The sequence below is a fragment of the Paenibacillus xanthanilyticus genome (genome assembly GCF_042682185.1).
Classification (GTDB): Bacteria; Bacillota; Bacilli; order Paenibacillales; family Paenibacillaceae; genus Paenibacillus_Z; species Paenibacillus_Z xanthanilyticus.
In genome coordinates, this window is the sequence record NZ_JBHUHA010000001.1 from 1,147,961 (window position 1) to 1,205,631 (window position 57,671).

36 protein-coding genes (2 of these 36 running past the window's edge) are annotated in these 57,671 nt (G+C 59.7%); 12 read left to right on the top strand and 24 right to left on the bottom strand.

From position 1 onward, the window contains the following. Together ACFSKT_RS04820 and ACFSKT_RS04825 are read right to left on the bottom strand one after the other, a co-directional pair. On the bottom strand, positions 1 to 557 hold the 5' portion of the coding sequence (locus ACFSKT_RS04820) for a radical SAM/SPASM domain-containing protein (RefSeq protein WP_377718922.1). 319 nt of this gene lie to the left of the window's left edge; the window shows 557 of its 876 coding nt (coding positions 1-557); the start codon lies at positions 555 to 557; its stop codon lies beyond the left edge, outside the window. Positions 558 to 634: 77 nt separating this feature from the next. Further along, positions 635 to 1,219, bottom strand: coding sequence for a helix-turn-helix domain-containing protein (locus tag ACFSKT_RS04825; RefSeq protein ID WP_377718923.1), 585 nt, complete (start codon positions 1,217 to 1,219; stop codon positions 635 to 637). A gap of 203 nt (positions 1,220 to 1,422) precedes the next feature. Here ACFSKT_RS04825 and ACFSKT_RS04830 point away from each other — a divergent pair, with 203 nt between their 5' ends. Continuing rightward, positions 1,423 to 2,853 carry a hypothetical protein gene (locus tag ACFSKT_RS04830; RefSeq protein WP_377718924.1) on the top strand — a complete coding sequence of 477 codons (1,431 nt, stop codon included), beginning with the start codon at positions 1,423 to 1,425 and terminating at the stop codon, positions 2,851 to 2,853. Positions 2,854 to 2,895: 42 nt separating this feature from the next. Here the strand turns inward: ACFSKT_RS04830 and ACFSKT_RS04835 are convergent, their stop codons facing one another. Beyond that, positions 2,896 to 3,537, bottom strand: coding sequence for a histidine phosphatase family protein (locus ACFSKT_RS04835; RefSeq protein ID WP_377718925.1), 642 nt, complete (start codon positions 3,535 to 3,537; stop codon positions 2,896 to 2,898). Positions 3,538 to 3,539: 2 nt separating this feature from the next. Then, positions 3,540 to 3,917, bottom strand: coding sequence for a hypothetical protein (locus ACFSKT_RS04840; protein WP_377718926.1), 378 nt, complete (start codon positions 3,915 to 3,917; stop codon positions 3,540 to 3,542). A 341-nt stretch (positions 3,918 to 4,258) separates the two neighbouring features. Here ACFSKT_RS04840 and ACFSKT_RS04845 point away from each other — a divergent pair, with 341 nt between their 5' ends. Continuing rightward, positions 4,259 to 4,447, top strand: a complete 189-nt coding sequence (locus ACFSKT_RS04845) for a hypothetical protein (RefSeq protein WP_377718927.1) — start codon at positions 4,259 to 4,261, stop codon at positions 4,445 to 4,447. 141 nt (positions 4,448 to 4,588) lie between these two features. On the opposite strand, the gene ACFSKT_RS04850 is transcribed toward ACFSKT_RS04845, so the two are convergent. The 7 genes from ACFSKT_RS04850 to ACFSKT_RS04880 all read right to left on the bottom strand — a co-directional run bounded on the left by ACFSKT_RS04850 (position 4,589) and on the right by ACFSKT_RS04880 (position 15,726). Next, positions 4,589 to 6,271, bottom strand: a complete 1,683-nt coding sequence (locus ACFSKT_RS04850) for an ABC transporter substrate-binding protein (RefSeq protein WP_377718928.1) — start codon at positions 6,269 to 6,271, stop codon at positions 4,589 to 4,591. A gap of 54 nt (positions 6,272 to 6,325) precedes the next feature. Next, on the bottom strand, positions 6,326 to 7,198 hold the full coding sequence (opp4C, locus tag ACFSKT_RS04855; protein ID WP_377719014.1) for an oligopeptide ABC transporter permease: 873 nt from the start codon (positions 7,196 to 7,198) through the stop codon (positions 6,326 to 6,328). Positions 7,199 to 7,290: 92 nt separating this feature from the next. Then, entirely contained in the window at positions 7,291 to 8,241 is a 951-nt protein-coding gene (locus ACFSKT_RS04860) for an ABC transporter permease (RefSeq protein ID WP_377718929.1), read from the bottom strand. Then, positions 8,207 to 9,247, bottom strand: coding sequence for an ABC transporter ATP-binding protein (locus tag ACFSKT_RS04865; protein ID WP_377718930.1), 1,041 nt, complete (start codon positions 9,245 to 9,247; stop codon positions 8,207 to 8,209). Before ACFSKT_RS04865 ends, ACFSKT_RS04860 begins: the two co-directional genes overlap by 35 nt. Positions 9,248 to 9,279: 32 nt before the next feature. Further along, entirely contained in the window at positions 9,280 to 10,260 is a 981-nt protein-coding gene (locus ACFSKT_RS04870; RefSeq protein WP_377718931.1) for an ABC transporter ATP-binding protein, read from the bottom strand. A gap of 320 nt (positions 10,261 to 10,580) precedes the next feature. Further along, on the bottom strand, positions 10,581 to 12,683 hold the full coding sequence (locus ACFSKT_RS04875; RefSeq protein WP_377718932.1) for a right-handed parallel beta-helix repeat-containing protein: 2,103 nt from the start codon (positions 12,681 to 12,683) through the stop codon (positions 10,581 to 10,583). Positions 12,684 to 12,825: 142 nt separating this feature from the next. Beyond that, a complete protein-coding gene (locus ACFSKT_RS04880; protein ID WP_377718933.1) occupies positions 12,826 to 15,726 on the bottom strand; it encodes a fibronectin type III domain-containing protein in 2,901 nt (966 codons plus the stop codon). Positions 15,727 to 16,115: 389 nt separating this feature from the next. On the opposite strand from ACFSKT_RS04880, the gene ACFSKT_RS04885 reads away from it, so the two are divergent. The 3 genes from ACFSKT_RS04885 to ACFSKT_RS04895 all read left to right on the top strand — a co-directional run bounded on the left by ACFSKT_RS04885 (position 16,116) and on the right by ACFSKT_RS04895 (position 19,675). Continuing rightward, entirely contained in the window at positions 16,116 to 17,048 is a 933-nt protein-coding gene (locus ACFSKT_RS04885; protein ID WP_377718934.1) for an ABC transporter permease subunit, read from the top strand. A gap of 24 nt (positions 17,049 to 17,072) precedes the next feature. After that, positions 17,073 to 17,963: a carbohydrate ABC transporter permease gene (locus tag ACFSKT_RS04890; protein ID WP_377718935.1), complete on the top strand. Its 891-nt coding sequence runs from the start codon at positions 17,073 to 17,075 to the stop codon at positions 17,961 to 17,963. A 104-nt stretch (positions 17,964 to 18,067) separates the two neighbouring features. Next, entirely contained in the window at positions 18,068 to 19,675 is a 1,608-nt protein-coding gene (locus ACFSKT_RS04895; RefSeq protein ID WP_377718936.1) for an ABC transporter substrate-binding protein, read from the top strand. A 384-nt stretch (positions 19,676 to 20,059) separates the two neighbouring features. On the opposite strand, the gene ACFSKT_RS04900 is transcribed toward ACFSKT_RS04895, so the two are convergent. The 11 genes from ACFSKT_RS04900 to ACFSKT_RS04950 form a co-directional block, all read right to left on the bottom strand. Beyond that, positions 20,060 to 22,438 carry a helix-turn-helix domain-containing protein gene (locus tag ACFSKT_RS04900; protein WP_377718937.1) on the bottom strand — a complete coding sequence of 793 codons (2,379 nt, stop codon included), beginning with the start codon at positions 22,436 to 22,438 and terminating at the stop codon, positions 20,060 to 20,062. Between the two features lie 837 nt (positions 22,439 to 23,275). Further along, entirely contained in the window at positions 23,276 to 25,633 is a 2,358-nt protein-coding gene (locus ACFSKT_RS04905; RefSeq protein WP_377718938.1) for a hypothetical protein, read from the bottom strand. A gap of 153 nt (positions 25,634 to 25,786) precedes the next feature. After that, positions 25,787 to 27,634, bottom strand: coding sequence for an RICIN domain-containing protein (locus ACFSKT_RS04910; protein ID WP_377718939.1), 1,848 nt, complete (start codon positions 27,632 to 27,634; stop codon positions 25,787 to 25,789). 283 nt (positions 27,635 to 27,917) lie between these two features. Further along, complete coding sequence (locus ACFSKT_RS04915; RefSeq protein ID WP_377718940.1) at positions 27,918 to 29,546, bottom strand: DUF3502 domain-containing protein; 1,629 nt, start codon at positions 29,544 to 29,546, stop codon at positions 27,918 to 27,920. Between the two features lie 68 nt (positions 29,547 to 29,614). Then, entirely contained in the window at positions 29,615 to 30,526 is a 912-nt protein-coding gene (locus ACFSKT_RS04920) for a carbohydrate ABC transporter permease (protein ID WP_377718941.1), read from the bottom strand. Between the two features lie 12 nt (positions 30,527 to 30,538). Further along, the gene (locus tag ACFSKT_RS04925; protein WP_377719015.1) at positions 30,539 to 31,408 is read right to left on the bottom strand and encodes an ABC transporter permease; all 870 of its coding nucleotides are present in this window, start codon (positions 31,406 to 31,408) and stop codon (positions 30,539 to 30,541) included. Positions 31,409 to 31,549: 141 nt separating this feature from the next. After that, the gene (locus ACFSKT_RS04930) at positions 31,550 to 34,363 is read right to left on the bottom strand and encodes a beta-galactosidase (RefSeq protein ID WP_377718942.1); all 2,814 of its coding nucleotides are present in this window, start codon (positions 34,361 to 34,363) and stop codon (positions 31,550 to 31,552) included. 295 nt (positions 34,364 to 34,658) lie between these two features. Then, a complete protein-coding gene (locus tag ACFSKT_RS04935; RefSeq protein WP_377718943.1) occupies positions 34,659 to 36,635 on the bottom strand; it encodes an RICIN domain-containing protein in 1,977 nt (658 codons plus the stop codon). Continuing rightward, positions 36,607 to 38,451 (bottom strand): cache domain-containing sensor histidine kinase, encoded by a 1,845-nt coding sequence (locus ACFSKT_RS04940; protein WP_377718944.1) that lies wholly within the window; start codon positions 38,449 to 38,451, stop codon positions 36,607 to 36,609. The genes ACFSKT_RS04935 and ACFSKT_RS04940 overlap by 29 nt, the downstream gene beginning before the upstream one ends. Further along, positions 38,448 to 39,788 carry an ABC transporter substrate-binding protein gene (locus ACFSKT_RS04945; protein WP_377718945.1) on the bottom strand — a complete coding sequence of 447 codons (1,341 nt, stop codon included), beginning with the start codon at positions 39,786 to 39,788 and terminating at the stop codon, positions 38,448 to 38,450. Before ACFSKT_RS04945 ends, ACFSKT_RS04940 begins: the two co-directional genes overlap by 4 nt. Positions 39,789 to 40,413: 625 nt before the next feature. Further along, complete coding sequence (locus tag ACFSKT_RS04950) at positions 40,414 to 43,146, bottom strand: alpha-L-rhamnosidase (protein ID WP_377718946.1); 2,733 nt, start codon at positions 43,144 to 43,146, stop codon at positions 40,414 to 40,416. 175 nt (positions 43,147 to 43,321) lie between these two features. On the opposite strand from ACFSKT_RS04950, the gene ACFSKT_RS04955 reads away from it, so the two are divergent. Continuing rightward, a complete protein-coding gene (locus ACFSKT_RS04955; protein ID WP_377718947.1) occupies positions 43,322 to 44,206 on the top strand; it encodes an AraC family transcriptional regulator in 885 nt (294 codons plus the stop codon). Positions 44,207 to 44,268: 62 nt separating this feature from the next. On the opposite strand, the gene ACFSKT_RS04960 is transcribed toward ACFSKT_RS04955, so the two are convergent. Beyond that, a complete protein-coding gene (locus ACFSKT_RS04960) occupies positions 44,269 to 46,809 on the bottom strand; it encodes an EAL domain-containing protein (protein ID WP_377718948.1) in 2,541 nt (846 codons plus the stop codon). A 250-nt stretch (positions 46,810 to 47,059) separates the two neighbouring features. Here ACFSKT_RS04960 and ACFSKT_RS04965 point away from each other — a divergent pair, with 250 nt between their 5' ends. Then, positions 47,060 to 47,590 carry a hypothetical protein gene (locus ACFSKT_RS04965; protein WP_377718949.1) on the top strand — a complete coding sequence of 177 codons (531 nt, stop codon included), beginning with the start codon at positions 47,060 to 47,062 and terminating at the stop codon, positions 47,588 to 47,590. Positions 47,591 to 47,707: 117 nt separating this feature from the next. Here the strand turns inward: ACFSKT_RS04965 and ACFSKT_RS04970 are convergent, their stop codons facing one another. Continuing rightward, complete coding sequence (locus tag ACFSKT_RS04970) at positions 47,708 to 48,550, bottom strand: RMD1 family protein (protein WP_377718950.1); 843 nt, start codon at positions 48,548 to 48,550, stop codon at positions 47,708 to 47,710. Between the two features lie 169 nt (positions 48,551 to 48,719). Here ACFSKT_RS04970 and ACFSKT_RS04975 point away from each other — a divergent pair, with 169 nt between their 5' ends. The 5 genes from ACFSKT_RS04975 to ACFSKT_RS04995 form a co-directional block, all read left to right on the top strand. Beyond that, positions 48,720 to 49,127 carry a DUF6385 domain-containing protein gene (locus ACFSKT_RS04975; RefSeq protein WP_377718951.1) on the top strand — a complete coding sequence of 136 codons (408 nt, stop codon included), beginning with the start codon at positions 48,720 to 48,722 and terminating at the stop codon, positions 49,125 to 49,127. A 244-nt stretch (positions 49,128 to 49,371) separates the two neighbouring features. Continuing rightward, on the top strand, positions 49,372 to 49,899 hold the full coding sequence (locus ACFSKT_RS04980) for a hypothetical protein (protein WP_377718952.1): 528 nt from the start codon (positions 49,372 to 49,374) through the stop codon (positions 49,897 to 49,899). A gap of 29 nt (positions 49,900 to 49,928) precedes the next feature. Then, positions 49,929 to 50,180, top strand: a complete 252-nt coding sequence (locus tag ACFSKT_RS04985) for a hypothetical protein (protein ID WP_377718953.1) — start codon at positions 49,929 to 49,931, stop codon at positions 50,178 to 50,180. A gap of 154 nt (positions 50,181 to 50,334) precedes the next feature. Further along, on the top strand, positions 50,335 to 57,066 hold the full coding sequence (locus ACFSKT_RS04990; protein ID WP_377718954.1) for a DUF6385 domain-containing protein: 6,732 nt from the start codon (positions 50,335 to 50,337) through the stop codon (positions 57,064 to 57,066). Positions 57,067 to 57,125: 59 nt separating this feature from the next. Then, positions 57,126 to 57,671, top strand: the beginning of a protein-coding gene (locus ACFSKT_RS04995) for a glycosyltransferase (protein ID WP_377718955.1). It continues 1,482 nt past the right edge of the window; 546 of the gene's 2,028 nt are visible here — the first part of the coding sequence; it begins with the start codon at positions 57,126 to 57,128; its stop codon lies off the right edge, out of view.

Consider the following 57,671-nt stretch of genomic DNA (forward strand, 5'->3'; position numbering starts at 1 on the left):
CTGCCCGGCACGACCTTCTCTTCGATGCGGTAATCGAGCCCGAATTCCTGCTCCAGAATCGCCAGCGTCTGGCGATTGCGCTGACGCTGCGCGTTCGTGATGTTGTCCTCGGTCAGGTTCCACAGCCGGAACGAGAAAATGATCCGATTCGCCTCTTCCTCGCGCACGAAGGCGAGAATGTCCCGCAAATACCCTTCGCGGTCCGTCGATCCGAGATGCCCGTCGAAGCTGTGCAGCGAGAAGTTCATCTGACGCAGCGCCGGCTTGCCGAGCAGCTTGTGCCGGTTCTTCGCGATCAAGGTGCCGTTCGTCGTAATATTGACCTTGATGCCTTTCTCGTGCGCGATATCGAGCAGCAGGTCGATCTTCGGATGGAGCAGCGGCTCGCCTTTGACATGCAAATAAACGTAACTGGCGAACGGCTTGATCTCATCCAGACGCTTGGCGAACTCCTCCGGCTTGATGAAGTTCTTGGCGCGTTCCGTCGGGGGACAGAAGGTGCAGGCGAGATTGCAGACACTCGTGATTTCTATATATACTTTCTTGAACGCTTTCAACGATAAGGGCCCCATTCCGGTAGTCTATGATGATCGATTTCATTAAATCTACCTTCTATAGTACCATAGCCGGACCGTCAGATGGAATGAATCCGATCCGTCTCGTAGACCAGGATCATTTCGTCCGTCAGCCGTTCATACACTTCCACCCAGTCTCGCTCGACCAGTATGTCCCGCAGCTCCTCGTCGCCGATCTTCCCGCGCCTGCGCAGCGCCGCCAGCTGTCTTAAGCTTTCGAGCGTCGGCTCTGCCTCATCCGCCGCTGCCGCTCCTTCCGTATCTCGCGTACCCTGGCCGGCGATTTCCGCTGCGCTTGCCTTCGACCGGCCAACGTCCTTCGACGCGCGAGCCGCGTCGAATTGGCGGGATAACACAAGCAGCAGCTCGTCCAGCGCTTCTTCGTACGATTTGCGTTCGGCGAATCCCGCTTTCCGCTGCATCCCCCATACCTGGCGCGCCACATCGAGAATCGTCTTCTCCGCTTCCGTCAGCTTCTCGCCTACCCAATATTGCAGCTCCGAGGCGGGAATTTCCCAGCTTCCCCGCTTGCCTCGCCGGTTCCCCCGCAGTTTGCCGACTGCGAGCCACCGATAGACCGTGCCCACATCCTGCTTCAGGATCAAGGCGGCTTCCTCCACCGTGAATACATACTCATCGAACATGCGGTTCCTCTCCTCTACGAATCATAATTAGAAGTTATGGTAGTAGAGTTTATGAGGAGAAGACGAGATCCATGATACTCGCTCTTCTATAGCCTTTCTGTCCGCGCGAAATATTCGTTGGTTGATGCCCTCGCCGCCGTGGTATAGACATGGTGAACCGGCTGTATCGGGAGCAATGGTAGGTAAGGGAAGGAGAAGCGCCTATGGTTATTGAAGACCGGCCGCTCGAGCGGGCTGTGCTGCAATTTATTTTCCCGTTCGCCTACAAGCGCGGCAGCGACGAACGGCTGATCCCAGAACTGCTCGCGGATCGGTTCGTGCCGTTCCGGCTGGACGATCTATCGCAGGAGCAGGCTTTCTATGGTCCGCGTTACGGGGTGTTCCACCAGGCGCTGGAACGCTATTTCATGCCGTACACGTGCTGCATTCTATTTCCGCGCAGCGCTTCGGACAAGAACGGCTTCCGCCGGTTTGCCAAGACGATCGGCAAAGCCTGTACGCTGCAGACGGAACGGGGCGATATGCCGTTTCGGCTTCATGCCGCGGAGGTCATCGTCTGCCCGTTCGACCTGGGCTTCATCACGCTTCGAATCGAGCTGGAGCAACCCGACCTCACCTATGGCGAGGCGCTGGAGTTCGCCGATCGTTTCCGCGTGCTGCAGGACGTCTCGGCCAAGGACAAACGGACCAGCGTCCTCGGCTCCCGCGGCGAGTTCACACAGACGGAGGATTTTATCTTCCGCGAAATCGTCCGCTCGCTGCTCCCCCATCTGGATAACGAGGTAACCGAGGGCGCTTATTTCGAAACGCTGCCGTTCTTCATTGACGAGCGGATGTACGTCCAATCGTTAATGCAATTCAAAGAAGAAGCCGCGATCTCCGATACCGACCTCTTCCGCGCGCTTCATCTGGATGGGCTCGACGAGGCAGGCGAGCCGTATGCGAGCGCGGGCAATGCCGAATATATGGCCGACTACGTGAACGAGCGGCGTTATGACCGCTGGGCGCCCCGCACGCGCTACGCGATGAACGAGAATGCCTTCGCCTGCTTGACGCTGGAAAGGGAAGCGCGATTCGACCGGCTGGCATCCCAGCTCTTCGGTGAGCATTATTATGGCGTGATGATGAGCCTATTCCACAAAATCGCGCTCCTGAAGCTGGCCAATCAGTATTCGCATCTGAACGTCGAACGCGACCATCGGGCCGTGCAGCGGCTCATCCGTCAAATCAATGCGTTCTCCGCCAAATATTACTTCAGCGAGCTGGCCGCCAGCGTCCAAGGCAACGAGATGTTCCTGCAGCTGCGCCAAATATTCGGCAGCCACGCCCTATTCGAGGACGTGAAGGAAACGCTGGCCGATCTGTTCCGCTATCAGGAGGACTACCAATCGAAAGGCCAGAACAATCTGCTGCTCATTCTGACGCTGTACACGGTCGTCGGCGGCATCTACGGCATGAATCAGGTCATCGAAGACTTGAAAGGCGACATCGACTGGTCCAAACTGGCCGCTTACTCGGTATTCGAGTACATTGCGCTCTTCATCACGCTGACCGGGCTGATCGTCGGTATTGTCTTGGCCGTCATTGTGGCAATCAGATGGGTGAGCGAGCGCAGAGCGCTGCGGGACGAGTAGCTTCTCTGCGGGTCGGATCCTACCACAGGCCTGACCGGAACGTTAACTCGCTTCGCCCGACTCCTCCCGGAAGTGGCTCGTGTCCCCGTGCATAATAATGCGCGGAATATCTTGGTCGATCTCGATTTTGCTCAGGCAAGTCGGGTGAATATACGGCGGCCCCCAGATCGCGTTCATCTCGCGCTGCTCGAAATACGCCATGAGCACCTTCACGACGACCGTATGCGTGACGATCAGGATGGATTGGCCGGCATGCATCGGCAGCAGCTCGTTCAGCTTGGCCATCGCCCGGTCCGCCACCGCACGGAACGTCTCGCTCCCTTCTACTTGGAAGGCGTCCGGTTCTTCCCAGAAACGCTGAAACTGCAGCGGATTCCGGCACTTGGCTTCCTCCAGCTCCAGCCCTTCCCATACGCCCAAATACATTTCCTTGAACTCGTCGCAAGGTTGAATGCGAACATCCCTCCCGCTCCCTTGCGCGATAAGCGAGGCCGTCGTCATCGTGCGCGCGCTCGAGCTGGCATAGACAGCGTCGATGACAGTTCCGCTCAGCGATTCCCCTAACCATAATGCCTGATTGCGGCCAAGCGGCATCAGCGCCGAATCCAAATGGCCTTGAAACCGCTTCGTCACGTTCCATTCCGTCTCGCCGTGGCGCACCAAATAGACAGTGGTCTTCTCCATATTTAACTTCCTCCTTTGGCTTCCGATGAATGATTCGCGCCCGCTTCCGTCCGGCTCAACCGTTCGAATAATGCACGGCCTAGTTCCGGATAAGCGGACAAATGGCAGTACGATTGCGGCGGCGAGAATCGGTACGCGGCGCGCAGGCGTTCCAGCGGCATCGGTTCGATCTCGCGAATCGTCCGCAGCGGCAGCGCATAACCTTGCTCAAGTCCGGCAAAATAGGACATAATCCCCTCGATTGTGCCAGCGCCTTCCTGTTCAGCCAACCGGCCCAGCCGCTTGGGCGCGTCCACGATCGGCGAGCCAAATTCGGCATACGCGCGGATCGCTTTGACCGGCGAGCTCACGTAAATGAACGCATGAACCGGAGCGCTCATGAATTTACGTCGAAATTCGTGTTTCTTGATGCCGGCAATCATCAGGCCGTACGGCGATGGCTGCAGGCTGAGAATAATGGTGCATATGGCGGTCGAATCGCCGAATGTGTTCGTTTGCAGCGTGAAGTTCCTCCTTTCGTACGCGTGTAGTCGAAGTGGCGCGAAGCGTTCTGCCTGTCCACGGAGGCCGAGATGCCCTCATTTTAACGAACGGTAAACTTTCCATCAATAGGAAATGTGATTTTTATCACGCCTACCCACCCAAAAGTAAGCGCGTTCCGAATAATGTAAGTAATAATCGGCCACTCGCACGCACAACACGACAAAGGAGCGCAATCGCAATGACCATCAAAGATCTCCGGAAGAAAAAGGGAACCGTACATTACCTCGGATTCGACGAAATGAAAAAAATGTGGGTCTACGCCTTACAAGATATGTTCGACCGAAAACGGACCTTTGGCGTCATCGCCGGACAGATGAACGTAATCGAGCTGCTGAGCCTGAAGGGCTTGAATTTGTGCAAACACTGAGAATACATCCGCATCATATAGAGACTAAGGCTGCTGCCGTCGAGGAGCAGCCTCTTTGACATTTTGCCAATACCTAGGAACGGCGAAAAAGCCGCCGGTCGCAAGGACCAGCCGCCTCCTCTTCTTTCGCAAACTTGACGATTACTGCGCCAAATCCCACTCGTTGACCCGATTGAACATACCCAAGTTGAGCGGTTTGCCGACGAGCACGTTCTTGGCCACCGCCTGCAGCCGTTTCTCCGAGTAGACGCTGATCGTCGGCAGCTCGTCGTGCAGAATCTGCTGCAACTCATCGTAGATCACGTGCCGCTTGGCCGAATCCGGCTCGGTCGCGCCTTGACGGATCAGCTCGTCGACCCGCGGGTTGCTGTACAGGATAAAATTGTTGCCGTTGCCGCTCTCGAACAGCGAGAAGTAGTTGCTCGGCTCGATGTAGTAATCGCGGTTGAAAATCGTCAGCTCATATTGCTGGTTGTCCACCTTGTCGATCAAGGTGCCGAAATCGTACTTCTGCACGTCGATCTTGAACCCGACGTCCGTCAGGTTCTGCACGAGAATATCGGCCGCCTGTTCGCGCACCTTGTTGCCGACCGGGATGAGGAACCGCAGCGGCTTCTTCGCGTCCCAGCCGGATTCCGCCAGCAGCGCCTTCGCTTTGTCCGGGTCGTAGGTATACGGCGTCAGCTTGTCGTTATAGTACGGATTGTCGCTCGGCACGCTGCCGTCGATGACCTCCGCCTGACCTTTGAGCAATTGCTCGACGATCAACTGCCGGTTGAGCGCGTAGGCGATCGCTTGCCGGACCTTCACGTTCGGCAGCGCCTTCGTGTTGAAGAAAATTTCCGCCGGCTCCGACGGACCGCTGGAATCGACGTTCACGTTGTCCAGCGCCTTCACCTTCTCGTATTCGGTGATCGGAATGAGACCGACCGGCAAGGAGTTCAGTTGAATATCCCCCGTCTGCAGCTGGGCGACGAGGTTGGTGGCCGGCAGCACCTTGACGAAGATTTTGTCCAGCTTCGCCACCGGACGGTAATAGTTGTCGTTGCGCGCGACCTCCGTATACTGATCCTTGCGGAAATCGGCGAATTTGAACGGCCCGATCGTCACCTCCGGCTTCTGGAAATACGGATGGGTGTTCAATTGATCGACCGGCACGTCCTTCAGCACATGCGCGGGCAGGAAGTACACTTTCGTCGCGAACGTCTCCTTGAAGATATTCGGGTCGATCGGCGTCTTCGTCTTGATCTCGAACGTATGGTCATCGACGATTTTCAGTCCGGCGAGCTCGGTCTGGCCTTCCGGCAGCTTCCCGGCATCGTCCGTGCCTTCGACGAAGTTCAAGCGGAACGAGCTCTCGACCTTCGGGTGCAGCGCGGTCAGCAGCGTATACTTGACGTCCGCGGTCGTGAACGGCTGGCCGTCGTTCCACTTCGCGCCCGCGTTCAGCTTCACGACGTATGTCTGATTGTCCGCCGTCTCGACGGAATCGGCGAGCTTGGGCAGAAATTCGAACGACGTATTGATATCGAGCAGCGCGTCGTTGAGCAGTGCCTGGACGGTCTTGGAGGCGGAGTCGCCTTGGTCGTTGATTTGGTTCAGCGTAATCGGCGAATTGACGATGCCGATCGTGACGACCTTCTCCTTGACATCAGGCGGCGCGGCGGCTTCTTCCGTCGCGGATTCGGCGGCGGTCTCTTGCGCGGCGGCCTCGACTTCCCCGGCGCCGTTCGAATGACCGCCGTTATTGCCATTCGAGCTGCAAGCGGCGAGCAGCAAGCAAATGAGAAGCATAGCAGGCAGGTAGCGAATCGATCGTTTCAAACTGGATTTCCCCCTTTATCGTGCAAAATGGTCGATGCGCGAGAATCGCGCAAGTTAAGCCTTCGGATCAAGCGCGTCGCGAAGCCCGTCGCCGACGAAATTGATCGCCAGGACGGTGACGAGCAGCATCGATCCGGCCGGAATCCACAGCCACGGCTGCTCCGTCAGCACCGTGAGCGACTGCGCCTCGGACAGCATATTGCCCCAGCTGGCGGTCGGCGGCTGGACGCCCATGCCGAGGAAGCTAAGCCCGGCCTCGCTCAGAATCGCGCTGGCGATGCCGAATGTCGCGTTGACGATGATCGGACCGGCCGTATTCGGCAGCACATGCCGGAACAGAAGACGCGGCGTGCTGTAACCGAGCGCCCGCCCGGCCGTCACGAAATCCTGCGCCTTCAGCGACAGCACGTTGCCGCGGACGAGCAGCGCGACCGAGGGCCATGAGAACAAGGCGATCACCGCGACGATCGTCGGCAGACTCGCGCCGACGGCGCTGACGATGACGAGGATCACCATCATGAACGGGAATGCCAAGAACATGTCGGTCAGGCGCATGATCGCCGCGTCGATCCAGCCGCCGAAGTAAGCGGAGATCAGGCCGACAAGCGTGCCAAAGGCGACGTAGATCGCCACGGTCGCGAAGCCGACAATTAGCGATACGCGGGCGGCGATGATCAGTCGGCTAAGCACGTCGCGCCCGACCTGATCCGTCCCGAGCCAATGCGCGGCGGAAGGCGGCGCGGAGAATTGCGCGGTCACTGCATACGGCGAATGCGGCATCAGCCAAGGCGCGAGGATGGCGGCAGCCGCGAGCAAGAGCGTTGCAAGCAGCCCCAATACGGCGAGCTTATGCCTGGCGAACCTGCGGGCCGCTTGACGCAAGCCATTCTCCGGCGCAGTCTCCAGGTGTTGTCGCGAATCCGCCATGGGCAGCACGGCGGCGTCTAATCGCAGTTCGGAATGGCTCATGCGAGATGTCCCTCCCTTATAGGGCGTGTTCCGAAAGTAACCAGCCTCTGTTACCTATATTTGATTCGCGGATCGGCGAGCGCATATAGCACATCGACGATCAGATTCGTCGTCAGCACGACGACCGCCGCCACGAGATTAAGCGCCATCAGCGTCGGATAATCCCGCGACAGGATGGACTGCATCGTCAACTGCCCGATGCCCGGCCATTGAAAAATTTGTTCGATAATGATGCTCCCGCCGAGCAGTGCCGGAATCTCCATCCCGAACACCGCGATGATCGGCAGCAGCGCGTTGCGCAGCGCATGCTTGTGGGTCACCGCGAATTCGCGCACGCCCTTCGCCCGGGCGGTCCGCAAATAATCCTGCTTGAGCACGTCGAGCATGCTCGCCCTCACGTAGCGAATCTTCTTGCCGATAATGACAATGGCCAGCACGCTTACGGGCAGAATCAGGTGGAGCAAGGTATCCAACACGCCTCCGTCCCCGTTAAGCGTCTGCATGCCGCCGGTCGGCAGCAGCCGAAGCTTCAGCGCGAACAAATAAAGCAGGCCGAGCGCAAGAAAGAAGGACGGCAGCGATGTCCCCACGAAGGAGAGCCCGGTCAGCATGTAATCCCACTTAGTGTTATGCCGGACGGCGCTGAAGATCCCGATCGGCAGCGCGACGAGCAGGCCGGCGATCAACGCGGAGAACGCCAGCAGCAGCGTCGGCCCGATCCGCTCCTGGATGAGGCCGGCGACCGGCGCGTAGGAGCTGAACGAATAGCCCAGCTCGCCCTGCAGCAGCTGGAGGAGCCACTGCCCATATTGGACGATGAACGGACTGTTCAGACCGAGCATCTCCTTCTTCGCCTCGATCAGCTCGGGCGGCGTATTCGGGTTAATGAACATCTCCACCGGGTTGCCCGGCGCCAGCTTGATGATGACGAAATTAATGACGGTAATGCCGAGCAGCACCGGGATGCTAATGAGCAGCCGTCTCACGACGAACGAGAGCATGCGTCTCCTCCTCTCCCGCGCCGCCAAGCGGATAATGGCAGGCGACCGCATGCGCGCCGCCGGTTAGCGCAGGCGCCTCCGCCGCGCAGCGCGGAAGCGCGAACGGGCAGCGCGTATGGAACCGGCAGCCGGGCGGCGGGTTCGAGGCGCTCGGCACGTCACCCTCCGGCACGAGAATTACCCGGCCGCGCAGTCTCGGGTCCGCCACCGGATTCGCGTTCAGCAGCATGCGCGTATACGGGTGCTTGGGCGAAGCGAACAGCGTACGCTTATCCGCGATCTCCACGATCTTCCCCAAATACATGACCGCCACCCGCGTGCTGATATAATGCACGGCCCCCAAGCCGTGCGCGATGAACAAGTAGGTGAGATTCAGCTCCCGCTGCAGGTCCTGCAGCAGATGAAGGATTTGTGCTTGAACCGAGACGTCGAGCGCCGATACCGGCTCGTCGCACACGATCAGCTTCGGCTTGACCGCGAGCGCGCGCGCGATCCCGATGCGCTGGCGCTGGCCGCCGGAGAATTGGTGCGGATAACGACCGGCGCTCGCGCGCGGCAGGCCGACCAGCTCCAGCAGACGCTGAGCTTGAAGGAGCGCTTCACCCTTGCCGGCGAGCCGGTGGGCGAGCAGCGGTTCGGCCAGCAGCTCGCCCACCGTCATGCGCGGATTCAGTGAAGCATACGGGTCTTGAAAGATCATCTGGAACTTCGTGCGATACGGGCGCAGCCGGCGCTCCTGCAGTGCCGTCACCTCGTCGCCTTCGAAGTAAATTCGGCCCGCGTGCGGCTCTTCGAACCGCAGGAGCGTCCGGCCGAGCGTCGACTTCCCGCAGCCGGATTCCCCGACGAGTCCGAGCGTCTCCCCGGGGTATACCTCGAGCGTAACGCCGTCGACCGCCCGGATGAAGCCTGCGGTCCGATTCCAGACGCCTCGGCGTATCGGGTAATAGGCGCTTAGATTGTCCGCCCGCAATAGCGGCGTAGCCTCGCGGCCGCGCTCCGTCATGTCGTTCCTCCCCTCCGATCTATGCATGTGGGTCATGACGCCGGACTTTGACCGGCCAGCCAGCATCGGACGAGGTGGCCGGATGCGGAAGGCGCGAGCGCCGGCATCTCGCTGCGGCAGCGGTCGGACGCCGACGGGCACCTTGGATGAAAGCGGCAGCCTTGCGGCAGCCGCCCGATATCCGGCACGCTGCCCGGTATCGCTTCGAGGCGATAGTCCAAGTCGGCCGAGATCACGGGCACCGCCTTCATCAAGCCTCTGGTGTACGGATGAAGCGGACGATCGAACAACGTGAACACGTCGGTCTCCTCCACGATCTGTCCGGCGTACATGACGAGCACGCGGTCCGCCATCTCCGCGACGACGCCCAGATCGTGCGTGATCAGCAGGATGGCCGTATCGTGGTCCGTTCGCAGCCGTTTCAACAGCGTTAGGATTTGCGCCTGCACCGTCACGTCGAGCGCGGTCGTCGGCTCGTCGGCGATCAGCAGCTTCGGCTTGCCCGCGATGGCCATTGCGATGACGACTCGCTGCCGCATGCCGCCCGACAGCGAGTGCGGATATTGCTTCAGCACCTGCTCCGCCCGCGCAATCCCTGCCTCGCGCAGCAGCTCCGCCGCATAGGCGTCCGCCGCCTTCCCCCGCAATCCGGCGTGCAGGCGGATCGCTTCGCGCAGTTGGTCCCCGATCGTAAGCACCGGATTCAGGGCTGTCATCGGCTCTTGGAATATCATCGCGGCCTCCTTGCCGCGCATCTTGCGCAGCTCCGCCTCCGACTTCTCCGTCAGCGGCTCCCCCGCCAACCGGATCCGGCCCGGCCCAATCTCCCCGCCCTTCCCCAGCAGGTTCAAGATGGCGAGCGAGGCAACGCTCTTCCCGCTCCCCGACTCGCCGACGATGCAGACGGTCTCGCCCGGCCGCACCGCGATGCTGATATCGTCAACCGGTCTGACGTCCCCTCTGTCGGTGCGGAACGTTACCGTCAACCTTGCGATTTCGAGCACGTGCTTCATGTACGCCTCCGATTCGGATCGGCTATCTGGTTCGCCGTAAATTCCTATTTACTCCATCCGAATGGTCGTCTTTTGGTTACAGCCAATCTACCATTATTGGGAAATAACCGTCAATTGCTTCCACCATAGATCATTTGAATGACTGAATTAACGATTTCAATCGGAAGGCATGACGAATTCCCGCTTTCCTGCGAAAGCGGGTGTCTCGAATCGGGTATGCGTGTTTCGCGAGGTCCCAGAGCGCTAAAAGCCAAATGCAGCGCGTACGATTCGCATCGAAGGGAACGGCACATCGAAGGGTTCCGCAATCGCGAAGCTCTTCAGTCGCGCGGGCCAAAGCTCGCCAAATCGATGTCCCTCCAGCCCAGCCGGTAAGCCGGCGAATCCGGCAGCAGCCGATAATCGCCCGCCGCCCAGTCCGCGAAGCGCGGATCGCCGTTGATCGTCGCGGCATCGTACGCGCCGCCTTGCAGCGAGCGCCACGTCTCCCACGCGTATTCCCAGCCCCAGGCCGGATTGTCGCCGAGCGGCTCGGCGGGCAGCTTGCCGGTCACGCGGCTGGGCTCGCCTCCGCGCCAATATAGATTTCGGTCGCAGAGGCGAAAGCGCTCCGGACTCCAATTCACGCAGCAGTAGAGATGACCGGAGTTCGCGACGATGTTGCCCTCGATCGCAAGCGCCCGGTTGGCTTCACCGGCCATCTCCTGCGAACCGATCGCGCAGACCGCGTCCGGATTGTCGACGATCAGATTGTTGGCGATCCGATTGCCGATGCCCTTGGCGAAGATCGTCATCCACAGCTTGCCGTCGCCGGTGCTGTACAGATGGTCGAGCAGATTGCCCGTTACTTCGACGTCGTCCGAAGCGTCGTCGAGATAGATGCCGAAGCCGAACGAGAAATGGATGCCGCTGTGATGAAGCCGATTGCCGCTTATCCGGTTGCCCCGCCCGATACCCCACGATTCGATCATGCCCCCGTCCTGGCTGTCGGTCATCACCTCCGAGATGTCGTTGCCGTAGATCACGTTGTCACGGGTGAATAAGAACTCCCAGTGATTCTCCCACGTCACGTCCGCGTCCCACAGCCGATTCGGCATGACGCCATAACGGAGTCCTTTGAGCGAAATGCCGTAGCGGGGCATTCCCACGATCTGGTTATGAGCGATCTCGTTATCGCCGCTTTGATAGAGGACGATGCCGCTGCCATGGCCGATCAGTTCGCCTCCGTAACGAATCCGGTTATCCGCAATGACATGCCCCCGGTTGCGATGCGCGAGCTCGGCCGTCGCGATATCCCCCTCGCCCGGCGCATAGCCGCAGGCGTAGATGCCGGAATGACCGAATCGCTCCACCTCGTTGCCCACGATCGCGAACCGCTCCGCACAGCGGTCGAGAAAGATGCCGCACGTGCCCGACTGGCTGATCGCGCATCTCTCAATGCGGACATTCGAGGCAAACCGCGCATAGATGACGCCGCTGCGGTTCGCTTCCGGTTCGCAATTGTCCATCCCCGGTTCGGATCGCATCATGATGTGATCGGCGTGGGCATCGGTACCCATCAGGCGAAGCCCCTGAAAGGTTAGCCCGGACGCCTTACGGTCCTCGCTCTCCCCCGCGATCTCGATCAACCGCATCATGGAAGGCGCAATGATCGTCTGCTCCTCCGGGGACTGAACGCCAACAGCCGGAATGTAATATAACCATCCTTCTCGTTCGTCGAGATGAAACTGGCCGGGCTCGCGGAGGAACTCCAACGCGCCCTGCAGGTAATAGCGGGAATGCGCGCCGATTCCCCACGTGCACGGACGCCCGAAGATGATCCGCCGCCGGGCGGCGTCGACCTCCGCGACCGGAATCGTCTCCGTGAACCAGTTCCATTCGCCTTCGCCCGGCCAGACATGGGCTTGCAGCGCGCTCGTATCGGCCGGCATCGGGAAGTCGCCTTCCAGATAGCCGATCCCGTTGCGTTCCTCCCCATCCGGAGAGTTTTCACTCCGCAAATAGCCGGCAGCCGGCCAACGCGCCTTCGCGACCCGCTGGCCATCCGCATACAGCGTCTGGAAGCGCGTCCCCGGCTCCACGCGCGTTCGCCACGCGCTGCCGCGCCAGCGTTCCCATCCGCCGAGTAGTTTGCCGCCCGTCAGCACGGGCGTCTCTCCCTCCGCATTGCGGTAGACGACCGGACAGCGCGTGCCGCCCGCGTCCTCCGATCCGAACCGCAGCGGCTCCGTGAGCGGATAGATGCCGCCGCGCAAATGGACCGCGACCGCATCCGCATCGCCGCCTCGAATCGCTTCCCGGACGGCGGCCTGCGCCCGACGTATCGTGGCGAAAGGCCGCTCCCGGCTTCCTTCGTTCTCGTCGTCGCCTTGTGTCCCGCAGACGAACAGCGATAGCATGGCCTCTCTTCTTGCATCTCCCACTGGTTCGCATTCCCCTTCCGCGAGCGCCGCGCGAAGCGGGGAAGGACATGCCGTCCCTCCCCGATCCCACGGGCCTTGCCCGCCATGTTATGCCTTTTTGCGCTTAGCTGCTTGACCTTCGAACAATCCCATTCGCGGCGAATTATTGAATCGGCGCCAAGTTGGCTCCGCCGATGACCGCGAAGCTGGCGCTGCCCGGCGTTTTCCAAGCGACGGCTGCATGATCGCCGCCGCCTCCTTCCTTATGCAGCACCTCGACGTAATACCGCTGGCCGGCAGTCAGTGTAATAAGGCCGGATTTTTGCGACGCGTATTGATTCCAGTCTTTCTCGTTCGTCCAATCGATCACTTCCGCGATCTTCGATTTGCTTGCCGCATTCTCGTTCGCGCTGAGCCACAGCTCGGCATTGTTGTCGCCTGCGATCGCGAATTGATACGTGCCCGTCACGGTCGGCACGATATATCCGCGGATGCGCGTCCCGTAATTGTCGCCGAAGTTGGACGGCGCTTCGAAGCTCGTCAGCGCGGAAACGCCGCTCGGCGTCGTTCCGACGGGTATGCTCGCCACCGTCGCGCCGGAGATGCTCAGCCAGTATTCGCGCGTGATCGTTCCGGTCGGAGTCGGACCACCGGGCTGGCCGCCGGACGTCGCGTTGGTCGTCACGTTCAGCGCCGCGCTCGCGGCCGAGACGTTGCCCGCCGCGTCCTTCGCTTTGACGGTGAACGCGTAGGACGTGCTTGGACTTAACCCCGTCGCCGTATAGCTCGTCGCCCCGCTTGTCGTACCCGCGAGTGTCGTGCCGCGGTAGATCTCGTAGCCCGTCACGCCGACGTTGTCGGTCGAAGCCGTCCATGTCAGCGCGACGCTCGTATCCGTCTTCGACGGCGACGTCAGCCCGCTCGGCGCGGATGGCGCTTGCGCGTCGCTCCCGCCGCCGCTTGCGCCGCCCATATTTACGTCGCATGTTTTGTAAGCGCCCGGAGCCGGATCGCCGAAAATATTGTTCGCGCACATGACCGAGTTCGTATAGGTGCCGTAGTAAAAGCTGTTATTCGCGCCGTACCGGACTTCTTTCGTGCCGGTGAAGGTACACGGATTGTTCTCGCCCGCGCAGTGAACCCAATTCGCCGACGATACGTTCGTCGTCACGCTCACGGCTCCGCTGGCAGCGGACCGGTTGCCCGACCCGTCCTTCGCTTTGACGGTGAACGTATAGGACGTGCTCGGGCTAAGTCCCGTGACCGTATAGGTCGTGGACCCGGTCGTCGTACCCGCAAGCGTGGCGCCGCGGAAGATCTCATAGCCGGCCACGCCCAGATTGTCGGTCGACGCGGTCCAAGACAGCGTGACGCTCGTATCCGTCTTCGACGGCGCCGTCAAATTGCCCGGCACGGACGGCGGCGTCGTATCCGGCGGTCCGGCGCTAACGACGATCGTCTGCTCCTTGACGCTTGCCCGGCCGCCGTTATCCCATACGCCGAGGATGACTTTGTACGTGCCCGCTTTTTGATACGTGTAGGTCGGGCTCACGTCGGTGACCGGGATGCCTTCGCCCAGATCCCACAGATTCTCCACGATCGTGCCGTTGTCGGTCGAGGTGTTCGTGAAGGTGACCGGCTGGCCGAGCTGAACGGTCAGCGGCGCGGAGAAATTCGCGACCGGCTTCGGATCGGCGAAGCCTCTGCTCGTCAGCTGCGTATTCGTGCCATTGCCGCTGACCGTATTGCCGCTCCACTCCAGATCGGCGGCCGAGGACGGATATTGATCGATGGACGGTCCGCCGTTGCCCGTGATCGTATTGTTGATGAAGCTGATCCGGTCCGTGCCGGAAGCCGTCGTAATTTCGATCGCTTTGCGGCCGTTGTTCACGATTTCGTTGCTGTCGAAGACGATGTTTCGCGTGTCGCCATGAATGCGGACCGCATTGCCATCGTAACCGGGATAAGCTGCCGACGGATGGCCGATCGGGCCGTTCTTCCACGTGTTCTTATAGAAATATTGATACTGCTCGGTCTGCCCCGTGCCCGCGCCTTGCAGCTGCATGCCCCACATGACGATGTTCTGCACGGTATTGTAGTTCCACAGCTGGTAGCCCGTGCCCGGCGACTGCTGCATGCCGACCTGCTGCCCGCCGTCGACGAGGTTGCCGCTCGTCACGCCGTGATCGACCATGACTTCCAGCCCCATATTGCCGACCGAACCATCCGTCGCTTTCACTAGATTGTTGCGCACGGCGATGTATTTGGAGCGCACCGTGCTGATCCAGTGATCGACGTTGTTGTTCTCGACGAGAGAATAGTCGACGTCCGTGTGCAGCTCGATGCCGAGTCCTTCCATTTTCTTGCCGGTGCCCGTCACCGTATTGCCGCGCACGATCGCCCACGGACTATTATCGTTGATGAAAATGCCGCCGCGTCCCGTGTTATGCACCGTATTGTTCTCGATCAGCGCGTGGCTCGATCCCCAGCCGACCCGGACGCCGCCGCCCCAGTCCGAAGCCACGCCCGTGTTCGTAATGACGTTGCCCGCGATTCGCAGATGGGTAGAGCCGATGCCGTACAGCGCGAACGGGCCGAAGCCGGACGAAGCGGTCAGATCCTTCACGTTCAAGTCGAGCATCCGGTTGCCGGTTCCGCCTTCGGACTTGACCGCCGACTGGGCGATCGTGCTGCTGTTGCCGTCGAGCGTCATGTTCGATACTTCCGCGTCGTTCACGTTATAGAGGGAGAACATCGTGTTATCCCCGGTCGAGGTGAACTTGATGATCGTCGTGGCGCGGTTCTCGCCGGTAATCTTGACGCCCGACTTGCCGCTCACGCTGCCGGACAAATAATAGGTGCCTGCGGGAATCAGCACCGTATCGCCGGCCGATGCGGCGTTCACCGCGCTCTGGATGGCGGCTTTGTCGTCCGCGGTATCGCCTCCGTTCGCACCGTAAGCGGTTACATTTAATGTTGCGGCAAAAGCGGGCGCCGCCGGAACGACGGGCAGCAGCAGCGTGAGCGCGCTAATCGCGGCCAGCATCTTTTTCCTCGCCGGCATCCTTAAGAAACTCTTCATCATCTTCCATCCCTTCACTTGTCGAATTGGGTTGCTCTCGCGTTGGCGCGATTGCCGGATGGGTACATCCGCTTTCGCGGTATGCGGCATTCGTCATGATGCAAAGCATGGCTCGCTCCCGTGTGTGCAAGCCGCGGCTTCTCACCTCCCTTTGCCCCTCATCATGGCACGAATGCCACGATCCCGGCTACTGCCGCAATTGCGATTCCTTCCGCCGGACACTGTGATTAATGCGTTTTCCCGGCCGAATAGCGATTCGCAAAATTCATAATCCGCCGCGACAGCTTTTCGCGAATTGCGCCGTAGTGTTCCCTCGGCCGGCATGGCATGATGAGCCTGTGAGAACTAGGGTAAAGGTGGAGGAGATGGACATGGGCAAGATCGGGTTATGGTTTCGAAAGGAGTGGACGCATCTTCGCAAGAACCGCGAGCTGCTGCTGCTGGCCGCGCCGGGCGTGCTGTTCAAATTCGTGATCGCGTACATTCCGATGGTCGGACTTATGCTGGCCTTCAAGTTCTACCGGTACGACGAGGGCATCTTCGGCAGCCGCTGGGTCGGCTTCGACAACTTTGAATTTCTGTTCAAATCGCAGGACGCGCTGCGGGTCATCCGCAATACGCTCGCCTACAACTTCGTCTACATCGTGCTCGGGACGGTGACGGCGCTCGTGTTCGCCCTCCTGCTGAACGAGCTGACCGGACGGATGATCAAGCTGTACCAAACGACGATGTTCCTCCCGTTCTTCATTTCGTTCGTGCTCGTCGGCTACATCGGCAACGCGTTCCTCGACCACGAGAACGGGTTCGCCAACAATCTGCTGACGACACTCGGCTTCGAGCCGCGCAACTGGTATTTCGAGACCGGCCCGTGGCTGTTCATACTGCCGCTCGTCTCGATCTGGAAAGGCGTCGGCTTCTCGACGCTCGTCTACTACGCGGGCATCACCGGCATTAGCAGCGACTATTATGAGGCCGCCCGCCTGGACGGCGCTACGCGGATCCAGATGATGCTGCGCATCACGCTTCCGCTCTTGAAGCCGCTTATCATCATCTTGTTCATTCTCGGACTCGGCAACATTTTCCGCGGCGACTTCGGCCTTCATTATTTCGTGCCGAACAACGTCGGGATGAACTACGCGACGACCGACGTCATCGACACGTACATTTTCCGCGCGCTGACCAAGCTGGCCGATATCAATTCCGCCGCGGCCGTCGGATTTCTGCAATCGGTCGTCGGGCTGGTTACCGTGCTCGGCGCCAACTATCTCGTTCGTCGGATTGATAAGGATAGCGCGTTATTCTAATTTTTCCTTAGGAGGAACCTGCTCATGACACACGCCCCCTCCGGACGGCTGGGCAACTGGATCATCAACGGCTTCTTCGCCGTCGTCTGCCTGCTGATCGCGCTGCCGTTCGCGCTCGTCGTCATCATCTCCGTCACGTCGGAGAACAGCCTGATCGAGCATGGCTATCAATTTCTCCCCTCCCAGCTCAGCTTGGAGGCGTACCAGATCGTGCTCAGCAAGCCGCAGAGTCTGCTGCAGGGCTATGGCGTCACGATCGCCGTCACCGTGATCGGCACCGTCTTCTCGCTGCTCTTGACCGCCATGACCGCCTACCCGATCTCGCGCAGCGATTTCCGGTACAACCGGCCGATCACGTTCTATATTTTCTTCACGATTCTGTTCTCCGGCGGCATGGTTCCGTTCTATATTCTGATGACGCAATACCTGCATTTGAAGAATACGCTCGCCGCGCTCATCCTTCCTTCGATGCTCAGTCCGTTTAATGTGATGATCATGAAGGGGTTTCTGGACAAAATCTCGAAAGAGATAATCGAGTCGGCAAAGGTGGACGGTTCCAGCGAGCTGCGCATCTTCATCCGGATCATCCTTCCGCTCTCGACGCCCGCGCTGGCCACGCTCGGCCTGTTCATTTCGTTCGGCTATTGGAACGAGTGGTTCAACGCGCTGCTCTTCATCGACAACGACAAGTATATCCCGCTTCAGCTGCTGCTCGTGCGCACGCTCGCGCAGATCGAGTTTCTCGCCAACTCGCCGATGGCCGAAGCGGCCGATCGCCTGCAGTACGCGAATTTCCCTTCCCTGTCGGTCCGGATGGCGATGGCCATTCTCGCCGGCGGTCCGATGCTCGTCATCTTCCCGTTCTTCCAGAAATATTTCGTGAAAGGCCTGACGGTCGGCTCGTTGAAAGGCTAACGAGCGCGAGGCCCGAGGCAGGACGCGACTGGAAAGGGGGCGAGGCTTGGCAAGCAGCAAGGAAATGCCACGGATAACGAATACAATAAATGGAGGGTTCATCGATGCGCAGAACGAGAACAAAAGGAATGCTGCGAGGAATCATCATCCTGACGATGTTAGCGCTGCTGGCGGCCTGTTCGAATAATGCGGGCGGCGGAAATAACGGCGGCAATAATGGCGGGGCTGACGGCGGAAATAATGGCGGGAGCAAAGCGGCCAATACCGCCAATGCAGGCAAAAACGGCCAGAACGGCGAAGAGAAAGCGGACGCCGGCGCCGCGGACCAGCTCAAGGAAGCGAAGCTCACCTTCTATTACCCGAGCAACCCGGCCGGCAGCGACCAGCAGCTCGTCCAGGACGAGATCAACGCGTATCTCAAAGAGAAAATCAACGCGACCGTGGAGTTGAAACCGCTCTCATTCGACGAGTACGATACAAAGCTGAACGCGATGATGGCCGCCGGCGAGTCGTTCGATCTGGCTTGGTCGTCGCGCTACTGGCTGCTCCCGTACCAATCCAACGTCGACAAAGGCGCCTTCCTCGAGCTGACCGACGAGATGATCGCCAAATACGCGCCGGAAGCCCGCGCCAACATTCCCGATAAATTCTGGCCGGACATGAAAGCCGTCGACGGCAAGGTGTACGCCTTCCCGATCTATCAGGTGGCCGCCAAGACGAAGAGCCTCGTCATCCAGAAGCGCTTCATCGACAAATATAATCTGGACGTCTCGACGATCAAAACGTATAAGGACATCGAACCGTTCCTCAAGACGCTGAAGGAAAACGAGAAAGGCATCGTGCCGTTCGGCATGGCCCAGAATTCATGGGGCATCTACGTGGACCGCGACATTGTCGGCGGCGACGGACTCGCCGTCTCCTACGCCAAGAGCGACCCGACGTTCGCCGCCATTACGGAGCTTGCGCAGCTCGATCGCCGGAAAGAATACTACGCGACGATGCGCAGCTGGTTCAAGGCCGGTTACATCAACGGCGATGCGCCGATTCTGAAGAACATCAACGACTTGAAGGCGAAAGGCACCGTCGCCGTCGGCATTGAATTCACGTCGAAGCCGGGCGGCGAGGTGGACGAAATGAACGTGAACGGCGGCCATGAAGTCGTCTACGTGCCGATTTCGGACAGCTATTTCACCGGCATCTCCGGCGCGATGCACGTCATCAGCAAGACGAGCCAGAATCCCGAGCGGACGCTCATGTTCATCAACCTGCTGAACACGGACAAATACTTGTACAATCTGATCTGCAACGGCATCGAAGGCAAGCATTATACGAAGAAGGACGACACGTACATCGAACCGATCAAAGATTCGGGTTATGCGCCGAACGTCGACTGGGTATTCGGCAACCAGTTCAACGCGTACCTGAAGCCTGGCCAAACGCCGGACGTCTGGGCGCGCACCGTCGAGCTGAACGATAAAGCGGTCGTCTCGGAATCGTACGGCTTCTCGCTGAACCAGGAATCCATCAAATCCGAGATCGCCAATGTGCAGGCCGCCAAGGAAGAGTTCCAGCTCGCGCTGGAAACAGGCGCCGTCGATCCCGAGAAACAGCTGCCGAAGTTCATCGACAAGCTGAAGGCGTCGGGACAGGAGAAAATCGACGCGGAGGCGGAGAAGCAATGGCAGGCGTTCCTGGCGGCCAAGGGTAAATAAGGCTGACGGTTGCCCGTATGGAACAAGGCTTCGCCATCGCGGCGAAGCCTTGTCTTCGTTCTTCTTCCCCACAACCTCCGCTACCAATGCTGTTAGGTTAAGAAGGGCTGCGCCCCGTTGACCCCACTTTTGTTGCTCCCTCCTCCCACCTCCTCCGCCGAGGAGGCTCCAAAGGGCTTTGCCCTCTGGACTCCCGTCTTCGTGCTGCCACGATGGTTCGCGGTCGGCGGATTGGCTTGTGTTGGGCACGCTTTTGTCCTGACGGACAAAGCTTCAGTGGGTGTTGAAGTTCGTCCTAAGACCTATGCATGTGCGTAAGCCGATCAACTATAGCCACGGCTGGTTCACCAGCCGTTTTTCCTTAACCTGACAGCATTGCCTCCGCTATTCCAGTCGCTTCTTCAGCCGGTATTCCCGCGGCGTCACCCCGTACTTCTTCTTGAACAGCTTGAAGAACGTGCTCTCGTTGAAGTAGCCGACCAGCTCCATGATCTCCTTAATGCTGAAGTTTTTCGTCTCCAAATATTCCTGCGCGTGCCGCAACCGGACCTCGTTCATGAATTCCGCCACCGACATGAATTCGCTCTGCTTGAATTTGGCACCGACGTAAGCCGGCGTCATATGAAGCATCGACGCGATGCCCTGCAGGCTTAGATTCCGATCGCGATAATTCGCCTCGACGATGTCCTTGATCGTATCCATGAGCGCCTTGTTCTTCTCTTCATCCTGGGCGAGCAGCCGGTCGTGCAGCTCCTCGCACGCTGCGGCGAACAGCTCGCGGATCTCGCCGATCGTGTCCTTCTCCAGCACTTCTCTGCTTAGCGAGCTGAAGTCGAGCTGCAGGGAGACGACCCGGTGTTTGTTCATGTCCCGCACCGCCCCCTTCAGCACGTTCGCGACATGGAGCAGCCCGTGCAGAATATGGTCGTAATGGTAGACCGACAACCGCTCCAAGATCAGATCGATCGTCCCGAGCATGCCGTCCAGATCGTTCGAGCGCGCGCTCTCCAGCAATCGGCGCTCCAGTTCGTCCGGGAACGCGTATTCATAACGCTCCATGTTGGGCCGGACTTGCTCTGGCGTGAGAATCGCGCCTTGGCCGAAGATTAGCTTATACATCGAATAATGGATCGCCCGGCTGTAGCCTTCGGCGATCTGGTCATGGCTGCTTAAGACGTCCCCGATCGTCAAGGTTAAGGTCAGCTTATAGTAAGCCGATACGGTCTCCTGGATGCGCCCCAGCCAACCGGCCAGCGCTTCCGTCCCTTCCTCCCGCGCGTGATCGCCGCTCGTCAGCATGACGATATGGTCGCTGCGCATGTCCGCGATCTCGCAGCGGATCGGACTGTGCCCCATGATATCTTCGGCGATATTGCGAATCGCGAAATCATACAGCATGCGTTGGTCGTGGCCGACGGTCCGCTGCAGACGTAAATAACCGTCGATCTTGACGATGACGAGACGATAAGGGCCTCGTTCGTCGACGCTCAGACCATTCTGGCGGATCAGATCGGCGAATTGCCCCGCGGGGAGCGTCCTCGCGCTCGTCAGAATCGTACGCAGATAGTAATTCCTCACGATGCTGCGCTGCTGGTCCTTCTCGCTGGATACGCGGCTGAGCGTCTGCGCCATCTCGCTGTACAGGCTGGCCACATGAGACAATTCGTCCCGGCTGTCCGTGCTCCTGCCCCCCTGCGCGCCGCGCTCCTTGGAACCTCCGCCGATCTCGGCGATCATCCGCTCCACCGGCCCATACAGCCGGTGCGCTACAATGACGGACACGATGACCGCCAATAACAGGAAGATGCCGCCCACCCACGCGCTCGTCTTCCGCATCTCGAGGATGCCGCCGAGCACCTTCTCGTAAGGCTGCACGCTAATAACCGTCCAGGAAGCCCCGCGCAAATATGTCACGAGCACCTCGCCTTCGCCAGCCACTCGGGTCGTCATGGAGCCGAACGGCTTCCGCTCCGGATCGCCGTCGCCGTCAGCCTTGCCTTCGCCGACGCCCAGCACCGCTTGATTAAGCGCTTCGAGGTCCGGCATAAGCCGCTCGCCGACGCTGGATAGAATGACGTCGCCATCGCGGCCGGCGATGAAGACGCCCGAGCTGTCCGGACTCGCGAAGTCGTTGATCGCCCGCAAATTGTCCAGCAGCCATTCCGGCTTGATATTCAGCACGAGCGCGCTCTCGCGCCCGGTATTCGTCGGATAATACGTCTCGTAGATGACGAGCGAGAAGAAGTCCACGCCATGCTCCCTGCCGCTCATGTTCATCGGCAGGAGCTCCATGCGCGGCAGCTTCTCCTTCTGCTTCAAGCGATCGACCAGATTGGCCGCCATCTCTTGATCCGGCTTGGATGAGCTCAGCTCGCCGATCGCATACGTGCGGTCCGCATAGCCGTTGTACACGATAATGGAATGGAGGAACGAAGAGAGGATATAGTTTTTATGCAGATTGTTGACCGACTCGATGACCGTCATCTCGTCCGGCTCCCGCATCGTCATAAGCGCCACGACGCGCTTCTCCGCATATAGATTGACCGCCAGCTTGCCGATATGGTCCGTCATGTAGGCGATGTTGTAATCGATCTGATTCATCACCTTGCGGTTCGCTTCCCGCTGCATGCGCACCGCGCTGCGCTCGGCATTGTACTGCAGCGCGACGGACGTGAGGAACAGACCCGCGACCATCAGCAGCGTGAGAGAGAGCAAAATTCGAAGCAGATATTTACGCGACTTGTAGGCTTGCAGCATCCGCATGGCACGACCCCCGAAATAAAGCGTTTTCATTGTATTCCGTGACCAAAGTATGCCATATTCGCCTCCGGCGCGGCTACTGTATTTTTATCGAAAGACTGTAGGGCGCTGCCCTGTCGTCTGGCAAGAGCTGCGCCCCTTGTCCCGAGTTATGGTGCTCCCTCCCCCTTCCCCCTCCGCCGCAATGCTGTCTGATTAAGAGGGCTACGCCCCGTTGACCCCACTTTTGTTGCTCCCTCCTCCCACCTCCTCCGCCGAGGAGGCTCCAAAGGGCTTCGCCCAAGCGTATGCTTCCGAAGTGCGTTTTCCTTAGAAAACGCTCAGGACTCCCTTTTCGTGCTGGCGAGTTGGATTGCGGTTGGCGGGGCGGTAAGAGGTTGGCACGCTTTTGTCCTCGCGGACAAAGCTTCAGTAGGTGTTGAAGTCCGTCCTAACACTAGAGCCTGTAGACTTTGCCCCTGAGTGGCTTTCCTTAACCTGACAGCATTGCCCTCCGCCGAGGAGGCTCCAAGGGACTTCGCCCAAGCGTATGCTTCCGAAGTGCGTTTTCCTTAGAAAACGCTCAGGACTCCCTTGTCGTGCTGGCGCGCTTGTTCGCGGTCGGCGGGTTGCTTCGAGCTGGCACGCTTTTGTCCTCGCGGACAAAGCTTCAGGGGGTTTTAAGTCCTTCTTTGACATAAGCATGTTGAAGCCTGTTACCCGTTAGCAGCCGGTGGCTTCATCGGACGTTTTCCCTTAACCTGACAGCGTTGCCCTACTCCGGGGGCCGAGCTTCCGAAACAACGAAAGCAAGCGCAGCAGATCGTCTGCCGCGCCGCATGCAGGAATTATTGGGCCTGATCAGCCTTCGTCTGTCTGCACGTCTGCCAGCGGCACTTCTCGAATCTCGCCTGCTCCGAGCGCGATGCGCGCCCAGCCGTCCGGCGCGAGGCGCCCGGACGGCTCGGCCGCCTCGCGCGACGATTCCACGAGCAGCCTGACGACCGCCTGGAACGCAGTCTGATTATGCAGCCGCAGCACCGTCTCCCCTTCGGACGCCGCAAGCTCGCAATGGACGTGATCGGCAGACCAGACGAACCCCGTATCGGGCTGCACGTAGACGCCGGGCACCTCCGCATAGGTAAGCATGAGCGACACTTCGCACCAGCACGAGAGCGGGAGCGCCTCGCCGACGAGCTCCTGTCCCTCCCAGTCGCTCATATTGACCCGCTCGCTCATGTAGCCGGGCGGCATGTCGATGCCGTCCCAGCCGAGCACCGGCCGGTCCGATCGGGACAGATACTGCGTCAGATTGTGCGCGGTCTCCCGCAGCTGCGCCGCATACAGCGTGTTCCCGGTAGCCCGGAACAACCTGAACAGCGCGTCGCCCGACAACGTGCAGATCCCCGGCGCGCTATGCTTGTTCTGCGCGTTCGCGATGACGGAGCCCGCCGTCCGCATGCCAAGCCGTCCGAACGTCGAATCGGGCGGGAATGCGAAGTCGCACGAGACGCACCACGACATCGCCTGAAGCGCGGCTTCCTCCGCGCGAGCCAGCCATAACTTCGCGCCGCTTGTCTCATAGAGCACCATGTATGATTCGAGAAGCGCGAACGCGGATTCGCTGTCGGGACATTGCAGAATCTCGCCCGGCCCGCCCGTCGTCACCCCCCTTGCCGTAAATTGCGCGTAGTAGTATTCTCCCGCCGCTTGCGCCGCCTGCCTATACCGTTCATCTTCCAGCCATTGCGCGGCCAGCGCCAAACCGCCGATCGCCATGGCGCCTCCGGCCGATCCGCCGACCAGCATCTCGCCCGTATCGGCGCGAATCCATTGCCCGAATTGTCCATATCGCTCCCATAGCGCCAAGAAGCCGTCCGCCAACCGCCGGATACCTGCACGCCAGCTGACCGGGACTTGTTGCGGGCCGCCGCGACGCTCGATTATCGCCGCTTGCTTGAGCAGCACATACAACGCATCCGCGCTCTTGCGGACGATATGCCACTGCTCGGGACAATCCCGCGCCGGATCGTCGTTGAATTCGTCTCCGTACCAGCGCCCGTTGTAGAAGACGCCCGGGAAGAAACCGGCATCCGTCTGGCCGCTCAGCATGAAGTCGACCGTCCGCGCCGCGCGCTCGGCGGACAGGTCATCTCCTTCCGCCAGCAGCGCGAGGCTGGACATACCGCCGCCGACCCATCCGATCTGCCAGTCCTGATGCTTCTGGTCGACGGTGCCGACCGCATAGTAGCCGCAAGGCTCTCGCCAGTTCATGGCGTTGTACTTGGATTGCTGAATGTTCCACGCGGCGGAGAACGGCAGACCGGGGACGAGGTTAGGCGGTCCCGTCAGCGACATTCGCGCTGCTGCGAACGCGCGGAACAAGCCGGTTACGCTCTCGCAAGGAAAAGCGAATACGTTCACCCGCATGCGCACGATGCTGCCGTCTATGAAGCTGGCGCCTCGGTCGGGCGATGGTACCTCGGTCGTGCACATCTCGTATTTGCGCATCGGCCTAACCCCCGGCGCGCGGAACTCGACGGCGCACCGCTCGCGGTCGTCCGATTCCTCGATGTGGATCGACGACTCGCCCCATTCGGTCCGCTGATCCGTCAGGACGAGAAAGCCGCGTTGACGAACCGGATCGTGCCAGCATACGGCGGGCGTCGCCGCATCGCCGGACAATAGATGACTCGCCGACGGTCCATCGGACGGGTTCAACCGAGGGATATCGGTGATGAACCCGGGCGTACCCGGCCCGCGCTCCGCGAGGCGCGACCAGCACGGGGCATACGGCAAAGCTTGCGATTCGAACCGGTTGCCGGCATATACCGCTCCCGGCACGAGCACGTAGTTACGGTCCGACCATGCGTCGAACGCGAAACGGACGCCGACGCTCGAAGGGGCCGACGTGCCGTAATGCACCCACTCGAGCGCGAGCGAGACGCCTTCAATCGCATCCGCTTCGCACCCGGCGTTTGGCGCGACACCCTCGCGAGCCACGGCTCCGATGATCGGCGCACGCTTAACGGCGATGGACGTCTCCTTCACCGATGCCTCCCATCTCGTCTGCTCGCCCGCAATGCCGATTTGCATTCGTTCGTTATCTTCGCTCCATTCCTGATTCATCTCGCCGATCGGGCGCGAGCCGTCGAATCGGGTTACCGCGAGCGACATTCGCGCCTGCACGAATTCCAGCAGCTGGCTTAGTTGCGACATCCTTTGCGATCCACTCCTTTCTGCGTAACTGCACGGCTTCATTGAAGCACAAGCCGGAGCTCGCGCCTACTGTTCGATATGCGAATCGCTGTGACGAACGCGAAGAAGCCGCCTATCGGCGCCGCTCGCGGCCAATAGGCGGCCCTTCGGCCGTTAGTTCACCTTCGTCAGCTGCCAGCGCTGATTCGCGCCGCCGTTGTCGGTCCATTGAATGACGTCCGCGCCGTCGGCCGTCGACGCCTGCGAGACGTCGATCGCTTTGCCGCTGGCCCGATTCACGAGCTTATAGCCGCCGCTCACCGAGACGGCCTGCCACTGCTGATTGTTCCCTCCGTTGTCGGTCCACTGGATGACGTCGGCTCCGTCGGCCGAGGACGCGCCGCTCACGTCGAGCAGCTTGCCGCTCTGCCGGTTGACCAGCTTGTAATACCCGCTGCCCGCGCTGACGAATTGCCACTGTTGGCTCGCCGCGCCGCTTGCCGTATTTTGCACGACGTCGGCTCCGTCGTTCGTTGCCCCTCCGACGACATCAAGCGCCTTGCCGCTATTGACGTTCTTCAGCTCGTAATACGCTGTCGTATCGATCGCGCTCGCCGCCGGCTCTACGCCGGTAATGACGAACGAGCTGACTGATTTCGACGGCTGCGTCTGCGTGAAGCTTTTGCCCGATAGTGCCAGTCCCGTCATCGCCGCCGCATTCTCCGTCCCGCTCGTGCGCGTGCCGGACACCGTGCTGGACGTCATGTTGAACGCCGACAGGTCGTAGGTGTAACTATTCGCGCTCGACGAGTCGTTCACCGTCACGATGACGAGCTTCTTGCCGGCGCTGTCGTATGCGGCGATCGAGTCGTTGTTCGAAATATCGATGATCTTGTAGCCCGGACGGATGTACTTGGTCCACTGCGACATGACGTGATATTTCTTCGTTACCGTGTAGACCGACCGGTCGCCGGAGGCGTTGTTCAGATCCGTCTCGATCATGCCCCAGCCGCCCGGCGTCTCGACCGCTTGCCAATACACCCATGCGGTATTCTTCATGTACTTGATGTCCCACTGGATGTTGCGCGCCATCGTGATGCCTGTGCCGTCGCCGTCGCCATGCTCCGAGTTCCAGAGCCGCTTGCCGCCCGCCGCCGTATTCAGCCCGACGCGGTCGCTGCCGCCGTACGTGTGCGTGTTGTATTGCACCAGCTTGGATTTGGTCGTCGCCGAATAGCTGTTGATCGTATTGCGGGCCAGATCGATCGAGGTCTCCTCCGGCGCGCTGACCCGCGTAGATAGTCCCTTCTGCAGGAGCGAGTCGTAGGTATAGCCGATCATCTTCTCCTGATTGGCCGGGTACATCCGGTTGCCCTCCTGGCGATTGCCGAAATACCAATAGTCTGAGCTCGGCTCGTTCGCCGGCGAGAGCGTCCGGAACGTAATGCCCCAGCTGTCGCGAAAATGCTGCGTCACCGTCGTCAAATAGTCGGCGAACTCGTCGTACATGTCGTCCTTCAAATTCTCCGCCGCATCGACGCCGCCCGTCACGCTGCCGCTCTTGGTCATCCACCACGGCGGCGAATTCGCGAATGCTTCGGCGATGAACTCGCTTGCCGGAATTCGCGATTTGGCGGCATTCAGCACCCAGCGCTGATTCGCGTCGCGGGTCCAATCGTACGCCGCGGTCGCGGACGCCTTGAATCCCGGTACTCGGGCGCGGTACTCCATATGATTGGGATAAGCCGGGTTCTCGCCGCCGCCGATATTGTACCGGACGATGTTGAACCCGAGGCCCGTCGTCGGGCTGAACAGACGGTTCGCATAATCGGTTCGCACCGCCTCCGGCGCGCCGCCGATGACGTTCGCCCACCAGGCGAGCGAGGTGCCCCACCCTTCCCACGTTTGATACTGGACGCTTGGATTGACGACGGCCGTAAAAGCCGCCGCGCTGGCGGTCTCGCCGCCTCCGAAGCCGCCAGAACCGAATCCGGCGCTCATGATGAGAGGTATAGCGAGCATGGTGGCAACCACCTTCCTTTCGAATCGCATCCCGATCCGCTCCTTTGCCGTTATTGGCGATAGTGATGAGGATTGCTGTACGTTGGGCAAACCTACGATGGCTAACCTATGTTCGAACCTTTAGGCTTCAAGCCGTACCTGCGTTACATAACAATCCCCCCTTTCGCAAGCGGAATTTCGCGAAAAGAATTTCGCGAATGGGATGCGTATATAGGGAAGACGGGGAATCCGCCTTATGCCGAACTCCCCGTCTCTTTTTCCTGTTCTTCGATCAACCTCCTTACTATTCGCCTAGCTGCGCTTTGTACGCGTCCAGCTGCTTTTGCAGCTCGGCCAGCACTTTATCGTAGCCCGCCGTCTTCAGCTTGGCGCGGAATGCCTCGACCGCTTCGACCGGATCGCCCGCCTTGCCGACCACGATCGCCGGTCCGAGCTCGCCCGTCACCTGCGAGATCGCCGTCAGCTCCGCCTCGACCGGCGTCTTGTCGAAGACGAACTGGCCGAATACGTAAGGCTTCTTGATCTTGTCGTACTCCGCGTAGAGCGTCTCTTCCAGCTGATCGTACGTCGTCTCGCTCGGGATCTCGAACTTGTCGACGCGGCCGCCCCAGAAGTCGGAGTAGAAGCCATCCTTCGTCTCGTCGTAGCCGGCCGGACGCGCCCGCTTGCCGTCCTTGATTTCGTACTGCACGCCTTCCATGCCGTAGTTGAGCAGATGATAGATCTCTTCGTTGTTGCGGATCAGGTCATACGCCATCAAGGCGCGCTCCGGATTTTTGCTGTGGGCGCCGACGGACGTGCCGCCGTGCGTGATCGACAGCTCCATCAGATTCGTGCCGCGCGTGCGGCTGAACGGGAACATTTGGAGCTCGGAGCCTGGCTGCGCTTTGTCCATCTCGACGCGAAGGCCGCCGAACGTCTGCGTATGATGCTGGTCGAGGCCGGAGAGACCCGCCTTGAGCGCGTCGCGGTTGTTGTTCTTGTTGTTGAGCGCGTCCTCGCGCCAGAAGCCCTTGTCGCCCCATTCCTTCATCATCTTCGCGTAATTTACGAACACGTCTTCGAACACCGGTCCCGCCACCGTGAACTTCTCGTCGAACGACTTCGCCGTGAAGATCGGGAGGAAGCCGGTCGAGATCGGCAGCTCCAGCTGATCCGTGTACGAGGTGACGTAACCGCCCCATGTCTGCACGCCCGATGCCGCGTCCCAAGGAATGACGTCCGGCTTGTTGTCCTTCACGTATTGCAAGTATTGACCGATGCCTTCCCAATCCTTGATCGGCTCGGTGATGCCCGCTTCCTTCGCCCAGTCGCCGCGGTAGAAGAAGCCGTGGTTAACCCATTGCGTATAGTCGTTCTCGGGGATGAGCACGATTTTGCCGTTGTACTTGCTTTGCTCCCAATCCTCGGCCGGGATCGACTTGTACGTCTCCGGCGCATAGGTCGGCAGCAGATCGTCCAGGTTCATGAACGCGCCGCGCTGCGCATTGCCCCACGTGTCCAGCCAGTCGGTGCCGATGGTGATCAGGTCGATCGCTTCGCCGGAAGCCAGCGCAAGGTTGTATTTCGTCTGCCAGTCGGCCCATTCGATCCATTTCCACTCCAGCTCGGCGTTGATTTTCTCCTTCATGATGACGTTGACTTTGTCCAGCACCTGCTCGAACTGGCCGTTCTTCGGCTTGTCGCCGAGCACGAGGTAGCTGATTTTGACGAATTTGGACGTGTCGATCGCGCCGTCGCCGGCCTTCTCGCCGCTTGCATTGCCCTTATTGCCGGACTGCACCTCGCCGTTCTTGCCGGCATTCGCGCTGCCGCCGTTGCCTCCATTGCCGTTATTGCCGCTGCACGCCGCCAGCATCGCGACCATGATCGCCAAGAGCGCCAGCAGGACCGGTTTCCTTTTCGTTCTCATCGTCTTACGCCTCCCCTTTGTCGTTTGCATCTATGTGAGGGGCATGGCTGGCATGCCCGGCACATCGGTTACCCTTTTACCGCGCCTACCGTAATGCCTTTGATAAAGTAACGCTGCACGAACGGATAGAATAGGATGACCGGCCCCGTCGCCACGACCGCGGTCGCCATCTTCATCGATTCGAGCGGCACGTCCCTCGGCGTCACGTTCGAGGAAGCGGCCGAGTTGCGGATGAAATCGGCGCTCGTGATGACGTTGTACAAGAAGAGCTGCAGCGGCCGGTATTTCACGTCGGGCGAGAGGAACAGCATCGCGTTGTACCACTCGTTCCAATAGCCGAGCGCGATGAACAGGCCAATTGTCGCCAGCGCCGGCGTCGTCATCGGCAGAATAAGGCGCATGAAGATCGTGAAATCGCCGGCGCCGTCGATTTTGGCCGACTCGGTAATCGCGTGCGGAATCGAGCGGACGAAGCTTTTCATCATGATGATCAAGAATGGGCTGAGCAGCCCCGGCAGCAGCACGGCCAAGTAATTGTCCTTCAGGCTCAAGTATTGCGTGATGAGCAGGTAGAACGGCACCAGCCCGCCGGTGAACAGCGTCGTGAAGTAGATGAAGAAGGAGATGCCGTTGCGGTATTGAAAGTCCGGCCGCTGCAGCGCATACCCCGTCATCGCGACGAGGAACAGCCCAAGCGCCGTGCCGACTACGGTAATGCCGAGCGTCACGAGGTAGGAGCCGATGATGAGATTCGGATTTTCGAAGACGATTTTGTACGAGAGTATACTGAAGTCGCGCGGCCAGAAATTGAAGCCGTATTTCTTGATCGACGCTTCCGCCGTGAACGACGTGCCGAGCACGAGCAGGAACGGCAGCAGGCATGCCAGCGAGAAGGCGCCGATGAATACATAACCGACGATCTTCACGAACGCGCCGCTCAGATCGGTCCGAATGCTGCGAATTTCGTTAGATTCCTCCAAGCAAGCCGCCTCCTAGAAGAGTGAATTGTCGGGCGAGAATTTCTTGACCAGCCAGTTCGCGGTCAGGACGACGACGAAGCCGAATACAGACTGGTACAGGCTCACCGCGCTGCCGATCGAGAAGTTAAAATTCGTCATGAGCGCGCGGAACACGTACGTCTCGATAATGTCCGTCGTCGCGTACAGCGCGGTGTTGTTCGCCCCCACGAGGTTGAAGAACAACCCGAAGTTGCCGCGCAGAATGCCGCCGAGCGAGAACAGCAGCAGGATGATGAACGTCGGCTTCAGCCACGGGAGCACGATGTAGCGGATACGCTGGAACGCGTTGGCGCCATCGATCTCCGCCGCTTCGATAATTTCGTTGTCCAGCCCCATGATGGCGGCGAAGTAGACGATGGAGCCGTAGCCGGTCGACTGCCACAAGTACGTCAGCACGATGATGAACGGCCAGATGCTCCCATTCGAATACGTCTTGACCGGATCGACTCCGAGCGAGGTCAGAATGCTGTTAAGCAGACCGTAGTCGTAGCTGAGTACGTTGTACGCGATCAGGCCGATGAGGACTGCCGAGATGAAATGCGGCAGGAACATGAGCGTCTGCGACACCTTCTTGAACCACTTGAGGCGAAGCTCGTTCAGGAACACCGCCACGACGATCTGCAGCACGTTGCCGAGCAGGATGAACGCCAGGTTATACGCTACGGTGTTGAACGTCAGCCGCCACAGATCACCCGTCATGACAAGGAAACGGAAGTTATCGAAGCCGACGAACGGGCTGTTGAAGATGCCGTCCGTGTAGTTGTACTTGACGAAGGCCAGATAGAGGCCCGGCATCGGCAGGTAGGCGAACACGATGAAGAACAGGATCGCCGGCAGGCACATGATAAGCAGTGTCTTGTTGTTCCGAAACCGCTTCAGTCTGTTCCGGGGCGCGGCTTGAATCGCGGCTCCGTGGGCCGGATTCGCTTGGCTTACTTGCGCCATGGCCATCTCCTCCTTTCGCGCCGCGCTTGGCGCGGCAAATTATAGTGGCGCGAGCCCGAAGCCGCGCAGCTCGGCCGGCTGGCCGCCCTCGACTGCTTCGAGCAGCATGACGATCTCGTTGGCTTCATCTTCGGGCTTGCGGAACCAAGCGCCCGGCACATAGAAGGAATCCGGGCTCCCGCCCGTCATCGTCGGCCTCGCGCCCCCGCCCGGCAGCCACATCCGGGAGAGGAGCCGGCCGTTCCAGAACACCGTCGCCTTAAGGCCATGGCCCTGCACCGTTACGCGCCATCCGGCGCAAGCGTCTTGTCCGGGTCCGGACGGCTCGCCATAGAGCAGCGCCACCTGGCCGGGGGCAAGCATGAGCGGAAGTTGAACCGACTCGGCGGCGTGACGCGCGTTCTGCGCGTAAGCGCGCAGCTCTTCCTCGCCGCAGCCGGCTAGCCGCCAATCGGTCGCTTCATAGCCTTCCAATAGCTGCAAGCGTCCGCCCTTCTGGCCGAGATTGCGCCCCAGCAGCACGGCCAACTCGATAGCCTCGCCCGGCGACGTCAACGCCGTCAGATCGACGAACGGATCAAGCGGCTGCGCCATGCCGGCGGATCGGCCGTTCACGAATACTTCGGCCGTACCCTCCAGTCCGTCGAAGCGGAGCACCCGCGCCGTCGTATCGGCAGATGTGGCTACCGATCGGGCGAACCATTCCCGTCTGAACGGGCGGCCGCTTAGCCATCCGCCGAACGCGACGATCGGCTTGGAGGCCGCCGTCAGGAACGGCACGTCCGGCTGTCTTGCCGAATCGTCCGAATCCGACAGCGCGTAACGCCAATTGGCGGAGAGCTCCCGAATGCGCGTGATGGCCGCCAGACCGCGAATGCCTTTCATTGCGTTCATCCGAAGCCCCGGCAGGCGAGGATCGTCGAAGTTGGTATGTCCCCAGATCTCGGCGCGAACGGTAATCTCCCCTACGGCAGCGGCATCAAGCGGCACGAACGTGCTGGCGCCGCCGGTTACGTACGTGCCGAGATACCTTGCCTCCGTATACAACGACAGCACGTCGCTGCCTTTGTTCAGGAAGAGGCCGAGCTGGGGCTCTGCCTCGGATGCCGTCGGGAGCTGCGCCTGATACCAGCCATACCCCCTGAGAATGCCATGCTTCTCCAGAAAGTCGGCTTGACCGATCGGCGTCGGCAGCTCCCCTGTCAACGGCTGAATGGGGTCGAGTACCGCCAGGCGCCAGTCGGCCGCAATCGGCTGAGCGGGTGTCGCCGCTTCGCCCGTCGCCGGAGGCGCGAATCGAAGGCTCTCGCCGTCCGCCTCCGCGGGTTCCAACCGAAGCGCCTGCTCCCGGTCCATCGTGACAATCTCCAGCGTCTGTCCGCTCGGCCAGACGAATTGACATCGGCCGATTGCTGCCTTGTCGAAGTCCAGCATGCAGACGCCTTCCGCTTGACGCGCCTCCAAACCGGAGACGCCCCGCACTTCCGCTTCGCCGATCTCGAACGTTAACCGCGCCTTGCCCTCTGTATGGAACAGCATCCGGACTGTGCCGGCCGCTTGCCGGACGGCGAACAGCTCCGCCGTCGCGAATGACAGCCTCCCCGGCAGCCCCCAATGAGACAGCGGCACATCGCACGGCAGCGCAGCGCATCGATCCGGGTGCATGAACAGCGTCGCTTCCTCCGAGGATTGGGCATTCGCGGGCGCCAGCGTCAGCGCGGCATCGCCGCTCCCTGTATTCGCGAGGAACAGGAGGCGTCCGCCGCCCTTCAGCCGCAGCGCGAACGGTCCCGCCGCCTCGCCCTGCACCGCGCGGACGGTCACGGCCGAGGAATCGTCTCCCGAAGGAACGGCTTCCGCCAGCGGCGTCCCGTAAGCGGCGATCAGACTTGCGAGCAATCGGCCTTCGAGGGCTTCCGGCCGCTGCGCGCCTTCCGGCGAGATCATGCCGCCGAAGTCATAATCCGACGTCAGGAACGCCAGGGGCTCGCCCCAATTGTTCGTCGCGTTCGTAAAGCCGAAGTTCGTGCCCGACGCCTGCAAATACGGGCCAAGCAGCTTGGCTCCGCAGGCAAGCAGCCGCCGCAGCAGGAAGTGGGAGCGGTTGGTCTCCGTCACCAGCAGCGGAACGCCGCCGGCAGCCAATTCCGATTGGTAGGCCAATACCTTCGCTTCGAATTCGGGATCGCGGTTATGCGGATAGAAATTGCAGGTCGGCACGACGCCCTTCGCATACCCCGAAGCTTCGAACAATCCGCCCTGCCCGGCGCAGGCGAGCAGCGGCGAGCGGATGCCGTGACTTCTGGCTAATTCTCGCAGCGCCGCCATGTAACCCACCGGATCTTCGCAGCCATAGAAGTCGAGCTCGTTGTCCAGCTGGACGGCGATCACGGTTCCGCCTTGGCCAAGCTCGAAGCCGGCCAGCAGCGGCATGATGCGCTCGTACCAACGCGCCGTATGGCGCAGGAATTGCGGGTCGTTGTCTCGCAGCCGTAGATGTTCTTTTGCGAACAGGTACGCCGGCAGACCGCCGCCATCCCATTCCGAGCAAATATACGGTCCCGGGCGGGCGACGACGTACAGACCAACCTCCTTCGCCAGCCGAAGGAACGCCTCGGCGTCCCGCTCCCCGCCGAAGTCCCATTGCCCCTCTGCGTCTTCGTGATAGTTCCATGGGAAGTAGACGTCGATGCAGTTATATCCGCATGCCTTTAGCTGCTCCATACGTTCGTGCCACAGCGCCCTCGGAATCCGGAAATAGAAGAGCGACGCGCAAAGCATGATCTCGCTGCGGCCATGGATTCGAATAGCGTCCGGCTGCAGCTCGAAGGGATTATCGGTGGTAAGACTCATCCACGAATCAGCTCCTCACGTTGTAAGCGATTACAACTCTAATTTTAGACCTTCCGAAGCCACGTCTCATTCGAATAATCTAAGAAATCTGGCAATAAACAACGAAACCGCCTCCCCGCCGCGCATATTGCGCAGAGGAAGGCGGCATCGCCGGCTTGCGAAGTAGAAAAATTCTACGATAAGTATGATAAAACTACGAAACGGCTGGCTTACGACATTGATGGTCAAGGGCTGTCAATGTAAAATACGCCTGGACTGCCATGATTTGTCCCAACTACCGTCCAATTTATGGCGGCTACCGCGCTTTCACGATATCCCACTGCTGATTGGCGCCCATCGTATCCTTCCATTGAATGATCCGCGCATTGGGCGCCTTCTCGCCGCCGTTCACGTCGGCGAGCAGACCGCTGCCGGCGTTGACCAGCTTGTAGTAGCTGCCGGACTTCATGATCCGCCAGCGCTGACTGGCTCGGCCGCTGTCCGCCTCCTGCACGAGACCCGCGCCGCCTTCCGCCGAGCTTCGCTCCACCCCGAGCAGCAGGCCGCTCCGCCGGTTTACAAGCTTGTATGCCTCACCACCCGCCGGGACGAACATCCAGCATTGATTGGCTTCCCCGTGCTGATGCCATTGAATCACTCCCGCCCCTTCCGCCAGCGAATCGCTGTCCACGTCGAGCGCCATGCCGCTGTTGCGGTTGATAAGCATGTAGAGCGATTCCGCTTGGAAGCCGCTAACCGGCTGCGTGCTGCCGCGATAATCCGAGACGGTCATGCCGGCATACTCTTTGAACACTTTGCAGAAATAGGACGTATCCTTGAAGCCTACCTTCGCCGCCGTCTCGTACACCTTCAGCGTCGTCTCCCGCAGCAGCCGCTTCGCCTCCTCCATCCGGCATTGCTGAATAAATTCGGACAGCCGCTGCCCCGTCTGCTGCCGGAACAGAATCGACAAGTAATTCGGGCTGAGATCAAGACGCCGGGACAGATCCGCCACGTTCAATTCCTCGTCCAAGTGCTTCATAATGTAAGCTTTCGCCTGCCGAATCTCGGGCCGTTCGCGCGCACTGCCGGCGCAGACGCGGCGAATCCGCTCCATTACGGTCTGCCTGATCAATTCCAGCGGACTCAACCGGGCCAGCGAATCCGTCACCCAGCCCTGCCAATCATCCATCGTCTCCAGCTCCACGCCTTGATCGGAGGCCGCCGCGACCAGGAGCGCGAACAAGTCGAGCAGCAGCTTGCGAAGTTCGCCCTCCGGCGGCTTGACGACGCGCATATCGCGGAACAACCGCTCCGCGAGCGCCTCGCACGCCTCGACCTCCCCATTCTTAAGCGCCTTCGCAAGCGATGGGAAGCTGCCGGCAAGCACCGTGTCCCGATAAGGCCGGTCGCCCGGAGCCGCATAGATGCGCTTGTCCTCCTCTTCGTCGTATAAGCTGCGGAAGACCGCCGCTTCCGCTTGTTTGTGCAGCGCTTCGATCGCCTTCACGCCGAAGCCGGCGCGGCTGATGCCGATTCGGCAGTTGACGCCGCTCAGCCCAATCGCGCGGCCGATCCCCTCCGCCGCCTCATAGGCGGCCGTCAGCATCCGAGCCTCGCTCTTCTCGGCCTTGAAATCCAAATAGACCGCATAACGTCCCCGGCCGAGCGGAATGACGAGCCAAGACGGATCAAGCGGTCCGAAGTCTGGATCAGCCGCCGGAGCATGCCCCGAGGCCGCTTCCAGCCCGTTCACAACCGCCGACAGCATGACGAAAGCGCTGCGGCGCTGCGGCAGCAAAGCCGCGTCCGCCTGACGCTCCGCCTCTTCGAGCGGCACGGATCGCGTCAGCAGCTGTTGGAGCCATTGCCGTGCCTTCACCGGCTCCGGCTCGCGAGCGCTCGCTTTGCTTCGCTCCTCGAGCTTCTCCTTCGCCTGCATGACCGCCAAGACCAAGTTCTCCGGCTCCAAATCATGCTTAAGCAAATAATCCGCCGCGCCAAGCTTCAACGCGTTCCGCACGAACGGGAAATCATCGTACGAGCTGAGCACGACGATCTCGGTGCCCGGCGCGATCCGCTTCACCTGCTGGATAAGCTCGATGCCATTCATTTCGGGCATGCTGATGTCGGTGACGATCAAATCCACCGGCGATTCCGCGAGGCACGACAGCGCCTGCTTGCCGTTCACCGCCTCGACCGGCGGCTCGAATCCGCATTGTCCCCAATCGATAATCGTCCGGATCGCGAACCTGTACACGGCGTTATCTTCCACGATCATCGCTCGCAGCAACCGTCATCGCCCCTTCCGTCGCTAATATGCGCGGCATCCTCACGATCGCCTCGGTCCCTTGGCCGGGCTCGCTTCGGAAGCTCAATCCATACGCCTCGCCGTAATACAAACGGAATCGCTCGTGCACGCCTCGGACGCCGATGCTGTGCAGACCGGGGTAGCCGCCGCGGCTCTCCGGCCCGTCGAGCAAGGTCGCCAGCTTCTGCGGCGGAATGCCGATGCCGTTATCCGCCACCGTCAGCACGATATCGTCGCCGTCCGCTCGGCCGCCGATCGTGATGACGCCGCCCCCCTTGGACATTTCGAGCCCGTGCAAAATCGCGTTCTCGACGAGCGGCTGCAGCGTCAGATAGAGAACGCCGCACGGCAGCAGCTCCTCGCCGATCTCGTACCGCACGTCGAAGGCGTCGCCGTAGCCGATCTTCTGCAGCTCGATGTAGCTTCGAATATCCGCCAGCTCTTCTTCGATCGCGCGCGCCTCGCCCGTTCGCCTGACCGAAGACTTGAGCAGTCCGATGAGCGAAGCGAGCATTCGCTCCAGCTCCGGCTGCTGCTTCATTCTGGCGTACCAGCGGATCGTGCCGAGCGTGTTGTAGAGAAAATGGGGATTGATCTGGGCGAGGAGCACCGAGAACTCCGCCTGCTGCTTCTCCAGCCGCACCTTATAGACGGTCGTAATGAGCTCTTCGATCCGCTCCAGCATCGCGTTGAACCGGACCGCGAGAATGCCCGCTTCGTCCGAGCCGAGCGGCTGGATGCGAATGCCGAAATCGCCGTCTTCCACGCGGCGCATCGTCCGCTCCAGCAGCTTGATGCCGCGCGTCGTCGAATCCGACAGGTACACCGCGACCAACGCCGATAACAGGATCGCGCCGAGCGCGACCACCGCGATGACGAGCTGCAGGATGCGAATCTTCCCGAAGAGCAAGGAGGCGGGAATGAGACAGACGACCGTCCATCCCCCGTCCGCCCTGCGCTCCTGCGTCATCAGGTAGCTTTCGCCGCCAAGCTCGCTCACCCGGCTGTCGGCGAAGGCCAACCCGCTCTCGCGCAGGCGCGACGATCGTTCGGCCGCCTCCCGAAGCTGGGCCGACGTGCCGCCCGTAATGAAGGCCCCCGCTTCATTCAGAATCGCCATATTCTCTTGAAGGATCAGCGATTGCTGGCGGTCCAAATCCCAGAAGTAGCCCGAATCCAGCAGAAAGACGAACGTCCCGTAGCTCCGGTTGACCGCTTCAACGTCGATATATTCGCGCGCGAACATCATTTCGTCTCCGCCCCGAGGCGACGACGTCCACATCAGATTGGGTCTGGTCTCGGCCAGCCTTATCGCCGCTTCGGATGCCAATGTGGCCGCGTCCGGATCGGTCATCTGTTCGGCATCGCCGTCCGCGCCGGACCACCAATAGACCTCGCCGTCCGCCGACCGGACGAGCACGGCGTTCAAGTACGGATGATTGTGCGCGAACTCCGATAGCAGCGCGTTAATCCGCATTCGGTTTCGCGCCTTGTTCGCGGCTGCTTCGTCCGTGCCGGGGACGATCATCTGCCGCAGCTCCTCATGCATCAGCAGCTCCACGCTCGTTCCGACAAACGCTTTGGCCCGGTATTCGATTTTGTCCGATGCTTGGTGAACGAGCTGGAGCGTCAAGTCCTTCGTCTGCACCTCCGTATAGTAACGCGTCGCGTAGATGGCCAAGCTCCCGATCGAGACGGCCATGAGCGAGATTAACAGCAGGTTGGAGATCAGAATTTTCGAGCGGATGTGCGTGCTGCGGAAGAATCGGAATCGCTGGCGGATCAAAGGCTTGCTCATCGGCTTTCGCCTCCTTCCCGCTTCCCGGACTGCAGCACCACGTCGTCCAGTCCCCGCAGCAGCGCATCCACACCTCGTCCAGGGTCGATCAAGTAGTCGGCGACCGCCACGGAGAAGGCTCTGGCGAGCTGCTGATTGGTGAAGCCCGTCTGAACGCCCGACCAGTCGACGGTCCGATTCGTCTCGATATATCGGCGATTCAATTCGGCGATCGCAGGATCAAAGCCTTGTTCGACGCCCTTGAGCACGGAGACGCCGCGCTTGTTCCGCTGTAGGGAATCCCCCATCTCCGGCCGCGCGAACCAATCGAGCAGCTCCATCGCCAGATCGGCATGCGGCGATAGCGGATTGACGGCAATCCCGCCCGTCGCCTTCATCGGGAACCGCGCGTCGTCCGGCTCGTCCGAGTAAGGAAGCGGGAACAAGCCGAGCGAGACGTCCGGATTGACGGAACGCACCCCATCCACGCTCCACGTGCCGCCGACGATCATGGCCGCTTTCCCTTCGGCGACCATCGTCCGCGCTTCATCCCAAGACGTCTCGAAGGGATGCGCGTTCACAAAGGCGAACCGCTCGGCCAACCGGCCCAGCGGCGGGGCCAGCGACGCCGCGCTCGCCTCGAACGTCCTCGTCCCGTCGCTGAGCTTCTCGATGAGGAGCGGGTCCTGCAGCAGCGCGGACGGCACCATATCCGCGGCCAAATCCCAGAACAGCGTCCAGGTGTCCTTATAGCCGGCCGCGATCGGCGTCACGCCGCTCTTCTCCAACCGCTCGCAGAGCGCGAGGAACTCGTTCCACGTCTTGGGCAGCCGCTTGATGCCCGCCTTCGCGAACACTTCCTTGTTATAGGTAACGCCCAGCCCGTTCGCATCGATCGGCAGCATCCAGACGCGTCCGTCTTGCGTGCTTGCTCCCTTCAAATACCTCGGCTCCACCTGCGCCAAGGAAGCGCGGCCGGTCAGCTCCGCGGCAAAGCCCGCCTCAATAATGTCTTGGGCGCCGTACAGATGGTCCAGCATATACAAATCCGGCATCTCGCCGCTGGCGATGCGCATGCGCAGCAGCGACATGTAGTCGCCGCCATCCAGCGGAAGCGCCGTGACGGTTACATTCGGATGCTTCTCCTGAAATTGACGGATGCCCGAATCGATCCAAGCCTGACTTCCGGCTTCGTCGAAATGATGCAGCCACAGCAGCTGAATCCGTCCGTCCGATCCAGAGGTGCCGACCGCCGCCCCTTCGCCCGCTTCGCGCAGCAAGCCGATCAGCTGGACCGTCGCCACTGCCATCGCGAGCAGCAATACACAGCCAAAGATGTACCAGCGCGCACCTTTCATCTTTTTCCCTGTACTTTCATGCGAAAGCCCTCCCTCATTCCACAAAACTGCCGGCGGCATTTCCCTATTGATAGCGGTTACATTCCATTCTACACCTGCTCTTCTTCAGGGTGAATCCTATCTTTTGTCCGTGTGATAGGAAAAAAGATCCGTTTCTCCCTCGCCCCTTCCCCTTCCGCTGCAATGCTGTTAGGTTAAGAGGGCTCCCCCCCTTTAATCCCACTTTTGTTGCTCCCTCCTCCCACCTCCTCCGCCGAGGAGGCTCCAAAGGGCTTTGCCCAAGCGTATGCTTCCGAAGTGCGTTTTCCTTAGAAAACGCTTAGGACTCCCTATTTCGTGCTTGCACGTTTGTTCGCCGTTGGCGGTGACGTCCGTGTTGGCACGCTTTTGTCCTGACGGACAAAGCTTCAGTGGGTTTTAAGCCCTTCACAAACATAAGCGTGTTGAATCCTGTTAACTGGCCGCCGCTGGCTTCTCCCTACGCTTTTCCTTAACCAGACAGCATTGTCCCCCTCCGCCGAGGTGAACCAAGCATACGCTTCCGATTTGCGCAGCTATAAATGGAACAAAGACGCCGGCAATTATGCCGGCGTCCCTTGGACACGTCCTCGTATGTCAAAAACGATTAACTTGCGCTTACGGCCGCATGCGAGGCGGCACTGCCGAGTCCCGCTTTCACCCGGTACCGGCCCGAACCCAGCTCAAGACGAAGCGCCCCATTCTCCTCTGTGAAACGCTGCACGCCCGGAAGCTGCGCGCCATCTTGGCTAAGCGTCCCTCCGTTCACTACCGCGGATTGCGAGGTCGCGCCGCGCAGCAGGACGACGGCCGTCGCGTTCGCCGGAATTTCGAACTCGTATTGCACCGTTCCGTCCGGCTGAAGACGCCATTCGCTGCGAATCGTGCCGTAAGCCGATTCATAAGCCGCCATCGCATATTCCAGACCGGAATCCGGACGCGGACGGAACAACAACCGTTTATAGCCCGGCTCGCTCTCCACCATGTCCAGCCCCGCTACGGCGCGATATAGCCAGTCGCCGACTGCGCCGTATGCGTAGTGGTTGAACGAGTTCATATCCTCGCTCCAGAACGAGCCGTCCGGCTTCAATCCGTCCCAATGCTCCCAGATCGTCGTGGCGCCTTGATTGACGGAATAGAGCCAAGACGGATATTCTTCCTGCTGAACCAGCTTGACCGCAAGCTCATGATAGCCGTTATCTGTCAGCACATGGCACAGATACGGCGTGCCGACGAAGCCGGTCGTCAAATGATGCTTCTGCTCCTCGACATACGAAGCGAGGGTCCGGGCCAATCGCTCGCGCACCGGGCCGTCGACCAGTTCGAACATAAGCGGCAGCACATGGCCGGTCTGCGTGTGGGCGGCGAGACGACCGCCAGGGGTAATGAATTCCCGCAGGAACGCCTCCACGATCCGTTCATACAATGCCCCGTACGTACGGACGTCTTCCTCTCGCCCGAGTACCTCGGCTGCTTTCGCGAACAAGCGGGTCGAGTACGCGTAGAAACAGGTGGCGATCAAGTCCGTCGGCGTGGCGCCGACATAACTGCCTTCCTTCGCGTCGAGTCCGAGCCAGTCGCCGAAGTGAAATCCGGTATTCCATAGAAGCTCGTTATCGCCCTGCGCGCGGATATAGTCGATCCATCCGCGCATGCTCTCGTATTGCTCTTCCAAGACGCGCTTATCGCCGTAACACTGATAGACCGTCCATGGGCAGATGACCGCCGCATCGCCCCATGCAGCCGACGAGAACGACTTGTCATCCAGAATATGCGGTACGACGAACGGAACGCCGCCGTCCGCGCGCTGGTCGGCTTTCAAGTCCCGCAGCCACTTGGCGAAGAACGGAGCCACGCCGTAATTGAACGCCGCCGTCCGGACGAACACCTGCGCATCGCCCGTCCAGCCGAGCCGCTCGTCGCGCTGCGGGCAATCGGTCGGCACGTCGAGGAAGTTGCCTCGCTGTCCCCAGACAATGTTGCTCTGCAGCTTGTTTAGCAGCGGATGCGAGCACTCGAATGAGCCGGCAGGCGCCATATCGGTATGGACGACGTGCCCCGTGAAGCGTTCCGCATCCAGCGGCACGCCCGTCGGCCAGCCTTCGATTTTGACATAGCGGAAGCCTTGGAAGGAGAAGCGAGACTCATACTCTTCCTCGCCGCCTTTACACGTATAACGGACTTGCTGCTTGGCTTTCCGCAAGTTAGCAATGTAGAGGTTGCCTTCTTGGTCCAGCACCTCGGCATGCGTGAACGTCAATTCCGTTCCGGCCGGGAGATTCAGCCTCATATGAAGTCGTCCGACCATATTTTGCCCCATGTCGAGCACCGTCTCGCCGCCCGGGGTGGCTAGCAGCGCCAGCGGCTTCAATTGCTCCGTCACCCGCGCGGGCTCGTTCTCCTGCATAACCAGAATCGACTTCGGATGGTCGATCGTCGCGACCGGCGACCATGCCGCGTCCTCGAAGCCGGGACGGCTCCACCCTTCCTGCTCCAGCCGCGCGTCGTACGTCTCCCCGTGGTAGATTTCCGCCATCCGGACCGGTCCGGCGGAGGCGCGCCAATTCGCGTCGCTGACCACGGTCTCCACCGATCCGTCCGCGTACTCGATTCGCAGCTGAAGCAGCAGCGCGCGGACGGCTCCGTAATGGTTCCGCGCCCCGCCCCAGCCCAGATCGCCGCTATACCATCCGTTCGCCAGCGTCGCGCCGATACTATTCGGCCCGCCGCTTGTCAGCTGAGCGGTCACATCGTACGCCTGCGCTTGCAGGCGGCGCCGGTAACTCGTCCAGCCCGGCGTATATTGCCAGTCGCCGACCCGTCGGCCGTTCAGCTCCAGCTCGTAGATGCCGAGGCTGGTCGCGAACAGGATGGCGCGCTTCGGCGCTGGCCCTACTTCAAACTCGCGTCGCAGCAGGAACGCCTCTTCCGATTCAGGGGCGATCGCGGACGGGTCTGGCGTAATCCATGCCGCTTCCCAATCCTCGGGCGCAAGCAGCCCCATCTCCCAGAATTGCGCATCGCCCCAGCCGGAATCTCCGCCGTAATTGTCCCATGCCCGTACCCGGTACCAATAGCGGCGAGCGGCTTGCAGTTCGTTCCCTTCGTATTCCACCAAGACGGATTGATCCGACTCGAGCCTGCCCGTGTCCCAAACGTACGGTCCGTCCTCGAGCGCTTCCGGCGATTCGGCGGCCTGTATGCGATAAGCGGTCTGCAGCGTACCGGGCGCGTCCGACGCCAGCTGCCAGCCGAAGCGCGGTTTGCGGCTGCCGATGCCGATCGGGTTGTCGCGATATTCGCAGCGAATATGTTTAATCTGAAGCGTAGTCGTTCCCATTGCTTCTTACCTCCCGCTATGATCGTCGCGGAGCTTCATGGAGCTCCTTCACCTTCATTGTAAGAGGGGGACGCGCGAAATTAAGCGGCCGATTCGGACATTTTCGCTGGTGGATCTGGACATCTTGCAAGCGATTTCGTATGGTGAAGATAATCGATCCAGGGAGGCGATCCGCGTGTCCAGCCGACGGCCGGCCGACGTCATGTCGGGAAGGGAATTTTTTGATCAAGGCCTTCAAATTCATGTCAATCGGGCGCAAGAATCGTTCGAGCTGCGCGAGCATTCGCACGAGTTTGCCGAAGTCACCTACATTAGCCAAGGCGCAGGCACCCATTATATCGAGGGCGAGGCGGTGCCCGTCCGCCAGGGCTCCGTCTTCGTCATCCCGGAAGGACACAGCCACGTGTTCCGACCGCAGACGACGGACAAGAACAAGCCGCTCGTCGTCTACAACTGCCTCTTTACCTCCGCCTATCTGAGCGAGCTTCGCGCCGCTTTCCCCGCGTTCCTGGAGGTCGGCGATTTCTTCGGTGATCCGACGCTGCGCTGGTTCGAGGTGAAGGATGCGGGCGGCGTCCACGACGCCCTCTTCCAAGAGCTGTACCGAGAGTATTACGGACGACCGCCCGGCTTCGCTGCCGTCCTGTCCGCCTTAACCGTCCAGCTGCTGACGGTCGTCTACCGGCACCGGCTGCTGCCTTCCGAGCCGAAAGAGTCGCTGCCGGCCTTGTCGATCGCGGATGCAATCGCGCATATGACCGCACATTACGCCTCCCCGATGAAGCTTGGCGAGCTCGCGGACTTGGCGAAGCTGAGCGAGCGGCAGTTCGGCCGACTCCTTCGCCAGCACACCGGCATGAGCTTCACCGCCTACCTGCAGCATCTGCGGATGAAGGCTGCTTGCCGGCTGCTAACCGAGTCCACTCAGCGCATCGCGGACGTCGCCGCTGCCGTCGGTTACGGGGATCTAAAATTTTTTAACCGCTTATTCCGCGCGAAGACGGGCGTCAGCCCCCGCGCCTACCGAAGCGAACACGCCAACCGGAGCCAGACGCGCTGACCCATCCGAACCAAAAAGACGCACCTCGAAGGAGGATGCGTCTTTCGTTCTGATTATGCGGCTTATCCGACTTTCGGACGGCCAAGACCGTTGCGGCGCACGAGCTGCTCCAGGCATGCCTCGGGCTCAAGCGGCCTGTCGATGAGATAGCCCTGGGCGAAGTCGCATGCTTCCTGCTTCAAATACGCCAACTGCTCCTCCGTCTCGACGCCTTCCGCCGTTACCTTGAGATTCAAACTATGCGCCATGCCGATAATCGTCTTGACGATTTCCTTCTCCCCGGCGTTGCCGCCGATGTTCTGCACGAAGGACTTGTCGATCTTCAAGCTATCGAGCGGGAACTTGGCCAGATAGCTCAAGGAAGAGTAGCCGGTGCCGAAATCGTCCAGCGCGATCTTGATGCCGAGCTGCTTCAGCTGGGTCAGCTTGCTCATCACGTGCCTTTCGTTATGAATCGCGATGTTCTCCGTAATCTCAAGGGTAAGCAGCTTGGGATCGAATTTCGTCTCTGCCAACACCGCTTCGATGCATTCGACCAGTTCCGGCTGTTGGAATTGGCGTCCGGACAAATTGACCGATATTCCGAGCTTCTCGGCTCCCTCATCCTGCCAGCTTTTCGTCTGCAGACAGGCTTCGCGCAGCGCCCACATGCCGATCTCGACGATGTGACCGGTCTCCTCCGCAATGGGGATGAATTCCATCGGCGAGATCGTGCCTAATTCCGGATGCCGCCAGCGGATCAAGGCTTCATGGCCGATGGTCATGCACCCGCGCGCATCGACGAGCGGCTGGTACACGAGCCGGAATTCACCCCGATCCAGCGCTTTGCGCAAGCTATTCTCGATCAGCACGCGCCGCTGTACCGCTTGGTATAGCTCGCAGGAGAAGACCTCATAGACCCCTCCGCCCTGCTCCTTCGCCTTGAACATCGCGTTATCCGCCGCGGATACGAGCACGTCCGCCGTCGTCCCGTCGTCCGGATACCGGCTGATGCCGATGCTGAACGTCACGTACAGCTCCTGTCCCCCGCACACCATCGCTTCGGCTTGCGCCGCCACGAGCTTCCTTGCCAGCTGCTCGGCCTGCTCTGCTCCCACACCCGGGAGCAGCACGATGAACTCGTCTCCGCCTACCCGGTAAGCAAGCCCGTCTTCCGGCAGTTCGTTTCGCATACGCGCCGCCGTCTCCCGAATGACCGCATCTCCGATCGAATGGCCGAACAAGTCGTTCACGCTCTTGAACCGGTCGATATCCAGGAACATGACCGCCGCTAGGCCGACTTCCGCCTCCCGGCCGGTGACCTGCGCGATGTGGTCTTGGAACGCATGCCGATTGAGAAGACCCGTCAACGGGTCATGATGCGCCTGATGCCGGATTTCGTCGTTCTTCGTCTTCAACTCTTCCGTGTAGATGCCCAAATTACGCGACATCGCATTGATCTGCTCGGTCAGCATGCCGACCTCGTCCTTGCTTGCAACCGGAATTTGCAAGCCGATGCTGCCCGCCGACATCGCCTGGACGCCGAGCAAGATGCGCCGCAGCGGCCGGATGAATAAGCCGGCCAACACGTACGAGACGAGGAAGGTCAAGACGAGCGAGACGGTCAGAATCGTCAAGCCGGTCCGCAGCTGACGGTTCAGCGCCTGGTCGACCACGTCATAATCGACGGTGATCCCGATAATATAGGCTCGGTTCGCCTTGATCGGCGCGAAGGTCTTGATGACGTGTTTTCCATTCAGGGTAGCCGCATACCAGACGGGCTTGTTCGTCTCCATCGCCTCGCGCACGTAACGCGCATCCGTCTGCTCGTTCGCATAGCGGTACGATCCGAACTGAACGGGCTTGTCCGCCAGCAGTACGAACTCCTGCCCGCTTTGTTTGGTTACAGGCAGCGGCTTGCCGAACGTAGCCGGGTTAAACCCCGTCACTTCGAGCAGCGGATCGTAATCCTCCAACTGCCTGCCGATCACCGCATCGGGACCGAATCGGTCGCCGAATCCGGTAATGGAGTTATCCCGCACGTACGGATTGATAATATAGTCCGTTGTGCCGTCGTAGTAATAGCCCCATTTGTCGATGGAGTTCGGATCGGAGCTCGACACCTCCAGCGGTCCAGACCAATAATGCGGCAGCTTCTGCCCCTCGGGAATCGTGACCTCGCGATGATCGAACAGCTGCTCGAAGGCGGTATACCAGTAGCCCCAATCCTTCGTGCCGAGCCCGATTTCCTTCGGATCGGACGACTTGACGCCGACGATATCGTCCTGAGTCCGCACGAACAGCGTGATGAACGATACGCCCGTCTCCGCGCTCAGCCGTTCCAGCTGCTCGTTCGTCACCTGCGAGGCAAGCGGCGGCAAGCTTTTTTTGGCCGCGAGCGCAGCCAGCCGGATCTTCTCGCCGAGCAATTCCTCCGCGCGCTGGTTTGCGTAAGCGGCATTTTCCACCGAGGTCCGGATTTGCTTCGTAAACAAGCGGAATTTGTCCTGCAGCTCTCCGACGACGGTTTCTTTAGCCGCATAATAGGACAGAATGACATGCAGAACTAGCACGACCGATACGGTGAGCGTAATCATGAACGCGATCTTGGTCTTAACCGACATGTCTCTCCGTCCTTTGGCTAAAATGAGTCATCTTGCGGCTATGTATGGCGCCAGCTCTTCCGCAGATCTCCTGTGTTCTACCACAATCTTAGCACTTTCCCATATCGGGAATCGACCCTATAAATCTGGAAGGATATACGCTTAAGACCACATACGGATTTACAGTCCTACCAAGGAGACTTTCGGCATTATTTTCATCCACGCGGGAGATCGTATATAATCGGGCTGGAAAACGAAAGGAGACGGCGAAATGAGCGAATTTAGCCAGAGTTATCATCTGCGCACCGAGAATAAGCAAGCTGCCGCCTTACTTATGAAATCGGCCGGGAAGCGCGGCTTCGTGTTCGAACCCGCGAACGGTTGGACGACCTTCGTCGTGGAGGGCGCCGAATTCACCCCCGACGATTCCATCGTGGAGCAGAACGGCGATCTGCTGGCGCACTATGCATACGCCGAGGATCATGGATGGTCGTTGACGATTTTCAACAAGCGGACTCTTGCGTTCGATTATCGCAGCCACTGGGAAGAGGAGCTCGTCATCGAAGCGGATGTGCTGGACCTGAGCCTGCTTCGTCAGCTTATCGCGGAGCAAGGTCAAGAAGACGGCGGCCTGATGGCGCTGTTCCATCCGGACGACCTCGAAACGCTGCTCGAAATGGATCCCCCGCCGGCCTACCAAATCGCGGAAAGACTAGGTCTCCTCCACTATGCCTGGGTATCCGACGACTATGTGCGCAATGACCGCGCCAGCTACGAAGTTGCCGAGGAGGTCGAATCATAATACGAATATGGGTTGTTCGCACGCCAAGAAGGGGATGCGCTTGTCATGATGAATGACGAGGAGCATCCCCTATTCGCGCTGCCTTGCCGCGTCAAGCACACGTGCTGCTTGGCTTGGTCAATGCGATGGCACCCATCCGGCAATCTGGAGCAGCGAGATCACGACCTCGATGACGATGAGAATGACGACGATCCATTCCACGAACAACCCCCGGATTGAATGGCTAATATTCGTGAAGCCTTCCAGGATGTGATAGAGCGAATCCGTCTTGCTCTTCAAAATATTGTACCGGTCGTTCAGCTCGTAGAAATTCATCATCTCCTCATAAAACGAGCCGGCGGAGCTGTGATTCCACGTGATCTCGGGCTTGTCAAGAATCATGATGTAGGCCAGCGTATTATACTCGTGACGGACAATCCTCGCGGTCAATCGCGCCAGCTGCTTGTTGCCGACGCGCATCCGCCCTTTCTCGAGCCGGTCGATCATTTCCTCCAGCCGGTCCTGAATCTGCTCGAGCTGCTCCTCGATCTTCTCGAGCGCGACCGATTTGGCCAATACCGTGGCGATGAGCTCCGGCAGGAAAAATTCGAATTCCGACACGATCACGTGCTCGTCCGTTAACTCCATGCGCTCGATCTCGCCGACGTGCAGGCTGTAGTCGTCGGTGTACCGATAGACCTGCTTCAGTCGCAGATCGTGATCGAGCGTCTGCAGAAACTTCAAGAAGGCATGAATCTCCTCTTTGCTCTCGTGGTTGACGAACACGATGCTGCCGAACGAGAAAATGAGCACCTGCTGCAAGCTGTCCACGCCGCGGTCGTACAGCTTTTTGAGCACGTTGTTCCGAATGATGAGCGGCTGCTCCCACGTATATTTCTTGCGGATGCCAAAATGGATCGCGATCTGGTTCAAGTCGATCTCATCCGCGATGACCAGCGCTTTGAACGTAATATCTTCCATCTATTCTCTCTCCATGCTAAATCCTGCAACCAGGAAGGATTCCCCTATTTTGACCTAAGACCCCCTTCTTTATCCCAAGCGGGTCATGCATTAGGTATACATACAAACGGCGAGCAGCCCGTCCCGCATATGCTAAGCAAGGAGATTCTCCAAGCAAGGAGGTTAAGGGATGTCCTCGTGTAGGAAAAAAAGAAGCCCCTGCGCGCGCTGCAAACGGAGAACGAGCGCGAAGACGGCGATTGCGGTACGTTTTATCGGCAAATGCATCCGCGGTCTGGCCGTGACCGACGAACCGCTCCTCCTTCCGGCGCAAAACACCTCCCGGCTTAACGTCTACTCTTACGCGGTCGTCAACCGCGGCAAGGAGCCCGTTCGCGCCCGCGTCGACGTCGGGCCGAATCTGAATGATTACGCCCCCGACCGCGAGCTGCTCGTGCCGGCCGGCCAGACGGTCGTCCTCGTGCCGACGCGTTTCCTGAAATACACTCGCATCGCGCTGCAAGCGGCTGAGGATCACGATGCCGCGGTCAAGTGCGACGTATATTTTCAAGCTCAGACGATGGTTTATCGTCGCTGAAGACGAGGCGTGCAGCGCTTCGTCTTTTATTTTGGGCCGAGCGGCGAATTTAGGTTATCCGCCAACGTCGGGAGCACAAGCCGGACTCTATCGACGCTCATAAACTATCATGTCTTCGCTGCTAGATTGGGCATGTCGGCGGACGCGAACCGCGAGCATCACCGCGGCTGCCGCCTCCATTCCTCGGCGGTTCGCCGGACAAGTCGCGCCGAAGACTCGACTTTGTAGAAAGGACGTGTTAGACATGCCGAAAGACAAAGAACCGCAAAGCCGCCTGCCGCAGCTCATCGCCAATCCGATCACCGAACTCACCGCCTCTCATTTCGGGTTGCTGTACGAGGCCACCAGCGGTCCTATCACGATGACGGGCAACAGTTATTTGGGCATCATGCTGCGCAATCCCTCCGCTTCGGAGAGATGCGTATACCTCTCCCGTATCTTGTACGGCGCCGTCGCCAACACGTCGTTCACGCTGATCCGCAACGGCAAATTCGCGGGCGGGGACCCGCTTACGCCGTACAATGCCAATTTCGGCGCCGATGCGGATTCGGAGGCGAAGCTGAAGCTGATCGCGCAAGCCAGCGATCCGTTCGAGGAGGACGAACCGTTCTCGACCGTCATTCCGTCCGGCGGCTCGTTGGTGGAGGATTGGAACGGCCGTATCATTTTGCCCCCGAAAAGCAGCTTAGGCGTGCGAATCGCGAACAACACCGCGCAGCCGAGCCTCGTCGCCTTGACGATCAGCTGGTGGGAGCTCGGATCCTCGCAATAACAACTACACGAAAGAAAGGCGGTATGGCCATGGCTTCCAGTACAAGGGTATTCGTTCCGCAAGGCGTCGCCACGCTCGTTTACACGGGAACCGGGGAGAAGGTGCTTTTGCAGACCGGTCAAATTTATATCGGGGGCTCTAATGTCAGCGCTTCGAACGGGCTATTCTTGACCGGATATAACTGCGATTTCTATGACCTTGGCGTCGTGGCGTTAAATGAAGAAATTTATGCATTGTCGACTTCGTTCGACAACGAAGTCACGATCTTTACGTACAGCTAACCGGCTGCAGGCTTCGATCGCCTGAGGCCCGGGGGTCCGTTCCATGCGAACGGGCCCTTTTCTTTTTGCGCGCGGAAAGAACCATGAACGGCGCAGCGGCGGCATAGCATAGAGATAGCGAATGTTGAGGCCAGCGGTTCAGGAGGAATACGAGATGCCGAATTTTGCAGTCTTCAATACGGACCCGAACGATCAGCGCGTGCTAATCTACGGCATGGACCGGCAGTCCGCGCCGCGTCCCGTATCGACCGACGAGTCGGGCAATATTACCACGGTTTTGCTAGGCGGTACGCTGTCCCTCCTGGAAGGCGCAGTCGTCAGCGGCGGCACCCTCACGACCATCGAGCACGTCATGGGCGTGACGATCACCGCGGGACGCGTCGACGCCAATATCGTCTCGGGTCAAGTCGGCGCCGTCATTACAGGCGGCACGATCGACGTCATCCGCAACGTCTTCGCCGCTACGATCGTAGCCGGCGTGCTATCGAACCTGCTGAACGGCACGCTCTCCAACCTCTTGGCGGCGACGATCGTGGGCGGAACGCTGCACGCGGTGGAGGAAGTGCTGGGCGCGACCGTCGTGGGCGGGACGCTAAGCGCGGTCGGCGAGGTGCTCGCGGCGACCATCGTCGGCGGCACGGTCAATGCGAATATCGTCGGCGGCACCGTCTCGACCGAGATCGTCGCGCTGACCGTGACGGGCGGCAGCTTGACCGTCGTGGAGGAAGTGCTTGGGGCGACGGTTGTGGGCGGGACGCTGAGCGCGGTCGGCGAGGTGCTCGCGGCGACCATCGTCGGCGGGACGGTCAATGCGAATATCGTCGGCGGCACCGTCTCGACCGAGATCGTCGCGCTGACCGTGACGGGCGGCAGTTTGACCGTCGTGGAGGAAGTGCTTGGGGCGACGGTTGTGGGCGGGACGCTGAGCGCGATCGGCGAGGTGCTCGCGGCGACCATCGTCGGCGGGACTTTAAATGTAAACGTCGCCGGTGGAACCCTGGCTGCTCTCGTTGCTGATGTGACGGTTAGCGGCGGGACGCTCAGCTCACTTGGCGAGCTGCTCGCTGCGACGATCGTGGGCGGGACCCTGGATTCTATTACGGAAGTCCAAGCCGCTACCCTAGTTGGCGGAACGCTCAACGCCGTCACGGTCATCGGCGGGACGCTTAATACGATTGCAGAGGTTCTTGCCGCTACTGTTGTGGGGGGCACGATCAATGCGGCGACCGTGATCGGGGGGACCATTGATACCGTCGCGGAAGTTCGTTCAGCGACCATTGCCGGAGGAACGCTCAATGCTGTCACCATCATCGGCGGGACGATCGATACCATTTCGGCGATACTTGCGGCCACGATCGTCGGCGGGACTTTAAATGTCAACGTAGTTAGCGGAACCATTTCCGCCATCGTCGAAGACGTAACCGTCATTGCCGGCACGCTTAACGCCGTTACGGTCATCGGCGGCACGATCAACACGATTTCGGAACTTTTCGCGGCCACCATTGTCGGGGGGACCTTGAACGTCAATGTGACCAGTGGAACGGTTGCCGCCATCGTAGAATCCGTGACCGTTACTGCAGGCACGATAAATGTCCTGGGAGAACTCCTTTCCGCGACTATCGTTGGCGGAACGCTCAATGCCGTCACCGTGATAGGCGGGACGATCAATACAATCTCGGAAATTCTCGCGGCCACGGTTGTTGGCGGTACGCTTAACGTCAATGTGGTCAGCGGAACTCTTGCCGCCATCGTCGATGACGTGGTCATTAGCGCAGGTACGTTGAATGTACTGGAAGAGCTGGTTGCTGCGACAATCGCTGGCGGTACGTTAAACGCCGTGACCGTTGTTGGCGGAACAATTAGCGTGGTCTCGGAAGTCCTCTCCTCCACGATCGTTGGCGGTACGCTCAACGCTGTGACCATCATCGGTGGCACGATTAATGCGGTTTCGGAGATACTGGCAGCCACTATTGTCGGCGGCACCTTGAACGTCAATGTGGTCAGCGGAACCCTTGCTGCTATTGTCGATGACGTGGTCATTAGTGCAGGTACGTTAAATGTTCTGGAAGAGCTGGTTGCTGCGACAATCGCTGGCGGTACGCTCAACGCGGTGACGGTCATTGGCGGGACAATTAACACCGTATCAGAAGTGCTTTCCACCACCTTAGTCGGTGGTACGCTCAACGCAGTGACGATTATTGGCGGCACCATTAACACGGTTTCGGAAGTCCTTTCGACCACCATAGTTGGCGGAACGCTAAGCGCAGTGACAGTTATTGGTGGCACTATCAACATGGTTGCTGAAGTCCTTGCCGCTACCATAGTTGGTGGCACTTTAAACGTCAATGTGACTAGCGGGACCCTTGCCGCTATTGTCGATGATGTAGTCATTAGCGCTGGTACGTTAAATGTTCTGGAAGAGCTGATCGCCGCGACGATCGCTGGCGGTACATTAAACGCCGTCACGGTCATTGGTGGGACAATTAACGTGGTCTCGGAAGTCCTATCCTCCACCATCGTCGGCGGAACGATTAACGCAGTGACGGTTATTGGCGGCACCATCAATACGGTCGCGGAAGTCCTTGCCGCTACCATCGTCGGCGGAACCATTAACGCCGCCACGATTATTGGCGGCACGATCAATGCGGTTTCAGAAATACTGGCAGCCACGATTGTCGGCGGCACCTTGAACGTCAATGTGGTCAGTGGGACCCTTGCTGCTTTTGTTGATGATGTCGTCATTAGTGCGGGCACGTTGAATGTTCTCGAAGAGCTAGTTGCCGCAACGGTCGTTGGCGGTACACTCAATGCCGTGACCGTTATTGGCGGCACCATCAATACGGTCGCGGAAGTTCTTGCCGCTACCATCGTCGGCGGTACGCTCAACGCTGCAATCATCGGTGGCACCATTAATACGGTCTCCGAAGTCCTTTCCAGCACCGTAGTTGGCGGTACACTTAATGCCGTCACTATTGTAGGCGGCACGATCAATGCGATTTCGCAAATTCTCGCAGCCACGATTGTCGGCGGCACCTTGAACGTCAATGTGGTCAGTGGGACCCTTGCTGCTTTTGTCGATGATGTAATCATTAGTGCTGGCACGTTGAATGTTCTCGAAGAGCTGATTGCCGCAACGATCACTGGCGGTACACTCAATGCCGTGACCGTTATTGGAGGCACCATCAATACGGTCGCGGAAGTCCTTGCCGCTACCATCGTCGGCGGAACCATTAACGCCGCCACGATTATTGGCGGCACGATCAATGCGGTTGCTGAAATTCTGGCAGCTACTATTGTCGGCGGCACCTTAAACGTCAATGTGGTCAGCGGGACCCTTGCTGCTCTTGTTGATGATGTCGTCATTAGTGCGGGCACGTTGAATGTTCTCGAAGAGCTGGTTGCCGCAACGGTCGTTGGCGGTACACTCAATGCCGTGACCGTTATTGGTGGCACCATCAATACAGTTTCGGAAGTCCTTGCCGCTACCATCGTCGGTGGTACGCTCAACGCCGTGACCATTATCGGTGGCACCATTAACACGGTTGCTGAAGTTCTTGCCACTACCATCGTTGGCGGCACCTTGAACGTCAACGTGGTCAGCGGGACCATTGCCGCCATCGTCGATGACGTGGTTATTAGCGCAGGTACTTTAAATGTTCTGGAAGAGTTGCTTGCCGCGACGATCACTGGTGGAACACTTAACGCCGTGACGGTAATTGGCGGCACCATTAATACGGTCGCAGAAGTCCTTTCAACCACCATAGTCAGCGGTACGCTCAACGCCGTCACCATCATCGGCGGAACGATTAATACGGTTGCGGAAATCCTCTCCACCACGATCACTGGCGGTACATTAAACGCCGTCACGATTATCGGCGGCACGATTAATGCGGTTTCGGAAATACTTGCGGCCACGATTGTCGGTGGCACCTTGAACGTCAATGTGATTAGTGGAACTCTTGCTGCTATCGTCGATGACGTGGTAATTAGCGGAGGTACGTTGAATGTTCTGGAAGAGCTGCTTTCTGCAACGATCGTTGGCGGTACGCTAAACGCCGTCACAATAATAGGCGGCACCATTAACACAGTATCAGAAGTGCTTTCCAGCACCGTAGTTGGCGGTACGCTAAGCGCAGTGACGGTTATTGGTGGCACGATCAATACGGTTGCTGAAGTCCTTGCCGCTACCATCGTCGGCGGTACGCTAACCGCCGTCACTATCGTAGGCGGCACGATTAATGCGGTTTCGGAGATACTGGCAGCCACTATTGTCGGCGGCACCTTGAACGTCAATGTGATCAGCGGAACCCTTGCTGCTATCGTTGATGACGTGGTCATTAGCGCCGGTACGTTGAATGTACTGGAAGAGCTGGTTGCTGCAACGATCGCTGGCGGTACGCTCAACGCCGTTACGGTCATTGGCGGGACGATTAATGCGGTTTTGGAAATACTTGCGGCCACTATTGTCGGTGGCACCTTGAACGTCAATGTGGTCAGTGGGACCCTTGCTGCTTTTGTTGATGATGTCGTCATTAGCGCCGGCACGTTGAATGTTCTTGAAGAGCTGTTCGCCGCAACGATCGTTGGCGGTACGCTAAGCGCCGTGACGGTTATTGGTGGCACGATCAACACGGTTACTGAAGTCCTTGCCGCTACCATCGTCGGCGGTACGCTCAACGCCGTCACGATTATCGGCGGCACGATTAATGCGGTTTCGGAAATACTGGCAGCCACTATTGTCGGTGGCACATTGAACGTCAATGTGGTCAGTGGGACCCTTGCTGCCATAGTTGATGACGTGGTCATTAGCGCCGGTACGTTGAATGTTCTGGAAGAGCTGCTTGCCGCGACGATCGCTGGCGGGACTTTAAACGCCGTGACGGTGATCGGCGGCACGATCAACACGATCCAACAGCTGCTCGCTTCCACCATCGTAGGTGGCACGCTCAATGCCGTTACCGTCGTTGGCGGAACGATCGATACGATTTCGCAAATTCTCGCAGCCACCATTGTTGGCGGGACCTTAAACGTGAATGTGGCCAGCGGAACAGTCGCCGCCATCGTTGACAGCGTAACGGTGATCGGCGGCACCTTAACTGTTTTGGAAGAACTACTCTCCGCGACAATTGCTGGCGGTACGCTAAATGCCGTGACCATCATCGGCGGCACCATTACCACGGTTTCGGAAGTGCTTTCGACCACCATATTTGGTGGCACGCTCAACGCAGTCACCATCGTTGGCGGAACGATAGATACGATTTCGCAAATTCTCGCAGCCACGATTGTCGGCGGCACCTTGAACGTCAATGTGGTCAGTGGGACCCTTGCTGCTCTTGTCGATGATGTAATCATTAGTGCTGGCACGTTGAATGTTCTCGAAGAGCTGTTTGCCGCAACGATCGCTGGCGGTACACTCAATGCCGTGACCATTATCGGCGGCACGATTAATACAGTTTCAGAAATTCTCGCAGCCACTATTGTCGGCGGCACCTTGAACGTCAATGTGGTCAGTGGAACCCTTGCTGCCATCGTCGATGACGTGGTCATTAGCGCTGGAACGTTAAATGTTCTGGAAGAGCTGCTTGCCGCGACGATCGCTGGAGGAACACTTAATGCCGTCACCGTCGTTGGCGGAACGATCGATACAATTTCGCAAATTCTCGCAGCCACCATTGTTGGCGGGACATTAAACGTGATTGTGGCCAGCGGAACAGTCGCCGCCATCGTTGACAGCGTAACGGTTATTGGCGGCACCTTAACTGTTTTGGAAGAACTACTCTCCGCGACAATTGCTGGCGGTACATTAAACGCCGTGACGGTGATCGGCGGCACCCTCAACACGATCCAACAGCTGCTCGCCGCCACCATCGTGGGTGGCACGCTCAACGCCGTCACCGTCGTCGGCGGGACAATCAACACGATTTCGCAAATTCTCGCAGCAACCATTGTCGGCGGGACGCTCAACGTGAATGTGACCGGCGGCACTGTTGCAGCAAACATCTCCTCAGCCGTGACCATTAGCGGCGGGACACTCAACACGATCCAACAGCTGCTCGCTTCCACCATCGTGGGTGGCACGCTCAACGCCGTCACTGTCGTTGGCGGAACGATCAACACGATTTCGCAAATTCTCGCAGCCACCATTGTCGGCGGCACCCTAAACGTGAATGTTACCGGCGGCACAATTACAGCCAACATCTCCTCAGCCGTGACCATTAGCGGCGGCACCCTCAACACGATCCAACAGCTGCTCGCTTCCACCATCGTGGGTGGCACGCTCAACGCAGTCACTGTCGTTGGCGGAACCCTCAACACGATCCAACAACTGCTCGCCGCCACCATCGTGGGTGGCACGCTCAATGCCGTCACCGTTGTCGGCGGGACAATCAACACAATTTCGCAAATTCTCGCCGCCACCATTGTCGGCGGGACGCTCAACGTGAATGTTGTCGGCGGTACAATCGCGGCCAACTTATCTTCGGCCGTCACCGTCACCGGCGGCACGCTCAACGCCGTCACCGTCATCGGCGGCACCCTTACCGCCATATCGCAAAACAACTTTATCGAGCAGGCGTTCCTGGACGTAGGCGTCGGCACCGTTCTGACGTTGACGCCGCTCGCCGCGATTACGACGTCCGTGCTCGAAACGTACTCGTTCTTCATCTACAATCAGAGCCCGGTCGGCGCGGCGGTCGACGCGTTCGTGGAGGTGAGCGCGGACGGGACGCATTGGTTCCGCGACGTGGAGGGCGTTAATATCACAGGCGGCACGGTCGACGTGCTTGTTCCGCAGCGCTTCCTGAAGTACACCAGGCTCAGCTACCGGTCGGCCACGACGCTCGTCGCGTCCACGATCGACGTCATATTCAACGCGCAAGGCTCATAAATTAAGTACCGTTTTATGGACAGATTCCACGTCCTCAATCTCGCGGGAGGAGGCTAACGATGACCGAACCTTTGCTGAGCGTTCAATTAATCGTGCGCAACGAAGAGCTGCTTCTCCCTTTTTGCCTGGAGAGCGTCAAGGGCATCGCCGACGAGATCGTTGTCGTGGATACGGGTTCCACCGACCGTACGGTCGAGATCGCGCTGTCGTATGGCGCCCGTGTCTACGCCGTGCCGTGGTCTGATGATTTCGCCTATGCCCGGAACGTCGGACTTGAACGAACGGAAGCCGCTTGGATCCTGTGCCTGGATGCCGACGAAGTGCTGGCTGCCGGTGCGGATCGTTTGCGCGATACCCTTCGCAACGCGTCTGCCGAAGCGTTCTGGGTAACGATCGACAACGTGCTCGGCCGTCTTCCGGAAGCGCGGCTGCAGCACCGGATCGTCCGCCTGTTTCGCAATCGTCCCGAATACCGCTTTCGTCAACGTCTGCATGAACAAATCTTGCCTGCCATTCTCGAACGAACCGAGCCGGACACGGTCGCGCCGTCCAGCCTCCGATTAACGCATCTCGGGTACTTTCACGAAATTAAGGACCCGTCCGTC

Coding starts and splice junctions, on each gene's coding strand:
- ACFSKT_RS04905 (WP_377718938.1), bottom strand. CDS start 25,633: ATGTCGCAACTAAGCCAGCTGCTGGAATTCGTGCAGGCGCGAATGTCG.
- ACFSKT_RS04830 (WP_377718924.1), top strand. CDS start 1,423: ATGGTTATTGAAGACCGGCCGCTCGAGCGGGCTGTGCTGCAATTTATT.
- ACFSKT_RS04965 (WP_377718949.1), top strand. CDS start 47,060: ATGAGCGAATTTAGCCAGAGTTATCATCTGCGCACCGAGAATAAGCAA.
- ACFSKT_RS04880 (WP_377718933.1), bottom strand. CDS start 15,726: ATGCCGGCGAGGAAAAAGATGCTGGCCGCGATTAGCGCGCTCACGCTG.
- ACFSKT_RS04890 (WP_377718935.1), top strand. CDS start 17,073: ATGACACACGCCCCCTCCGGACGGCTGGGCAACTGGATCATCAACGGC.
- ACFSKT_RS04950 (WP_377718946.1), bottom strand. CDS start 43,146: ATGGGAACGACTACGCTTCAGATTAAACATATTCGCTGCGAATATCGC.
- ACFSKT_RS04990 (WP_377718954.1), top strand. CDS start 50,335: ATGCCGAATTTTGCAGTCTTCAATACGGACCCGAACGATCAGCGCGTG.
- ACFSKT_RS04870 (WP_377718931.1), bottom strand. CDS start 10,260: ATGAAGCACGTGCTCGAAATCGCAAGGTTGACGGTAACGTTCCGCACC.
- ACFSKT_RS04985 (WP_377718953.1), top strand. CDS start 49,929: ATGGCTTCCAGTACAAGGGTATTCGTTCCGCAAGGCGTCGCCACGCTC.
- ACFSKT_RS04860 (WP_377718929.1), bottom strand. CDS start 8,241: ATGCTCTCGTTCGTCGTGAGACGGCTGCTCATTAGCATCCCGGTGCTG.
- ACFSKT_RS04945 (WP_377718945.1), bottom strand. CDS start 39,788: ATGAAAGGTGCGCGCTGGTACATCTTTGGCTGTGTATTGCTGCTCGCG.
- ACFSKT_RS04885 (WP_377718934.1), top strand. CDS start 16,116: ATGGGCAAGATCGGGTTATGGTTTCGAAAGGAGTGGACGCATCTTCGC.
- ACFSKT_RS04840 (WP_377718926.1), bottom strand. CDS start 3,917: ATGAGCGCTCCGGTTCATGCGTTCATTTACGTGAGCTCGCCGGTCAAA.
- ACFSKT_RS04980 (WP_377718952.1), top strand. CDS start 49,372: ATGCCGAAAGACAAAGAACCGCAAAGCCGCCTGCCGCAGCTCATCGCC.
- ACFSKT_RS04835 (WP_377718925.1), bottom strand. CDS start 3,537: ATGGAGAAGACCACTGTCTATTTGGTGCGCCACGGCGAGACGGAATGG.
- ACFSKT_RS04925 (WP_377719015.1), bottom strand. CDS start 31,408: ATGTGCCTGCCGGCGATCCTGTTCTTCATCGTGTTCGCCTACCTGCCG.
- ACFSKT_RS04940 (WP_377718944.1), bottom strand. CDS start 38,451: ATGAGCAAGCCTTTGATCCGCCAGCGATTCCGATTCTTCCGCAGCACG.
- ACFSKT_RS04960 (WP_377718948.1), bottom strand. CDS start 46,809: ATGTCGGTTAAGACCAAGATCGCGTTCATGATTACGCTCACCGTATCG.
- ACFSKT_RS04915 (WP_377718940.1), bottom strand. CDS start 29,546: ATGAGAACGAAAAGGAAACCGGTCCTGCTGGCGCTCTTGGCGATCATG.
- ACFSKT_RS04910 (WP_377718939.1), bottom strand. CDS start 27,634: ATGCTCGCTATACCTCTCATCATGAGCGCCGGATTCGGTTCTGGCGGC.
- ACFSKT_RS04900 (WP_377718937.1), bottom strand. CDS start 22,438: ATGCGGATGCTGCAAGCCTACAAGTCGCGTAAATATCTGCTTCGAATT.
- ACFSKT_RS04825 (WP_377718923.1), bottom strand. CDS start 1,219: ATGTTCGATGAGTATGTATTCACGGTGGAGGAAGCCGCCTTGATCCTG.
- ACFSKT_RS04895 (WP_377718936.1), top strand. CDS start 18,068: ATGCGCAGAACGAGAACAAAAGGAATGCTGCGAGGAATCATCATCCTG.
- ACFSKT_RS04865 (WP_377718930.1), bottom strand. CDS start 9,247: ATGACGGAGCGCGGCCGCGAGGCTACGCCGCTATTGCGGGCGGACAAT.
- opp4C (WP_377719014.1), bottom strand. CDS start 7,198: ATGGCGGATTCGCGACAACACCTGGAGACTGCGCCGGAGAATGGCTTG.
- ACFSKT_RS04845 (WP_377718927.1), top strand. CDS start 4,259: ATGACCATCAAAGATCTCCGGAAGAAAAAGGGAACCGTACATTACCTC.
- ACFSKT_RS04975 (WP_377718951.1), top strand. CDS start 48,720: ATGTCCTCGTGTAGGAAAAAAAGAAGCCCCTGCGCGCGCTGCAAACGG.
- ACFSKT_RS04930 (WP_377718942.1), bottom strand. CDS start 34,363: ATGAGTCTTACCACCGATAATCCCTTCGAGCTGCAGCCGGACGCTATT.
- ACFSKT_RS04970 (WP_377718950.1), bottom strand. CDS start 48,550: ATGGAAGATATTACGTTCAAAGCGCTGGTCATCGCGGATGAGATCGAC.